General features: G+C 68.2%; 46 protein-coding genes and 1 pseudogene (1 of these 47 cut by a window edge). 21 read left to right on the forward strand and 26 right to left on the reverse strand.

Features of this window, described 5'->3' with window-relative positions; all coding sequences use genetic code 11:
• The 4 genes from J7U37_RS07830 to J7U37_RS07845 form a co-directional block, all read right to left on the reverse strand.
• Window positions 1-442 carry the start of an adenylate/guanylate cyclase domain-containing protein gene (locus tag J7U37_RS07830; protein ID WP_247635344.1) on the reverse strand. 806 nt of this gene lie to the left of the window's left edge, so only the first 442 of its 1,248 coding nucleotides appear in the window; its start codon is at window positions 440-442; its stop codon lies off the left edge, out of view.
• A gap of 222 nt (window positions 443-664) precedes the next feature.
• Window positions 665-2,659 (reverse strand): RNA polymerase sigma factor RpoD, encoded by a 1,995-nt coding sequence (gene rpoD, locus J7U37_RS07835; protein WP_247635345.1) that lies wholly within the window; start codon window positions 2,657-2,659, stop codon window positions 665-667.
• Window positions 2,660-2,857: 198 nt separating this feature from the next.
• Complete coding sequence (gene dnaG / locus J7U37_RS07840) at window positions 2,858-4,780, reverse strand: DNA primase (RefSeq protein ID WP_056478851.1); 1,923 nt, start codon at window positions 4,778-4,780, stop codon at window positions 2,858-2,860.
• Window positions 4,781-4,869: 89 nt separating this feature from the next.
• Window positions 4,870-5,331, reverse strand: coding sequence for a GatB/YqeY domain-containing protein (locus J7U37_RS07845; RefSeq protein WP_247635346.1), 462 nt, complete (start codon window positions 5,329-5,331; stop codon window positions 4,870-4,872).
• Window positions 5,332-5,539: 208 nt separating this feature from the next.
• Between J7U37_RS07845 and carA the strand changes: the two genes are divergently transcribed.
• The 8 genes from carA to J7U37_RS07885 all read left to right on the forward strand — a co-directional run bounded on the left by carA (window position 5,540) and on the right by J7U37_RS07885 (window position 15,372).
• Window positions 5,540-6,781: a glutamine-hydrolyzing carbamoyl-phosphate synthase small subunit gene (gene carA, locus J7U37_RS07850; protein ID WP_247635347.1), complete on the forward strand. Its 1,242-nt coding sequence runs from the start codon at window positions 5,540-5,542 to the stop codon at window positions 6,779-6,781.
• A 216-nt stretch (window positions 6,782-6,997) separates the two neighbouring features.
• Window positions 6,998-7,375: a hypothetical protein gene (locus tag J7U37_RS07855; protein ID WP_056189936.1), complete on the forward strand. Its 378-nt coding sequence runs from the start codon at window positions 6,998-7,000 to the stop codon at window positions 7,373-7,375.
• Between the two features lie 163 nt (window positions 7,376-7,538).
• A complete protein-coding gene (gene carB / locus J7U37_RS07860) occupies window positions 7,539-11,024 on the forward strand; it encodes a carbamoyl-phosphate synthase large subunit (RefSeq protein WP_056478842.1) in 3,486 nt (1,161 codons plus the stop codon).
• Between the two features lie 126 nt (window positions 11,025-11,150).
• Window positions 11,151-11,627 carry a transcription elongation factor GreA gene (gene greA / locus J7U37_RS07865; protein WP_200935803.1) on the forward strand — a complete coding sequence of 159 codons (477 nt, stop codon included), beginning with the start codon at window positions 11,151-11,153 and terminating at the stop codon, window positions 11,625-11,627.
• Between the two features lie 7 nt (window positions 11,628-11,634).
• Window positions 11,635-12,159 carry a hypothetical protein gene (locus J7U37_RS07870; protein WP_247635348.1) on the forward strand — a complete coding sequence of 175 codons (525 nt, stop codon included), beginning with the start codon at window positions 11,635-11,637 and terminating at the stop codon, window positions 12,157-12,159.
• A gap of 67 nt (window positions 12,160-12,226) precedes the next feature.
• Window positions 12,227-13,234 (forward strand): mitochondrial fission ELM1 family protein, encoded by a 1,008-nt coding sequence (locus tag J7U37_RS07875; RefSeq protein WP_247635376.1) that lies wholly within the window; start codon window positions 12,227-12,229, stop codon window positions 13,232-13,234.
• A 14-nt stretch (window positions 13,235-13,248) separates the two neighbouring features.
• Window positions 13,249-14,223: a thioredoxin-disulfide reductase gene (gene trxB / locus J7U37_RS07880; RefSeq protein ID WP_247635349.1), complete on the forward strand. Its 975-nt coding sequence runs from the start codon at window positions 13,249-13,251 to the stop codon at window positions 14,221-14,223.
• A 258-nt stretch (window positions 14,224-14,481) separates the two neighbouring features.
• The gene (locus tag J7U37_RS07885) at window positions 14,482-15,372 is read left to right on the forward strand and encodes a LysR family transcriptional regulator (RefSeq protein ID WP_056190100.1); all 891 of its coding nucleotides are present in this window, start codon (window positions 14,482-14,484) and stop codon (window positions 15,370-15,372) included.
• Between the two features lie 58 nt (window positions 15,373-15,430).
• On the opposite strand, the gene msrP is transcribed toward J7U37_RS07885, so the two are convergent.
• The 4 genes from msrP to J7U37_RS07905 all read right to left on the reverse strand — a co-directional run bounded on the left by msrP (window position 15,431) and on the right by J7U37_RS07905 (window position 20,549).
• On the reverse strand, window positions 15,431-16,387 hold the full coding sequence (gene msrP, locus J7U37_RS07890) for a protein-methionine-sulfoxide reductase catalytic subunit MsrP (protein WP_056480071.1): 957 nt from the start codon (window positions 16,385-16,387) through the stop codon (window positions 15,431-15,433).
• Window positions 16,388-16,580: 193 nt separating this feature from the next.
• A complete protein-coding gene (locus tag J7U37_RS07895; protein WP_247635350.1) occupies window positions 16,581-18,275 on the reverse strand; it encodes an AMP-binding protein in 1,695 nt (564 codons plus the stop codon).
• 85 nt (window positions 18,276-18,360) lie between these two features.
• Window positions 18,361-19,047, reverse strand: a complete 687-nt coding sequence (locus J7U37_RS07900) for a hypothetical protein (protein ID WP_247635351.1) — start codon at window positions 19,045-19,047, stop codon at window positions 18,361-18,363.
• 5 nt (window positions 19,048-19,052) lie between these two features.
• Complete coding sequence (locus tag J7U37_RS07905; RefSeq protein WP_056478830.1) at window positions 19,053-20,549, reverse strand: leucyl aminopeptidase; 1,497 nt, start codon at window positions 20,547-20,549, stop codon at window positions 19,053-19,055.
• Between the two features lie 309 nt (window positions 20,550-20,858).
• On the opposite strand from J7U37_RS07905, the gene lptF reads away from it, so the two are divergent.
• The 5 genes from lptF to rsmA are packed head-to-tail and all read left to right on the forward strand — an operon-like array spanning window position 20,859 to window position 27,713.
• Entirely contained in the window at window positions 20,859-22,031 is a 1,173-nt protein-coding gene (gene lptF / locus J7U37_RS07910) for an LPS export ABC transporter permease LptF (RefSeq protein ID WP_247635352.1), read from the forward strand.
• Between the two features lie 13 nt (window positions 22,032-22,044).
• Window positions 22,045-23,133, forward strand: coding sequence for an LPS export ABC transporter permease LptG (gene lptG / locus J7U37_RS07915; protein ID WP_247635377.1), 1,089 nt, complete (start codon window positions 22,045-22,047; stop codon window positions 23,131-23,133).
• A gap of 56 nt (window positions 23,134-23,189) precedes the next feature.
• Window positions 23,190-25,799, forward strand: a complete 2,610-nt coding sequence (locus tag J7U37_RS07920; RefSeq protein ID WP_247635378.1) for an LPS-assembly protein LptD — start codon at window positions 23,190-23,192, stop codon at window positions 25,797-25,799.
• Window positions 25,800-25,833: 34 nt separating this feature from the next.
• A complete protein-coding gene (pdxA, locus tag J7U37_RS07925) occupies window positions 25,834-26,856 on the forward strand; it encodes a 4-hydroxythreonine-4-phosphate dehydrogenase PdxA (RefSeq protein WP_247635353.1) in 1,023 nt (340 codons plus the stop codon).
• Entirely contained in the window at window positions 26,853-27,713 is an 861-nt protein-coding gene (gene rsmA / locus J7U37_RS07930) for a 16S rRNA (adenine(1518)-N(6)/adenine(1519)-N(6))-dimethyltransferase RsmA (protein ID WP_056478821.1), read from the forward strand. The genes pdxA and rsmA overlap by 4 nt, the downstream gene beginning before the upstream one ends.
• Window positions 27,714-27,803: 90 nt before the next feature.
• Here the strand turns inward: rsmA and J7U37_RS07935 are convergent, their stop codons facing one another.
• The 3 genes from J7U37_RS07935 to J7U37_RS07945 all read right to left on the reverse strand — a co-directional run bounded on the left by J7U37_RS07935 (window position 27,804) and on the right by J7U37_RS07945 (window position 30,795).
• The gene (locus J7U37_RS07935; RefSeq protein ID WP_247635354.1) at window positions 27,804-28,802 is read right to left on the reverse strand and encodes a TIM44-like domain-containing protein; all 999 of its coding nucleotides are present in this window, start codon (window positions 28,800-28,802) and stop codon (window positions 27,804-27,806) included.
• A gap of 138 nt (window positions 28,803-28,940) precedes the next feature.
• On the reverse strand, window positions 28,941-30,074 hold the full coding sequence (locus J7U37_RS07940; RefSeq protein WP_247635355.1) for an ATP-binding protein: 1,134 nt from the start codon (window positions 30,072-30,074) through the stop codon (window positions 28,941-28,943).
• 88 nt (window positions 30,075-30,162) lie between these two features.
• Window positions 30,163-30,795: a helix-turn-helix transcriptional regulator gene (locus J7U37_RS07945; protein WP_056189898.1), complete on the reverse strand. Its 633-nt coding sequence runs from the start codon at window positions 30,793-30,795 to the stop codon at window positions 30,163-30,165.
• Window positions 30,796-31,014: 219 nt separating this feature from the next.
• Here J7U37_RS07945 and J7U37_RS07950 point away from each other — a divergent pair, with 219 nt between their 5' ends.
• Entirely contained in the window at window positions 31,015-31,389 is a 375-nt protein-coding gene (locus tag J7U37_RS07950) for a DUF952 domain-containing protein (protein ID WP_056478818.1), read from the forward strand.
• A complete protein-coding gene (locus tag J7U37_RS07955; protein ID WP_247635356.1) occupies window positions 31,386-32,465 on the forward strand; it encodes a quinone-dependent dihydroorotate dehydrogenase in 1,080 nt (359 codons plus the stop codon). The genes J7U37_RS07950 and J7U37_RS07955 overlap by 4 nt, the downstream gene beginning before the upstream one ends.
• Window positions 32,466-32,515: 50 nt before the next feature.
• On the opposite strand, the gene J7U37_RS07960 is transcribed toward J7U37_RS07955, so the two are convergent.
• Entirely contained in the window at window positions 32,516-32,803 is a 288-nt protein-coding gene (locus tag J7U37_RS07960) for a hypothetical protein (RefSeq protein ID WP_247635357.1), read from the reverse strand.
• A 341-nt stretch (window positions 32,804-33,144) separates the two neighbouring features.
• On the opposite strand from J7U37_RS07960, the gene J7U37_RS07965 reads away from it, so the two are divergent.
• Window positions 33,145-35,442 carry an FdhF/YdeP family oxidoreductase gene (locus J7U37_RS07965; RefSeq protein ID WP_247635358.1) on the forward strand — a complete coding sequence of 766 codons (2,298 nt, stop codon included), beginning with the start codon at window positions 33,145-33,147 and terminating at the stop codon, window positions 35,440-35,442.
• On the forward strand, window positions 35,439-35,744 hold the full coding sequence (locus J7U37_RS07970; protein WP_056478809.1) for a hypothetical protein: 306 nt from the start codon (window positions 35,439-35,441) through the stop codon (window positions 35,742-35,744). The genes J7U37_RS07965 and J7U37_RS07970 overlap by 4 nt, the downstream gene beginning before the upstream one ends.
• Window positions 35,745-36,112: 368 nt before the next feature.
• Here J7U37_RS07970 and J7U37_RS07975 read toward each other — a convergent pair whose 3' ends face one another.
• Together J7U37_RS07975 and J7U37_RS07980 are read right to left on the reverse strand one after the other, a co-directional pair.
• Window positions 36,113-37,219: an alkene reductase gene (locus tag J7U37_RS07975; protein ID WP_247635359.1), complete on the reverse strand. Its 1,107-nt coding sequence runs from the start codon at window positions 37,217-37,219 to the stop codon at window positions 36,113-36,115.
• A gap of 106 nt (window positions 37,220-37,325) precedes the next feature.
• A complete protein-coding gene (locus tag J7U37_RS07980) occupies window positions 37,326-38,210 on the reverse strand; it encodes a CoA ester lyase (RefSeq protein WP_056189874.1) in 885 nt (294 codons plus the stop codon).
• Between the two features lie 200 nt (window positions 38,211-38,410).
• Here J7U37_RS07980 and J7U37_RS07985 point away from each other — a divergent pair, with 200 nt between their 5' ends.
• Window positions 38,411-38,740, forward strand: a complete 330-nt coding sequence (locus J7U37_RS07985) for a DUF167 domain-containing protein (protein ID WP_056189871.1) — start codon at window positions 38,411-38,413, stop codon at window positions 38,738-38,740.
• 13 nt (window positions 38,741-38,753) lie between these two features.
• Here J7U37_RS07985 and J7U37_RS07990 read toward each other — a convergent pair whose 3' ends face one another.
• The 8 genes from J7U37_RS07990 to J7U37_RS08025 form a co-directional block, all read right to left on the reverse strand.
• The gene (locus J7U37_RS07990; protein WP_056189868.1) at window positions 38,754-39,092 is read right to left on the reverse strand and encodes a hypothetical protein; all 339 of its coding nucleotides are present in this window, start codon (window positions 39,090-39,092) and stop codon (window positions 38,754-38,756) included.
• A 58-nt stretch (window positions 39,093-39,150) separates the two neighbouring features.
• Window positions 39,151-39,522, reverse strand: coding sequence for a tRNA-binding protein (locus J7U37_RS07995; RefSeq protein ID WP_247635360.1), 372 nt, complete (start codon window positions 39,520-39,522; stop codon window positions 39,151-39,153).
• Window positions 39,523-39,528: 6 nt separating this feature from the next.
• Window positions 39,529-40,353 carry an FTR1 family protein gene (locus J7U37_RS08000; protein WP_247635361.1) on the reverse strand — a complete coding sequence of 275 codons (825 nt, stop codon included), beginning with the start codon at window positions 40,351-40,353 and terminating at the stop codon, window positions 39,529-39,531.
• 46 nt (window positions 40,354-40,399) lie between these two features.
• Window positions 40,400-41,827: a 4Fe-4S binding protein gene (locus tag J7U37_RS08005; protein WP_056478793.1), complete on the reverse strand. Its 1,428-nt coding sequence runs from the start codon at window positions 41,825-41,827 to the stop codon at window positions 40,400-40,402.
• Window positions 41,828-41,961: 134 nt separating this feature from the next.
• The gene (locus J7U37_RS08010; RefSeq protein WP_247635362.1) at window positions 41,962-42,300 is read right to left on the reverse strand and encodes a cupredoxin domain-containing protein; all 339 of its coding nucleotides are present in this window, start codon (window positions 42,298-42,300) and stop codon (window positions 41,962-41,964) included.
• Window positions 42,301-42,305: 5 nt separating this feature from the next.
• Window positions 42,306-42,878, reverse strand: coding sequence for an iron transporter (locus J7U37_RS08015; protein WP_247635363.1), 573 nt, complete (start codon window positions 42,876-42,878; stop codon window positions 42,306-42,308).
• Between the two features lie 197 nt (window positions 42,879-43,075).
• A complete protein-coding gene (locus tag J7U37_RS08020; RefSeq protein WP_247635364.1) occupies window positions 43,076-44,449 on the reverse strand; it encodes an MATE family efflux transporter in 1,374 nt (457 codons plus the stop codon).
• A gap of 63 nt (window positions 44,450-44,512) precedes the next feature.
• Complete coding sequence (locus J7U37_RS08025; protein WP_247635365.1) at window positions 44,513-44,986, reverse strand: DUF971 domain-containing protein; 474 nt, start codon at window positions 44,984-44,986, stop codon at window positions 44,513-44,515.
• Between the two features lie 160 nt (window positions 44,987-45,146).
• Between J7U37_RS08025 and moaA the strand changes: the two genes are divergently transcribed.
• Complete coding sequence (gene moaA / locus J7U37_RS08030; RefSeq protein WP_247635366.1) at window positions 45,147-46,184, forward strand: GTP 3',8-cyclase MoaA; 1,038 nt, start codon at window positions 45,147-45,149, stop codon at window positions 46,182-46,184.
• A 76-nt stretch (window positions 46,185-46,260) separates the two neighbouring features.
• Window positions 46,261-47,127 carry an NAD(P)-dependent oxidoreductase gene (locus tag J7U37_RS08035; RefSeq protein WP_247635379.1) on the forward strand — a complete coding sequence of 289 codons (867 nt, stop codon included), beginning with the start codon at window positions 46,261-46,263 and terminating at the stop codon, window positions 47,125-47,127.
• Here the strand turns inward: J7U37_RS08035 and miaA are convergent.
• Window positions 47,105-48,067 (reverse strand): tRNA (adenosine(37)-N6)-dimethylallyltransferase MiaA, encoded by a 963-nt coding sequence (gene miaA, locus J7U37_RS08040; protein ID WP_244478535.1) that lies wholly within the window; start codon window positions 48,065-48,067, stop codon window positions 47,105-47,107. The genes J7U37_RS08035 and miaA overlap by 23 nt on opposite strands.
• A 19-nt stretch (window positions 48,068-48,086) precedes the next feature.
• On the opposite strand from miaA, the gene serB reads away from it, so the two are divergent.
• Complete coding sequence (gene serB / locus J7U37_RS08045; protein ID WP_247635367.1) at window positions 48,087-48,983, forward strand: phosphoserine phosphatase SerB; 897 nt, start codon at window positions 48,087-48,089, stop codon at window positions 48,981-48,983.
• Window positions 48,984-49,157: 174 nt separating this feature from the next.
• Here the strand turns inward: serB and J7U37_RS08050 are convergent, their stop codons facing one another.
• The 3 genes and pseudogenes from J7U37_RS08050 to hflK form a co-directional block, all read right to left on the reverse strand.
• Window positions 49,158-50,696, reverse strand: a complete 1,539-nt coding sequence (locus tag J7U37_RS08050; RefSeq protein WP_247635368.1) for a DegQ family serine endoprotease — start codon at window positions 50,694-50,696, stop codon at window positions 49,158-49,160.
• A gap of 133 nt (window positions 50,697-50,829) precedes the next feature.
• Window positions 50,830-51,792 carry a protease modulator HflC gene (gene hflC, locus J7U37_RS08055; protein ID WP_056189839.1) on the reverse strand — a complete coding sequence of 321 codons (963 nt, stop codon included), beginning with the start codon at window positions 51,790-51,792 and terminating at the stop codon, window positions 50,830-50,832.
• A pseudogene (hflK, locus tag J7U37_RS08060) lies at window positions 51,789-52,871 on the reverse strand (FtsH protease activity modulator HflK); the annotation flags it as partial. The gene hflC and the pseudogene hflK, both read right to left, overlap by 4 nt.
• Window positions 52,872-52,896 lie beyond the last annotated feature (25 nt).

Below are 52,896 nucleotides of genomic sequence, written 5' to 3' on the forward strand. Positions count from 1 at the left end.
GCCGGTAGCCCTCGGCCTTCAGGTCGGGGATCACCGCGTAGGCGTCGTCCGGCGTCTCGGCGAGGTCGAGGATCAGCCATTCGCCGGTCTCGTGCACCCGGTGGAACGGGCTCTCGCGATAGGCCTTGTCGGACGCTTCCCCGTGCGGGAACAGCCGGACGGTGGAACCGGTCTCGCGGGTCCAGAAGCGGCCGACGCCGGAATATTCGGAATGCAGCGCGTCGATGGCGGTGGTGGCGCGGTCCACCGGCACGTCGAGGCGGATCAGGCGCTCGGCAAGACCCGACAGCAGGTCCTCCGCCTTCGGCATCCGAGCCCCCTCGCTCAGCAGCCAGTCTCGCAGGGCCACGCATTGCTGGAGGGCGCCGAAGGGAACGTCGGCCGCCTCCGAGCCGTCGGCTTCGGCGGTGGGAGAAGGCTGGGGCGGGCCTCGATCGAGCATATGGCCAAGGTGGGTTGAGAGGCGGCATCCGGCAACGGCCACCGACGCCTTTTGTGAGTATCGCGCGGACCCGGCACCTTCAACCGTACAGCTGACGTACGGGACCAGCGCAGATGTGATGGGCAAGGCCGAAGGTCCGCCCATGAAAAAGGCCGGCGCCCCGAAGCGCCGGCCCTCCCATGATTGATCGTCAGCACACGGTCTTGCGGGTGGTTTGAGGCGCTAGTTGTCGAGGAAGCTGCGGAGCTTGCGCGAACGGCTCGGGTGCTTGAGCTTACGCAGAGCCTTCGCCTCGATCTGACGAATGCGCTCGCGGGTCACCGAGAACTGCTGGCCGACCTCTTCGAGGGTGTGATCGGTGTTCATGCCGATGCCGAAGCGCATGCGCAGCACGCGTTCTTCGCGCGGGGTCAGCGAGGCGAGGACACGTGTCGTCGTCTCACGAAGATTGCTCTGAATCGCCGCGTCGATAGGCAGGACGACGTTCTTGTCCTCGATGAAGTCGCCGAGGTGGCTGTCCTCCTCGTCGCCGATGGGCGTTTCGAGGGAGATCGGCTCCTTGGCGATCTTGAGGACCTTGCGGACCTTTTCCAGCGGCATGGCCAGCTTCTCGGCCAGTTCCTCCGGCGTCGGCTCGCGGCCGATCTCGTGCAGCATCTGGCGCGAGGTGCGAACGATCTTGTTGATCGTCTCGATCATGTGCACCGGAATGCGGATGGTGCGGGCCTGATCGGCGATCGAGCGGGTGATCGCCTGACGAATCCACCAGGTGGCGTAGGTGGAGAACTTGTAGCCGCGGCGATACTCGAACTTATCGACCGCCTTCATCAGGCCGATATTGCCCTCCTGGATCAGGTCCAGGAACTGCAGGCCGCGGTTGGTGTACTTCTTGGCGATCGAGATCACGAGGCGCAGGTTCGCCTCGATCATCTCCTTCTTGGCCTGCCGGGCTTCGCGCTCGCCCTTCTGGACCATGTTGACGATCTTGCGGTACTCGCCGATCTCCAGGCCCGTCTCGGAGGCGAGGGTCAGAATCTGCTCGCGCAGGCGGGCGACCTCGCCCGAGCCCTTCTCGACGAGATTCTTCCAGCCGCGGCCGCCGAGGCTGCCGACGCGCTCCATCCAGTTCGGATCAAGCTCCCAGCCCTGGTAGTGGCGCAGGAACTCGTCGCGGGCGACGCCGTGGCTCTCGGCGTAGCGCATCAGCCGGCCCTCATGGGAGATGAGGCGCTTGTTGATGTCGTAGAGCTGCTCGACGAGGGCCTCGATGCGGTTGGCATTGAGGGAGAGCGACTTCACGTCGGTGACGACGGCGTCCTTCAGCTCGTCCTGCTTGCGCTCTTGCGAATCGGTGCGGGTGCCGCCCGAGGCCTTGAGCTCGGCATGCTCGTTCTGCAGCTTGCGCAGCTTGCGGTAGTTGTTGGCGATGTTGTCGAACGTCTCGAGGACGCGCGGCTTGATCTCGGTCTCCATGGCGGCGAGGGAGACATTGTTCTCCATGTCGTCGTCATCGTCGCCCTCGGGCGGCGTCGGAGCGTCGGATTCGCCCTCTTCGGTCTCCTCGGCGCCGTCGGCGATCGCCATCGCGTTCTTCGCGTCGGGTCCCGCATAGGTGGCTTCGAGATCGATGATCTCGCGCAGGAGCACTCGGCCGTCGACGAGTTCGTCGCGCCAGATGATGATGGCCTGGAATGTCAGCGGGCTCTCGCAGAGCCCGGCAATCATCGCCTCGCGACCGGCCTCGATGCGCTTGGCGATAGCGATCTCGCCCTCGCGGGACAGGAGTTCGACCGAACCCATCTCGCGCAGGTACATCCGCACGGGATCATCCGTGCGGTCGGTCGGCTCCTTGGTGGTCTCGGCGCGCAGGGCGACGGGCTTCGTCGGCGCGATCTCGGCGACCTCGGTTCCCTCGGCGCCGTCCTCGTCCTCGGATTCGCCGCTGGCCTTGGTCTCCGTCGTCTCCTCGGTCTCTTCCGCCTCGACGACGTTGATGCCCATCTCGGACAGCTGGGACAGCACGTCCTCGATCTGGTCGGGATCGGACTGGCCGTCGGGCAGAACCTCGTTGATCTCCTCGTAGGTGATGTAGCCGCGCTTCTTGGCGAGCTTCACCATCCGCTTGACGGAGGCATCCGTCAGATCGAGAAGCGGCCCGTCGGTCTGTTGCTCCGGAGCAGCATCCGTTTCGTCCCGTTCCGTTGCCTTCGTCGCCATGGTCCGCCTATGGTTGTCGTGTCAGTGTCGCGCGGGAGCGTGTCGCCCACTCCGCGTCATCGACGCTGCAATGCATGTGATGTGCGGACCGTCGAAGTGACAGCCGCGTCGATGTCAGATCCCGGTATGCAAGCGAGACGCTTGACCGATTGTTAACCATAGCCGCCAAGAGCGGCCGAATTCGTTCGCGACGGATGATCAGGATGCGGACGCCTCATCCGCGTCCGGCACCACTTCATCCGCCTCCGCACCCGCGATGACTGCCATACGGGCCTTCACGTCGCACAGCCAAGCGAAGTTCGCCTCCGTCTCGTCCTCGACCAGCGCCCGTTCCGCGAGGCGGAGTTCGCTATTTAGCGCGCCAGCCTTGCGGTGCAAGATCACGGCCTGACGCAATGCGTCTTCGAGACGCACAGGATCGGCATGCGCGTCAAGGGTCCATCGGTCTCCGGGGCGAACATGGCTGGCCAGGCGGGCGGCGGCTTCGATCAGTCCGGCCCGCTTCAAGCGGCTCTCCAGCACCTCGACGCCGGGCTGATCCGCATCCGCATGGCTGTCGAGCAAGAGAGATCGTAGCGCCTGCGCGTCCGGGTCGCCGAGTTCGAGTTCTGCCAGATCCTCCGCCTCGATCCCGAGCAGTTCCGGGTGGACCAGAAGGCTGGACACGATCATCGCCTCGCGATCCCGGTACGCGACCGGCCCCGAAGCGCTGGTCTCCCCGGCAAAGAGCGGGTTGAACTTGGTGGTGATTCGCGGCGAGGGCGGCGGGTCCCCGGGTCGCGGCGTCCGCTGGAAGGCGGGGCGCGCGGACGCGGTGCGCGGTTCCCAGGGCCCGCGCCGTCCCTGGCTCGCCTGGGGCGACAAGGCCCGAAGCCGGCCCTCGATCTCGTCGCGATAGAACCCGCGCACGGTCTCGTCGCGAATCGAGGCAACCATCTCGCGCACCGATTTGGCCAAGCCGGCTCGGCGCTCCGGGGTGTCGAGGGGCGCCCCGTCCGTGGCGCGCGACCACAGCATCTCGACCAGGGGGCGCGCGCCCTCGAGGACCCGATCGATCGCCCCCTTGCCCTCGGAGCGCAGGAGATCGTCCGGGTCCTGGCCCTCGGGCAGCATGGCGAAGCGCAGGGACTTGCCCGGCGTGAGCCCCGGCAGGGCCACGTCGAGGGCCTTGAAAGCGGCGCGCTGACCGGCTCCGTCACCGTCGAAGCACAGGATCGGCTCATCGGCATTCCGCCACAGCAGACCGATCTGCTCCTCGGTCAGCGCCGTGCCGAGGCCCGCCACGGCATTGGGATGACCCGCCATGGTCATCGCGATGACGTCGACGTAGCCCTCGACGGCGATGATCACGCCCCGGTCATGCGCCGGCTTACGGGCATTGTGCAGGTTGTAGAGCAGCTGCCCCTTGTGGAAGAGCGGCGTCTCCGGCGAATTCATGTACTTCGCCTTGGCATCCTTCTGCAGCGCCCGGCCGCCAAAGGCGATGACGCGCCCACGTGAATCCGTGATCGGAAACATCACCCGGTCGCGGAACTTGTCGAACGGAACCTTGATGTCGTCGCCCGAGCTCAGCAAACCGACCTCGGCCATCAGATCTTTGTCCACGCCCTTCGCGGCGAGGAAGTCGCGCAGGGCATAACGGTCGCCGGGCGCGTAGCCGAGGCGGAAGCGCGACCGGATTTCCGGCCCGAGCTGGCGCCGATCGAGATAGGCGCGCGCCTCGATGCCGGCGCGGCCCGCCAGTTGCTCCTCGAAGAAGGCGGCCGCCATCTCCATGACGTCGAGCGCTCCGGCGCGCTTGGTCTCCTGCTCGCGGGCATCGGCGCTGGGCGCCGGCAGCGACACGCCCGCCTCCGCCGCCAGACGCTCGACCGCCTCGGGGAAGCTCAGGCCCTCCGTCTCCATCAGGAAGGTGAAGACGTCGCCGTGCTTGCCCGAAGAGAAGCAGTGATAGAACTGCTTCTGGTCGTTGACGTAGAAGGATGGCGACTTCTCGGCATTGAACGGCGACAGGCCGCGCCACTCGCGACCGGCTTTCTTCAGCCGGACGCGCCGCCCCACGATGTCGGATGCGGGCAGGCGCGCACGGATCTCTTCGAGGATGTGGGGCGGGTAACGCACGGCAGGAACCGAACCTCTGCGACTGTGCATCTTAGCAGCCCCGGCTTAAGGAGTCCCCAACGCCCGGAAACGGCGTTGAGCGACCGGCCTTACGCCTTGGCGTTCAGCGCATCCTTCACGAGTCCGCTGGCCTTGCCGAAATCCATGCGGCCCGCATAGGCGCCCTTCAGGGCGGCAATGACCTTGCCCATGTCCTTCGGACCGGCAGCGCCGGTCTCGATCACCGCCTTGTCGATGGCCGCGCGGGTCTCGGCCTCGTCCATCTGCTGCGGAAGGAAGCCCTGGATGATCGCGACCTCGTTGCGCTCGTTCTCGGCGAGTTCGGGCCGACCGCCCTGATCGTAGACCGCGGCCGATTCGTTGCGCTGCTTGATCATCTTCTGCAGGAGCGCGAGGATCTCCTCCTCGGAAGCCGGCTCCTTGCCGAGGCCGCGCGCCTCGATGTCCTTATCCTTGAGGGCGGCCTGCATCATCCGGACGGTGGCGAGCTTCGCCTTGTCGCCGGCCTTCATGGCTTCCTTCATCTCGGTGGTGAGACGGGCGCGCAGCATCGTGTGACTCCTGAAAAATGAACCCGGGGTAGCGAATCGACGGCGTGGTCTGCGAATTGCTGCGCGAACCGGGGTTCTTGAGACGCGCCGACGCGAGGGCCACATTGACCCTAACGCGGCACGCTCGCTATGAGCGCCGCACGACAAGCCGCCCGCATGCGCCGCTCTACGGCGCCGGGATCGGCCGGACATAAGCGAGATCACGCCGATGCTGCAAGATGAAGGCGTCCACACGCCTGCCGTGCCCGCGCCCCCCGCTCCCTGGGCCGAACCCATCGCCACCGCCCTCCTGGTCCTGGCCGACGGCACCGTGCTGGAGGGATTTGGCATCGGCCAGACCGGGATCGCCGATGGTGAAGTCTGCTTCAACACCGCGATGACGGGCTATCAGGAGATTCTGACCGACCCGTCCTACGCGGGCCAGATCGTCACCTTCACCTTCCCGCATATCGGCAACACCGGCACCAACGACGAGGATCTCGAGAGCCTCGACGCGGCACCGGCCTCCGGGGTGCGGGGCACCGTGATCGCGTCGGCCGTGACCAACCCGTCGAACTGGCGCTCGTCGAGCCATCTCGACGCCTGGCTGAAGGCCCGCGGCATCGTCGGCATCACCGGTGTCGACACTAGGGCGCTCACCGCACTGATCCGCGACCACGGCATGCCGAACGCGATCATCGCCAACGATCCGGAGGGTCGCTTCGACCGCGAGGCCCTGAAGGCGCGGGCAGCCGCCCTCGCCCCGATGGAAGGCCTCGACCTCGTGCCGCCGGTGACCAGTCGGGAGCGTTCGGAATGGTCCCAGACCATTTGGGACGTGAAGGCCGGTTACGGTGATCGCAAGCCGGGCACAGGCCTCAAGGTCGTCGCCATCGATTACGGCGTGAAGCGCAACATCCTCCGGCTTCTGGCCGAAGCCGGCTGCGACGTGACCGTGGTGCCCGCCACCACCACCGCCGCCGAGATCATGGCGATGAAGCCCGACGGCGTGTTCCTGTCGAATGGCCCCGGTGATCCGGCCGCCACCGGCGAATACGCGGTTCCGGTGATCCGAGCGCTGCTTGAGGAAAAAGTGCCGACCTTCGGCATCTGCCTCGGGCACCAGCTCATGGGCCTGGCGTTGGGCGGGCGCACCGTGAAGATGGCGCAGGGCCACCACGGCGCGAACCATCCGGTAAAGGACAAGACCACCGGAAAGGTCGAGATCGTGTCGATGAACCACGGCTTCGCGGTGGATCCGGCGAGCCTGCCCGAGACGGCGCTGGAGACCCACGTCTCGCTCTTCGACGGCTCGAATTGCGGTCTTACGCTCACCGACCGACCGGCCTTCTCGGTGCAGCACCACCCGGAGGCCTCGCCGGGCCCGCGTGACAGCCACTACCTGTTCGAGCGCTTCGTCGCCCTGATGAAGGCCGGAAAGCCCGAAACGCTGGTCACCATCGCGGACTGACGGCGGCCGGGCGGACTCCGCCCGGCCCTTGCCACGTCTGCATGCTTAAAGTGCATCTTAAGCCAGAACCACCCGAGGCGGGAATCACAGAATGGTTCCCGCCGCGTCATAAAAAACCCGGCATTTTGGGGCATCCCCGCGCCGTTAACGACGCGCTAACGACGTCCGTCGAGGATCGTGGCGTGATCGCATCCGGTTCTGGACGGGGATTTCCACATGACGTTCGACGACGCGCGGGACGACTTCTCGCGCCTGCATCGCCTCTTCACGTTCCATCTCGGCGTGGCCGTCGGCCTCGCGTGGATGACCGCCCTCTACTCCGCCTGCTACGCCCCCTGGGTCCGCAACATCCGGGCGCTGATCGATCCGTCGACCGGCCTCGACCGGGTCGAGAGCACCTGGTCGTTCCTGTTCGCCCTGCCGGTGGTGATGACGCTCGCCTGGATCGGCTTGTATTTCGGCCGCGAGATGCTGCGCCGCAGCCAGACCCTCTCGAATGCCGCTCTTGAATTCGCCGCCGCCGCAATCGTGGCCTTCGGGGTGTTTTATCTCTCCATCGACCGCGCGGTGTCGGTTCTCTACCTCGGCTTCTGAGCCGCAACGGCGCTTCACCTTCAACGCACGCCCTTCCAATGGCGACGGGCTGCGTGTAAGTGCCAGGATCAACGACAATCCACGCCGCTAGCGCCCCCAGGCCCGTGCCGCCGATCCGGCACCGTGCATGGCTGGGCGCGCGTGCCTGCAGCCAAGGCGCCCGATGCCGAAACGCACCGACATTTCCTCGATCCTGATCATCGGTGCGGGGCCGATCGTCATCGGTCAGGCTTGCGAGTTCGATTATTCCGGGACCCAGGCCTGCAAGGCCCTCCGCGAGGAGGGCTACCGGATCGTGCTGGTGAATTCGAACCCGGCCACGATCATGACCGACCCGGACATGGCGGATGCGACCTATGTCGAGCCGATCACGCCCGAGATCGTCGCCAAGATCATCGAGAAGGAGCGCTACGCCATCCCGGGCGGCTTTGCGCTGCTGCCCACCATGGGCGGCCAGACGGCGCTGAACTGCGCCCTCTCCCTCAAGAAGATGGGCGTGCTCGAAAAATTCGACGTCCAGATGATCGGCGCCACCACCGAGGCGATCGACAAGGCCGAGGACCGTCACCTCTTCCGCGACGCCATGACCAAGATCGGCCTGGAGACGCCGAAATCCGCCCTCGCCAACGCCTCCGCGGCGAAGAAGGCCGACCGCGCGAAGTACCTCGCCGAGATCGCCCGCATCGAGGCCGCGAACGAGGGCGAAGCCCGCACTGCCGCCCTTGCCGCCTTCGAGAAGACCTGGCACCGGGGCGAGTCGGAGCGGCGCAAGCGCTACGGTGAGCACGCGATCGGGCAGGCGCTGATCGCGCTGGCCGAGGTCGGCCTTCCGGCCATCATCCGCCCGTCCTTCACCATGGGCGGCACCGGCGGCGGCATCGCCTACAACCGGGAAGAATTCCTGGACATCGTCGAGCGCGGCATCGACGCGTCGCCGACCAACGAAGTCCTGATCGAGGAGAGCGTTCTCGGCTGGAAAGAATATGAGATGGAGGTCGTTCGCGACAGAAACGACAACTGCATCATCGTCTGCTCCATCGAGAACATCGACCCGATGGGCGTCCACACCGGCGATTCCATCACCGTCGCGCCGGCCCTGACGCTGACCGACAAGGAATATCAGGTGATGCGCGACGCATCCCTGGCCGTGCTGCGCGAGATCGGCGTGGAGACCGGCGGCTCGAACGTGCAGTTCGCGATCGACCCGGCCACCGGCCGGATGATCGTCATCGAGATGAACCCGCGCGTCTCGCGCTCCTCCGCCCTGGCCTCGAAGGCCACCGGCTTCCCGATCGCCAAGGTCGCGGCCAAGCTCGCCGTCGGCTACACCCTCGACGAGATCGCCAACGACATCACGGGCGGCGCGACGCCGGCCTCGTTCGAGCCGTCGATCGACTACGTCGTCACCAAGATCCCGCGCTTCGCCTTCGAGAAGTTCCCCGGCGCCGAGCCGACGCTGACCACTGCGATGAAGTCGGTGGGCGAGGCCATGGCGATCGGCCGCTGCTTTGCCGAATCGCTCCAGAAGGCCCTGCGCTCCCTCGAGACCGGCCTCACCGGCCTCGACGAGATCGAGATCGAGGGACTGGGCAAGGGCGACGACCACAACGCCATCAAGGCCGCCCTCGGCACCCCGACGCCGGATCGCCTCCTCAAGGTCGGTCAAGCGTTGCGCCTCGGCGTGAGCCACGAGGAGGTCCATGCCTCCTGCAAGATCGATCCGTGGTTCCTGGAGCAGCTCCAGGCGATCATCGACCTGGAGAACCGGGTCAAGGCGCACGGCATCCCGAATACCCCCGGGGCGCTGCGTCAGCTCAAGGCGGCCGGCTTCTCCGACGCTCGCCTCGCCGTGCTCGCCAAGACCGACGAGGACAGCGTGCGGGCGGCGCGCCGGGCGCTGGGCGTACGCCCGGTGTTCAAGCGCATCGACACCTGTGCGGCCGAGTTCCAGGCGCCCACCGCCTACATGTACTCGACCTATGTGGCGCCCTTCGCCGGCACGGTGGTGGACGAGGCACGTCCCACCGATGCCAAGAAGGTCATCATCCTCGGTGGCGGTCCGAACCGGATCGGCCAGGGCATCGAGTTCGATTATTGCTGCTGTCACGCCTGCTTCGCGCTGTCGGAAGCCGGGTACGAGACCATCATGGTCAACTGCAACCCGGAGACGGTCTCGACCGATTACGACACCTCGGACCGCCTCTATTTCGAGCCGCTGACCCAGGAAGACGTCCTGGAGATCATCGAGACCGAACGCCAAGCCGGAACCCTGCACGGGGTCATCGTCCAGTTCGGCGGCCAGACCCCGCTGAAGCTGGCCCGCGCTCTGGAGGCCGCCGGTGTGCCGATCCTCGGCACCTCGCCTGACGCCATCGATCTGGCCGAGGACCGCGACCAGTTCAAGCGCCTCCTCGACAAGCTCGGGATGAAGCAGCCCAAGAACGGCATCGCCTACTCGGTGGAGCAGAGCCGGCTGATCGCCTCCGATCTCGGCCTGCCCTTCGTGGTGCGGCCGAGCTACGTTCTGGGCGGCCGCGCCATGGCGATCATTCGCGACGAGGCGCAGTTCGCGGACTACCTCCTCGATACCCTGCCGAGCCTGATCCCCTCCGACGTGAAGGCGCGCTACCCCAACGACAAGACGGGGCAGATCAACACGGTGCTGGGCAAGAACCCGCTCCTGTTCGATCGCTACCTGTCCGACGCCACCGAGATCGACGTCGACGCGATCTGCGACGGCAAGGATGTCTTCATCGCCGGCATCATGGAGCACATCGAGGAGGCGGGCATCCACTCAGGCGATTCCGCCTGCTCGCTGCCCTCGCGCTCGCTTTCGCCGGAGATCATCGCGGAACTGGAACGCCAGACCCGCGCGATGGCGCTGGCCCTGCAGGTCGGCGGCCTGATGAACGTGCAATACGCGATCAAGGACGGCGTGATCTACGTGCTGGAGGTCAATCCGCGCGCTTCCCGCACCGTGCCGTTCGTCGCCAAGGTGATCGGCGATCCGATCGCCAAGATCGCCGCCCGGGTCATGGCCGGCGAATCGCTCGCGAGCTTCGATCTGAAGCCGAAGGTGCTCGACCACATCGCCGTCAAGGAAGCGGTGTTCCCCTTCGCGCGCTTCCCCGGTGTCGACGTGCTGCTCGGACCGGAGATGCGCTCGACCGGCGAGGTCATCGGGCTCGATTCGAGCTTCGGCGTCGCCTTCGCCAAGAGCCAGCTCGGCTCGGGCACCCTGGTGCCGAAGGGCGGCGCGGTATTCGTGTCGGTGCGCGATGCCGACAAGGAGCGCATCCTGCCGGCCATCCGGCTCCTGTCGGAGCTCGGCTTCACCATCGTCGCCACCAGCGGCACCCAGCGCTACCTCGCCGACCAGGGCGTTCCGACAGAGCGGGTGAACAAGGTCCTGGAAGGCCGGCCGCACGTGGTCGACTCGATCAAGAACGGCGACATCCAGCTGGTGTTCAACACCACGGAGGGCGCCGGCGCCCTTTCGGACTCGCGCTCGCTCCGGCGCGCTGCCCTCTTGCATAAAGTGCCGTACTACACCACTCTTGCGGGGGCGATGGCGGCGGCCGAAGGGATCAAGGCCTATCTCGGAGGCGATCTCAAGGTCCGCGCCTTGCAGGAATACTTCGCGGCCTGAATTGACGCGCGGCTTCCGTCTTGATCGGGAGCCGTGTCGTTTGCGGTTCAGGACTTTCTTACTCTGGCCCGGAGGGAGCACAGTGCTCCTGGCCGGGCCTATTCATTGTGGCGCGAGACGATGACGATAGACAAGGTTCCGATGACGGTGCGCGGTTACGCAGCGCTGGAGGAGGAGTTGAAGCACCGCCAGCAAGTGGAGCGCCAGCGCATCATCCAGGCGATTGCTGAGGCGCGCGCGCTCGGCGACCTTTCGGAGAATGCCGAATACCATGCCGCCAAGGAGGCCCAGTCCCACAACGAGGGCCGTGTCCTCGAACTGGAGAGCATGATCTCGCGGGCCGAGGTGATCGACGTCACCAAGCTGTCGGGCACCAAGATCAAGTTCGGCGCGACCGTGAAGCTCCTCGACGAGGACACCGAGGAGGAGAAGACCTACCAGCTCGTCGGCGAGCCGGAGGCGGATGTGCGCTCGGGCCTCGTCTCGATCACCTCCCCGATCGCCCGCGCGCTGATCGGCAAGGGCGTCGGCGACACCGTCGAGGTGACGACCCCGGGCGGTGGCAAGTCATACGAGGTCGTCGCTGTCCAGTACGGCGTCTGAGTCGGGGATGCGGCGCGGCCCCTTTCGCGCGGTGGCCGCATCCCTCGTCCTCCTGCTGGGGGCCGCCCTTCTTCCGGGTCTCGCCCGGGCGGCGGGCCTCCCCAGCCTCGGCGGCGAGCGCCTGTCCGGCGTACGGGTCGACGTGCAACCGCTGCTCGCGAAGGGCGGCGGAGGTCCGGCGGAGGATCTCCGCGATGACCTGCTCGCCGCTCTCCGGACGGAGTTCGCCCGCCAGCTCGGCGGCAGCGGGCCGGTTCTGGTAGTGCGGATCACGGGCCTGTCGCTCAACCCCTACGCGGGCGGCGATGGCGGGCGTGGGCGGCTCGGCGGCGGAACCCAGAGCGACTACCTCGAAGGCGAGGCCCTGCTTGTCGGGCGGCGGGGCGAGATTCTGGCCCGCCATCCCCAGCTCTCCGCCGTCTCGGCCAGTTCGGGGGGAGCCTGGTACGATCCCGCCTCCGAGCGGCGGCGGGTGACGGCCCTCGCCGCGCATTACGCCGGCTGGCTGCGGCGCGCCCTCCCCGAGGATTAGGTGGACGAGGCGCCCCCGGCGACGCCCAAGGATTGACCTGGATCACCTGATGTCGGCAGCGTCCGCGATGCCCTCCCCCAACGCGGCCCCCGCGCCGCTCCCCGACCTGTCGCAGGCCCGGACCTGGATCGTCACCGACGGCAAGGCGGGTGACGAGAACCAGTGCGTGGGACTGGCCGAAACCCTCGGTCTCCCCTTCGAGGTCCGGCGGGTTTCGCCCCGTCCCCCCTTCGGCTGGATGGCGCCCTGGGGACCGGTCGATCCGCGCGACCAGCCCGGCGACAGGCGCGGATGCCTCGTCGGGCCCCTGCCCGATCTGCTGATCGCCTCCGGTCGCCGATCCGTGCCGTACCTGCGCGCCGTCCGCGAGGCCTCGCAGGGCCGGACCTTTACGGCGTTCCTGAAGGACCCGCGTACGGGCCACGACACCGCGAACTTCGTCTGGGTGCCGGATTACGACGATCTGCGCGGCCCCAACGTGTTCACCACCCTGACGCCGCCGCATCAGGTCACCCCGGAGCGCCTGGACGAGGCGCGTAGACATCCGGACCCACGCCTCGCCGCCCTGCCCTGGCCCCGCATCGCGGTGCTGATCGGGGGCGACAGCCGCCATCTGAGCTACCGTCCGGCCGATATGCGCCGGCTCCTGCGCGATCTCACCAAGCTGACCGATGGCGGGTGCAGCCTGATGGTGACGGTGTCGCGGCGCACCCCGCAGAACCTGCGCGACGCGTTGCGAACCCTGGTCGCCACCAAGGGTGGTTTCTACTGGGATGGCGCCAGCTCGAACCCCTATGTTCCGATGCTGGCGATCGCCGACGCGATCGTGGTCACCTCGGATTCCGCCAACATGGTCGGCGAGTCGGTCAGCACCGGCGCGCCGGTCCTCCTGTTCGACCTGCCGAAGACCTATATCCGCCACAGGCGGCTCTTCGCGGGCCTGGCGATGGCAGGGGCCCTGAAGCCCTTCGTCGGCCGCCTGGAGGCATTGCACTACACACCCCTGGATGCGACCCCCGTCATCGCGCAGGCGATGGCCAAGGCCTATGCCGACCACCGCGCGCGATGGGCCTGAAGGAGACGAGAGCGATGGCGCACACCCATTCCAAACTCATCATCATCGGCTCCGGCCCCGCCGGCTACAGCGCCGCGATCTATGCCGCCCGCGCCATGGTCGAGCCGCTGATGATCTCCGGCTTCCAGCCCGGCGGGCAGCTCATGATCACCACCGACGTCGAGAACTATCCGGGCTTCGCCGAGGCCATCCAGGGTCCCTGGCTGATGGAGCAGATGCGGCTCCAGGCCGAGCATGTCGGCACCCGGATCGTGTCCGAGTACATCACCAAGGTCGACCTCAAGGTCCGCCCCTTCCAGTTGGAGGCGGATTCGGGCGAAACCTATTCGGCCGATGCGCTGATCATCGCCACCGGCGCCCAGGCGAAGTGGCTCGGTCTACCGTCGGAAGCCAAGTTCCAGGGCTTCGGCGTCTCCGCCTGCGCCACCTGTGACGGCTTCTTCTTTCGCGGCAAGGAGGTCGTGGTGGTCGGCGGCGGCAACACCGCCGTCGAGGAGGCGCTCTACCTCGCCAACCTCGCGTCCAAGGTCATCGTCGTGCACCGCCGGGGCGAGTTCCGGGCCGAGCGCATCCTGCAGGAGCGCCTGTTCAAGCACCCCAACGTCGAGGTGGTGTGGCACCACGCCATCGAGGAGATCTGCGGCAGCGAGAAGCCGCCCTCGGTGACCCGTGTCCGCCTCAAGGATACCCGCACCGGGGAGATCACCGAGCGCACGACCGACGGCGTGTTCATCGCCATCGGCCACCAGCCGGCGACGGGGGTCTTCGAGGGCCAGCTCGCCATGCGCGACGGCGGCTACATCGATACCGCGCCGGGCACGACCCACACGGCGATCCCCGGTGTCTATGCCGCCGGCGACGTGACCGACGACGTCTATCGCCAGGCGATCACCGCCGCCGGCATGGGGTGCATGGCTGCGCTCGACGCCGAGAAGTACCTCGCGGCACTCGATGTCGGCGAAACACCGCAGCAAGCGGCCGCAGAATAGGAAGATTTCGGCGGACGAAGGCTCCGGGCGTCTTGCGTGCGGCATCAAGACAATCGCAAGGTCGTCCCCCTAACCTAAGCGCTGACGGCATGCGCCGTCGGCGTCACCCGCATGACTGAGGTCGCCCCGTTCCGCGTGTCCGGCACGCATCGGGAGATGTCGGTCGCTCGGGCCTGTCATGGATATCCGGATCGCCAATCGGCGCGGATCGGGGAGGCATGATCAGCCGGCGTCGGGTTGCGTACGGGAGTGGACGCCTTGGACTGGGATAAGATCCGCATCTTCCTCAATGTGGCGGAAGCCGGCAGCTTTACGCGGGCGGGCGACGACATCGGCTTGAGCCAGTCGGCCGTGAGCCGCCAGATCAGCGCCCTGGAGCGCGAATTGAAGGCGCCGCTGTTCCATCGCCATGCCCGGGGCCTGATCCTCACCGAACAAGGCGATCTCCTGTTCCGGGCAGCGCGCGACATGAAGCTGCGCCTGGAAAACACCAAGGCGCGCCTCGTCGAGACCAGCGAGCGCCCGACCGGCGACCTCAAGGTCACCACCACGGTCGGCCTCGGCACCGCGTGGCTCGCCCAGAGGGTGGCGGAATTCCTCGACCTCTACCCGGATGTCCGGGTCGAACTCATCCTCACCAACGAGGAACTCGACCTCGCCATGCGCGAGGCCGACGTGGCGATCCGGATGCGGCGCCCGGCCCAGCCGGACCTGATCCAGCGACGCCTGTTCACGGTGCATTACCACGCCTTCGCGTCGCAGGATTACGTGAAGCGCTTCGGCGAGCCGAAGACGATCGCCGACCTCGACAATCACAGGCTCGTCTCGTTCGGCGGCAACGAGCCGTCCTACCTGCTGGCCACCCACTGGCTCGCCACGGTGGGCCGCGAGGGTCAGGAGCGCCGGACCATCCATTTCACGGTCAACAACATCACCGCCCTGCAGCACGCGATCGAAACCGGTGCCGGCATCGGCATCCTGCCGGACTACGCGGCGGAGGGGCAGGCCGGCCTGGTTCAGGTGATGCGCGAGACCGAGATGCCCCACATGGAGAGCTATCTCGTCTACGCCGAGGAGATGCGGACCGTCGCCCGCGTCCAGGCATTCCGCGACTTCCTCGTCGCGAAGGCCCAGCGCTGGACCTATTGAGGCCCGCAGGGACCGACGGATGCGGGCGGGACAGAAGGCTGCCCCGCCGCCGCGCCGGTCAGACGAACAGCCGCTCCTTCTCCAACCCCTTGTAGAGGCCAGCGACCTGCTCGCCGTAGCCGTTGTAGATCAGGGTCGGCACGCGCTGGTCGGTGCCCAGCACCCGCTCGGTCGCCTGGCTCCAGCGCGGATGCGACACGGCCGGGTTCACGTTGGCCCAGAATCCGTACTCGGCCGATTGCAGCCCTTCCCAGAAGGTCTTCGGCCGCTCGGCCACGAACGAGATCTTGGTGATCGATTTCACCGACTTGAAGCCGTACTTCCACGGCACCACGAGGCGGATCGGAGCGCCGAACTGGTTGGCGAGCGGCTTGCCGTAGACGCCGGTGGCGACGAAGGCGAGATCGTTGCCGGCCTCCTCCAGGGTCAGCCCTTCCGTATAGGGCCACGGATACAGGAACGACTTCTGGCCCGGCGCCATGGACCGGTCGAGGAAGGTCTGCATCTGGATGTACTTGGCCCCGGCGCTGGGCTTGGCCAGGGCCAACAGCTTCGAAAGCGGGAACCCGGTCCAGGGCACCGACATCGACCACGCCTCGACGCAGCGGTGGCGATACAGGCGCTCCTCCAAGGGCATTTTCCGGATTAGGTCGTCGATGCCCAGCGTCATCGGCTTCTCGACGAGTCCGTCGATGGCGACGGTCCAGGGCCGGGTCTTCAGCGCATTGGCCGCCGGCAGGACCGATTTCGAGGTGCCGTATTCGTAGAAGTTGTTGTAGTCCGCGCTGTACTTCTCGGGCGTCAGGGCGCGGTCGAGGGTATAGGCCTCGTTGCGCTTGGCCGGATAGAGGTCGGCGGTGGGATCGGCCGCGGCCTCGGCCCGCGCGATGCCGACCAGCGATGCGGCGGCGAGGCCGGCGGCACCGCCGAGCAGGCTGCGGCGATCGAGAAAAACGCTCTCCGGCGTCGCCAGATGTTCGGGCATCTCCCATGCCCGCGTGCGCTTGATCAGCATGTCGATCCCTCCCGTGCGGCACATCCAGAGATGCGCCGGCGTGTTGCCCTGATCCGCGTGCCGTGACCCCTGCGTCACGACTGTCGAGACGAGACATCGTGCGGCGCCGACCGACCGGCAAGCTGTCCCGATGTCACTCCTTCGGAGTTACTTCTTCGATGGTGGACCGCGGGAGGTTACGCGGACGCGCAGGTTACGCCGTGGGCGGTTCGTCGCGGAGTGCCCGCCGCAGCACCTTGCCGACGTTGGTCTTGGGCAGGGCGTCATGGAAGACCACCTGCCGCGGCACCTTATAGCCGGTGAGCTGCGTGCGCGCGTAGGTCCTCAGCGCCTCCGTGGTGATGGCCGGGTCGCGGCGCACCACGTGGGCGACCACCATCTCGCCGGTGTCGTCGCTGAGGGCGCCGACCACGGCGCATTCGCGGACCGCCGGATGGCTCGCGAGCACATCCTCGATCTCGTTCGGATAGACGTTGAACCCTGAGACCAGGATCATGTCCTTCATCCGGTCGACGATCCGGACTTGTCCGTCCTCCTGGAGCACCGCCACGTCGCCGGTTCGGAAGTAGCCGTCCGGCGTCGTCGCGCGCGCGGTCTCGTCCGGGCGCTTCCAGTAGCCGGCCATGACCTGGGGTCCGCGGACGCAGAGTTCGCCCGGGTGGCCCATGCCGACGTCGCGGCCATCCGGACCCCGGACCGCCACATCCGTCGAAGGTAGCGGATAGCCGATCGTCCCGCTCCATTCCGGAAGGTCGAGCGGGTTGACGCAGACCACCGGCGACGTCTCCGACAGGCCGTAGCCCTCGACGATCGTCTGGCCGGTGATCGCCTTCCACTTCTGGGCGACGGTGGCCTGAACCGCCATGCCGCCGGCGATGACGAAATCGAGCTTCGAAAAGTCGACTTCGGTAATTCTGGGGTGATTGATCAGGAGGTTGAACAGGGTGTTCACGCCGGAGAAGTGGGTGAAGCGCGTACTCTTCAGCGTCTTGATGAAGCCGTCCGCGTCGCGCGGGTTGAGGATCAGCAGACAGCAGGCACCGATCTTCATGAAGAAGAAGAAGCAGCAGGTGAGCGCGAAGATGTGGTACAGCGGCAGCGCCGTGACCATGACCTTGCCCTCGCCGTACTCGGCCGAGACGCGGAACCAGGCTCGGCTCTGTTCGACGTTGGCCATGATGTTGCGGTGGGTCAGCATCGCCGCCTTGGCGATGCCGGTGGTGCCACCCGTGTACTGTAGGAAGGCCAGGTCGTTCGGCCCGATATCGGCGCGGATCTTGGGCTTGCCGCTCCCGGCATTGATCACCGCATCGAAGCGGAGCGCGAGACCAGCGGGGAAGCGGTAGGCCGGCACCGCCTTCTTGATGTGCCGCGACGCCAGGGTGATCAGCCGACCCTTGAGACCGAGGCCGTCGCCGGGGCCGGCAACGACCACCCGTTCGAGGCTGAGATCCGGCAGGGCCTGCACCACCGTGTGGGCGAAGTTTTCCAGGACGAAGAGGATACGGGCGCCCGAATCGTTCAGCTGCGCCGTCAATTCGCGGGGCGTGTAGAGCGGATTGACGTTGACGACGGTGCAGCCAGCGAGCAGCGCGCCGAAGATCGTCGCCGGATAGGCCACGACGTTGGGCATCATGATCGCGACGCGGTCGCCCTTGACGAGGCCCTGATCGGCGAGCCAGGCCGCCACGGCTTCGGCTGTGTCTCCGAGCGCCGCGTAGGAAATGCGCGTTCCGAAGCTCTCGAGCGCCGGACGCGACGCGGATTGCGTCATGCACTCTTCGAACAGGTCGACCAGCGTTCCGAGACGGGGGATATCGAGTTCCGCCGGAATACCCGGCGCGTACGCCGACAGCCACGGCCGCCCGGCGCTTCGGGACTCGAACATGTGTTTCCTCCCTGCGATGCGACTCGGCAGCTTCCTGCGTCCTTAGTTCACATCTAAACTATCCTCCGCCATCCCGGCTTCGGGATCAAGCGGCGGCTTGTGCAGGCTGGGAACGATCCCGCCGGGTCGTCAGTCGCACGCAGCTAAGGTGCGGTAGGAAGGCGATGCAGGCCAGGGCGGCGGCTAACACGGCATCCTCCCCTGTCATGGCTCGGCGCGGCCAGTTCCCGAAGCCCGCCGCATGGGCCAGGCCGAGCACCGCGAGGGCGAACCACAGCGCGAGATAGCGCAGAACGATCGCGAGGCCGGCGCGCAGCCAGGTCCGGGGGCGTGCCGGCGCGTTTCCGATCAGCAACGCACCGATAGCCAGGGCCGTGGCGAAGACCATCGCGGCGAGTGCCGAGCCGAGGGCATAGGCGGCGGGCATCGCCTGCTGCGTGAGGAAGGCGGTGCCGCCGCTGGCAAACGCGAGGCGCAGGGTGACGCCGCCGAAGGTCGGATGGAGGCAGACCGCCAGGAAAACCGTGAACGCGAGGGTTCCGCCGATCAGCCGACGCGGCCAGCCGGCCTGGCCGGGTCGCAGGATGCGCAGGCCGAGGCGCGCCAGCCCATACACGATCGCCACGGTGAAGAGCGGGTAGCGATCGAGGAAGAAGCCGTAGAACCGCGCCTCCAGCTCGGGCGGCAGAACCGTCCGCTGGTCGAATCCCGTGGCGAAGGCGACCCCGATCGCCAGGAGCGCGGCCGCCAGCGGGATGACGGCCGCCCGCACGCGGCTCAGGCCTCGTAGTTGTCGCGCACCAGGCGGTCGAGCAGACGCACGCCCCAGCCCGCGCCCCAGCTCCGGTTGATCTCGCTCGGCGAGGACGACATCGCCACGCCGGCGATGTCGAGATGGGCCCATGGCACGTCGTTGACGTAGCGCTTCAGGAACGAGGCCGCCGTGGCGGCGCCGCCGTGGCGACCGCCGGAGTTCTTCATGTCGGCGAACTTGGAATCGATCGCCTTGTCGTAGGCCGGGATCAGCGGCATCCGCCACACGGCCTCGCCCGTCGCTTCGCCGGCGGCGGTGATCTTCGCCGAAAGGGCATCGTCGTTCGAGAACAGGCCGGCGATATCCTGGCCGAGGGCCACGATGATGGCGCCCGTCAGGGTGGCCAGATCGATCATGAACTTCGGCTTGTAGGCGCTCTGGATGTGCCACAGTACGTCGGCGAGGACGAGACGTCCCTCCGCATCGGTGTTGATGATCTCGATGGTCTGGCCCGACATCGAGGTGACGATGTCGCTCGGGCGCATGGCGTTGCCGTCCGGCATGTTCTCGACGATGCCGATGGCGCCCACCACGTTGACCCGCGCCTTGCGGCGCGCCAGCGCATGCATCGTGCCCACGACGCAGGCGGCGCCGCCCATGTCGCCCTTCATGTCCTCCATGCCGCCGGCGGACTTGATCGAGACGCCGCCGGAATCGAAGCAGACGCCCTTGCCGATGAAGGCGATCGGCGCGTCCGACGCGTCATCCGCCCCGTTCCAGCGCATCACCACGACGCGGGCCTCCCGGGCCGAACCCTGGGCCACCGCCAGCAGAGCGCCCATGCCGAGCGCTTCGAGCTTGCCGGGGCCAAGCACCTCGACCTCGACCCCGAGGTCGGTCAGCGCCTCGGCGCGACGGGCGAACTCCTCCGGAAACAGGACGTTCGGCGGCTCGTTGATGAGTTCGCGGGCCAGGACGACGCCGTCCGCGACCGCCTCGGACACCTGGGCGGCTGCTTCGGCGGCAGCGACGTCCGCCACCATCAGGGTCAGGGACGTGCCCTTCGCGTCATCGCCCTCGGGCTTCTTCTTGGTCTTGTAGCGATCGAAGCTGTAGTGCCGCAGACGGGCGCCGAGGGCGAAATCGGCGGCGTTCTCGGCCGAGACGTCGAGGCCGGCGAGGATCAGGGCGGCGTGGGCGCTCCGACCCGCGACCTTGCTGGCGGTGTAGCCGCCGAGCGCGGTCCAATCGATCTTGGCGCGATCCTTCTCCGAGCCGAGGCCGATCACCACGAGGCGGTCGGCATCGAGGCCGGCTGGAGCCGGCAGCGCCAGGGCCGACAGGGACTTGCCCTTGAAGCGCTCGCTGGCGGCCGCGCGCGCGACGAGATCGGCGACCCCGCCGCCGATGGCCTGGGCCACGGACGGTGCCAGGGCGAGATCGTCGCCGACGAAGAGGACGACGTCGCCCCGGCCCACCGAGCCGAGAGGCCCGAACGTGATCGAAATTCCGTCCGCCATGACGCTAGCTTTCCGAAGGATTGGGCTCGAACGAGAGGCGCGTTCGAAGTGATGCGCGCAGGATGTGCGGAGGAACACGGGCTTCGACGTGCCCCTCCCAAGGCTTCTGTGTACCCGTTGAGGCAGAGAACGCAACGCGACCGGACGGCCGTGAAAGCGCCCGAATTGGCGCGCCCGGATCAGGCTGGCCGGTCGGGGGGCGGGACAGGTCGAAACGCGCGGGTGGAATCCCGCGGGGTGAGGCGGGATCGGTCCATGAGGGTCGATCCACCGGAACCTGACTCACGAGAACCCGATCCACGAGATTCGATGCCGCAGATCGAGCGCTACATCTTCAGACTCGCGCTCGGGGCGTTCCTGGCCTGCCTCGTCGGCCTCACGGGCACGATCTGGGTGACGCAGGCCCTGCGCGAACTCGACCTGATCACCGCGAAGGGCCAGACGCTGGTCATCTTCTTCCTGATCACCGGGCTGTCGCTGCCGACCCTGATCACCGTCATCGCCCCGGTCGCCCTGTTCATCGCCGTCGTCCACACCCTGAACAAGCTGAACGGCGATTCCGAGCTGATCGTGATGTCGGCCGCCGGGATGCGGCCGCGACAGATCCTGCGTCCGTTCCTCAGCCTCGGTCTTGCCGTCAGCCTCGCGGTGGCCTTCCTGACGATCCAGGTCATGCCGTCCTCCTTCCAGGAGCTGCGTGACGTGCTGACCCGCGTGCGGGGGGACTTCATCGCCAACGTGGTCAAGGAAGGGCAGTTCACCAGCCTCGACAGCGGCATCACCTTCCATTTCCGCGAGCGCGGACCCGGCGGCGCCCTGCTCGGCCTGTTCATCCAGGACAAGCGGGAGGCCGGCAAGTCGGTGGTCTATCTCGCCGAGCGCGGCCAGGCGCTCGAATATGGCGGCCAGAGCTATCTCGCCCTGGAGAAGGGCAGCATCCACCGGCAGCAGAAGGACTCCCGCGACGCCTCGATCATCACGTTCGAGCGCTACACCGTCGATCTCGCGGCCTTCACTCCGCCCGATGCGGAGCTGGTCTACAAGCCTCGCGAGCGCGCCACCGCGCAGCTGCTGTTCCCAGACACCGGCGAGACCTACTACAAGCAGCAGAAGGGGCGCTTTCGGGCGGAACTGCACGACCGGCTCTCGTCTTGGCTCTACCCGCTGGCCCTGACCTTCATCGCCTTCGCGGCACTGGGCGATCCGCGCACCACGCGTCAGGGGCGCGGCCTCGCGGTCGCGGCTGCGGTGATCGCCGTGGTGGTCGTGCGCATCGGCGGCTTTGCCGCGTCGAGCGCCGCCGCGCGCAGCCAGGGCGCCGTGATCGCGGTCTACGCCGTGCCCCTCCTGGCCATCCTCGTTTCGGCGCTGCTGATCTTCCAGGGCGCCCCCATGCGGGACTGGAACGCGCGGACGAGGCGGGCCCTGGGCCGGTTCGCAGGCCGCCTCCTGGGACGGCGTCCCCGCCTCGGGGTGAGCTGAGGCGCGCATGTCCATCCTGATCGGCGCCACCCTCGGCCGCTACTTCGCCATGCGCTTCGTGCGCACGATCCTGGGGGTGTTCCTCACGGTCTTCACGCTGGTCTACACCCTCGACTTCGTCGAGCTGCTGCGGCGCGCCGGCGACGCCGAGGGTGCATCCCCAGGCCTGATGGCGCAGCTCTCGCTCTACCGCACCCCCGCCGTGGCCGAGGGCGTGCTGCCCTTCGCGATCCTGTTCGGGTCCATGGCCGCGCTGCTCCAGCTCTCGCGCAAGCTCGAACTCGTGGTGGCGCGGGCGGCCGGCATCTCCGCCTGGCAGTTCCTCCAGCCCGGCGTGTTCGTGGCGCTCGCCATCGGGGTCTTCGCGGTGGGCGTCTACAATCCGGTCTCGGCGCTGATGAAGCAGCGCTCCACCGAAATCGAGGCGAAGATCTTCGCCCGCTCCAGCAAGGTCAATTCCGGCAAGGACCTGTGGATCCGCCAGCGCAGCCTCGACGGGCAGGCGATCATCCGGGCCGATACGGCGGTGGAGGGCACCACCGCCCTCGCGGGGGTCTCGGTCTTCACCTTCGACGAGGCGGGCGTGTTCACCGCGCAGATCGAGGCGGCGCGGGCCAGCCTGCATGATGGCTACTGGGAGCTGAGCCAGGCCCGCGTGATGGCGCAAGGCCAGCCGGCCGAGACCTACGAAACCTACCTGATCGCCTCGACCCTGGTGCCGTCCCAGGTGCGCCAGCGCTTCACGCCGCCGGAATCCGTGCCTTTCTGGCAACTGCCCGAAACCATCGCACGCTCCGAACGAGCGGGCCTCGATGCCACGCGCTACCGTCTTCAATACGATGTGTTGCTCGCGAGACCTGTCCTGTTCTTGGCCATGGTGCTGGTGGCGGCCAGCGTTTCCTTAAGGTTCTTCCGCTTTGGTGGTGTGGGAAAGCTGGTGCTGGGCGGCGTCGCGGCGGGGTTCGTGCTGTACGTCGCCCGACAGGTGCTGGAAGGCCTCGGTGCCTCGGGAATCGTGACGCCGGCTGTGGCGGCCTGGTTCCCGGCCGTGGTAGGGAGTCTCCTCGGTACGCTCACGCTTCTCTATCAGGAGGACGGCTGATGTCGGACTCGGCAATGGGGATGGGTCAGGGGCCTTGGCAGGAGTTGGGACTGGCGTTGCGTAAGGTCGCCGACATCGCGTTGGCCACGGGGTTCGTGGCACTGCTCACCGTCGTCGCACCCGCGCCGCTCGGAGGGTCGGCCCGCGCGCAGGCCGCGCCGAAAACCGCCGCGGGAAAACCCGAATCCAACAGAGTCGAATCCGGTAAACCCGTCGAGCGCCTCCTCGTAGAGGCCGCCGAGCTGATCTACGACAACGATCGCAACACCGTGACGGCGCGCGGCAATGCCGAGCTGCATTACGGCCCGCGCGTCTTGCAGGCAGACCGGGTCATCTACGATCGCAAGGCCAGCCGGGTCTTCGCCGAGGGCAACGTGCGCCTCACCGAAGCCTCGGGCGACGTCGTCACCGGCGCCAAGATGGAGCTGACCGACGATTTCCGGAACGGCTTCATCGATGCGCTGCGGGTGCAGCAGAACGTCGAGCTGAACGGCCAGACCGTGCGGACCCGGTTCTCGGCGCCCCGCGCCGAGCGGATCGAGGGCGACAGCACCAGCTTCGAATACGGCACCTACACCGCCTGCGAGCCGTGCAAGAACAACCCGGAGACGCCGCCGCTCTGGCAGATCCGCGCCACCAAGATCGTCCACAACAACGAGACCCACACCGTCGCCTTCGAGGAATCGACCCTCGAGATCGGCGGCATCCCGATCGCCTATCTGCCGTATTTCGAGACCGCCGACCCGACGGTGAAGCGCAAGACCGGCTTCCTGACGCCACGCTTCCTCACCTCCACGGCGCTCGGCTCCGGACTCGCGACGCCGTTCTTCGTCAATCTGGCGCCGAACTACGATCTCACGCTCTCACCCGCCTTCCTGAGCAACCAGGGCGTACTCGGTCAGGCCGAGTTCCGGCATCGGCTGGAATCCGGCTCGTACAACCTGCGCCTGTCCGGCATCTTCCAGACGACGCCGAGCGCCTTCCTGCCCGGACCGCTCGGCGCCGGAGACCGTGACTTCCGCGGCTCGGTGGAGACCAAGGGCCAGTTCTACATCAACGACCGCTGGCGTACGGGCTGGGACATCGTCGGCGTCACCGACAAGTGGTTCCTCGACAATTACCGCATCCGCAACCAGAGCATCACGACGGATTACTTCCGTGAGGCGGTGTCGACCGCCTTCCTGATCGGTCAGGGCGACCGCTCGTGGTTCGAGGCGCGGGGCTACTACTTCAAGGGCCTGTCGAGCTTCGACTGGCAGAAGGAGCAGCCCTTCGTCGCGCCGGTGATCGACTACGACAAGCGCATCAACGGGCCGGGCTTCCTCGGCGGCGAGGTCCGCTTCGAGGCCAACATCACCAGCCTGAACCGGCAGGCGACCGACTTCCAGGCCATCGGAACGCCGACCGCCTACCTGCAGACTCCGACCATCAACGGCCGGACCTACTACCTCTACGAGACCTGCACGTCGTTCTCGCGCGGCCAGTGCGTCATCCGGGGCCTTGCCGGAACCAACACCCGCGGGTCGGCCCAGCTCTCCTGGCGCCGCAGCTTCATCGACGATGTCGGCCAGGTCTTCACGCCCTTCGCCTACCTGCGCACCGACGCGTTCTTCGTCGATCCGCGCAATTCGGGCTACCAGAACGCCCTGTCGACGAACATCGCGACGCAGGATTCGGACTTTTCCGGCCGGGTCCTGCCGGCGGTCGGCCTCGATTACCGCTATCCGTTCGTCAGCAATTTCGGTCCCCTCGGCGTCCACACCCTTGAGCCGATCGCCCAGGTCATCGCCCGCCCGAGCGAGACCCGGATCGGCCGTCTGCCCAACGAAGACGCCCAGAGCCTGATCTTCGACGACACCTCGTTGTTCGAGTGGGACAAGTTCTCGGGCTACGACCGGGTCGAAGGGGGTGTCCGCACCAATCTCGGCGCGCAATACTCCGTCGTGACCCCGGCCGGCTGGTACGCGAACGTGATGTTCGGCGAGTCGATCCAGATCGCTGGCGTCAACTCGTTCCGCCGCGGCGACATCGCCAATGTGGGCCTCGATTCCGGCCTCGACAGCCGGGCCTCCGATTTCGTCGGCCGGTTCCAGCTCTCGCCGAACCAGAACATCACCTTCATCACGCGCGGGCGCTTCGATCACGCCGACCTCGGGGTGAACCGGGTCGAGACCGGCGTGATCGCCCGACTGGCGCCGTTCGCGCCGATCGACCTCTCGGCGTTCTATTCCTACTACCGGGCCCAGCCGGCCCTCGGCTTTGCCAATCGGCGCGAGGGCGTGACCGCCTCGGCCACCTACCACGTCACGCCGAACTGGTTCGTCACCGGCTCGGCCCTGGTCGACCTGTCGCACTATCTCGACGTGCGCGACAACTTCCAGACAGCCTATGCGTCCTACCTTGCCAACCCGGTCGGGGACGCGCCGGTCTATCGGAATCCCGGCCGCGCCTACCTGTCGGGCATGAGCATCGGCGGGGGCTACCAGGACGAGTGCACCACCATCTCGGTCAACTACATCGTCTCGCCGGTCGCCGCCTCCCTCGGCACCAGCGAGCGCAACCGGACGGTGCTGCTGCGGCTGGAGCTGAAGACGCTGGGCGAGGCGGATTTCCGCCAGAACCTGAACACGGCCATCACGGCCGATGGCATCTCGACGGTCCGTTGAGGCGGACAGCCGACCGAACCCGGAGCGTATCGCGATGAGCAGCCTGCATGGGCCCATCGCCCTCACGCTCGGAGACCCCGCCGGGATCGGCCCCGAAATCGCCCTGATGGCCTGGCGCCTGCGCGACGCCGGGGCGGGTCTGCCGCCGTTCTTCCTCGTCGGCGATCCCGCCTTCATCGAGCGGCGGGCGAGCGAGCTGAACCTGCAGGTGCCGATCGCCGATGTGGGACCGGATCTCGCCACGGAAGTGTTCGGCCGTGCCCTGCCGGTGATGGCCCTGCCGAGCGGCGCGGCCGTCCACGCCGAGTCCGGACGCCCCGATGCCGCCAATGCCGGCGCGATTCTCGAATCGATCACCACGGCGGTAGAGCTTGTCCGCTCCGGAGCCGCCACCGCCCTCGTCACCAATCCGATCGCCAAATACGTCCTGACCCAGGTCGGCTTCGCGCATCCGGGCCATACCGAGTTCCTGGCCGCCTGCGCGGTGCCCCCCGGCGAGACCCCGCCGCTGCCCGTGATGATGCTGTGGAGCGAGACCCTGGCGGTGGTGCCGGTCACCATCCACGTCGCCCTCCGGCGGGTGCCGGAGCTGCTGACGCAGGACCTCCTGATGCGCACCGCCCGCATCGTCGATCACGACCTGCGCCGGCGCTTCGGCCTTGCCCGGCCCCGTCTCGTCCTGTCCGGGCTCAACCCGCATGCGGGGGAGAACGCCACCATGGGCACCGAGGACCGCGACGTGCTGGAGCCGGCGGTGCTTCAGCTGCAGGCCGAGGGCATCGACATCCGGGGGCCTCTTCCGGCCGACACCCTGTTCCACGCGCGGGCAAGGGCGAATTACGATGTCGCGCTGACTCCGACCCACGACCAGGCCCTCATCCCGATCAAGACCCTCGCGTTCGACGAGGGCGTCAACGTCACCCTGGGCCTGCCGTTCATCCGCACCTCGCCGGACCACGGCACCGCCTTCGACATCGCCGGCAAGGGCATCGCGCGGCCCGACAGCCTGATGGCGGCCCTGCAGCTCGCCGCGCGCCTCGTGAAGGCCGGCGCGTGAGCGAGGACGGAAGCACCAGCAGCGACGGTCTGCCGCCCCTGCGGGAGGTGGTGCGCAAGCACGGCCTCGAGCCGAAGAAGGCGCTTGGCCAGAACTTCCTGTTCGACCTCAACCTGACTGGGCGGATCGCCCGCTCGGCCGGGCCGCTCGACGGCGTCACCGTGGTCGAGATCGGCCCCGGTCCCGGCGGCCTCACCCGGGCGCTCCTGGCAGAGGGGGCCGCCCGGGTCATCGCCATCGAGCGCGATCCCCGTGCGCTTCCGGCGCTGGCCGAGATCGCCGCCCATTATCCCGGTCGCCTCGACGTGGTCGATGCCGATGCCCTCGCCTTCGACCCGGTGCCGCTGATCGGGTCCGGGCCGGCGCGGATCGTTGCCAACCTGCCTTACAATATCGGCACGCCCCTACTGGTGGGCTGGCTCGCCGGTGCGGCCTGGCCGCCCTGGTGGAATTCCCTGACGCTGATGTTCCAACGCGAAGTCGCCGAACGCATCGTGGCGGACGAGAACGACCGCGCCAATTACGGCCGCCTCGGTGTCCTCTGCGGCTGGCGGACGGAGGCGCACATCCTGTTCGACGTGGCGCCGTCGGCCTTCGTGCCGCCGCCGAAGGTGACGTCGTCGGTCGTGCGGCTCACACCCCGGCGCGCGCCCCTGCCCTGCTCGGTCCAGGCTCTCGAGGCGATCACCCGGGCGGCCTTCGGGCAGCGCCGCAAGATGCTGCGCCAGAGTCTGAAGGCGGCAGTTCCTGATCCGGCCCGGCTGCTGGACGCGGCCGGCATTCCCGAGACCGCACGGGCCGAGGAGGTTCCGGTCTCGGCCTTCGTGGCGATGGCGCAGGCCTACAGGCCGACCTGATCACCGCCTTCTGAAACGCGAAAGGCCCCCGCGCGGATGTCTCCGCGCGGGGGCCTTTCGTTCACAGGCTCGCTTTCGAAGCCGGTCGCTTCAGCGACCCTGCTGGATCGCCGAGAGGATCCAGCGGCCGCCGCGCTCGCGCACGAAGGTCCACAGCTCCACCGCCTCGGGCTCGCCAGTCTCGACGACCCGCTGCGTCTTGCGGTCGAAGGTCACGTCCTTGATAGCGTAGCGCATCGCCACCGTGGCGTACTCGGCACTGCCCTCGCCCCAGCTCTCGGACAGGTCACCCTGGAGGAGCTTGACGTCGGAGATCCGGTTGACGACGCCGCGTGCCTCGTTGGCCCGCAGTTCCTCGATGAAGTAGCCGGCCATTTCCGGGGTGGCGAGGTTGCGGAGTGCGGCCACATCCTCACGCCCATAGGCGGCCTGCACGTCGTTGAGGTTGATCTCGAAGCTCTCGAAATCGCCCGGTCCGATCTGGACCGGACGCGCCTGAACCGGCTGGACCGGAGCGGGACCGCGCTGGGCGTTGCCGTAGCCGCCACCCAGAGGACCACCACCCAGAGAACCGCCCGCCATCGGGCCGGGGTTCATGCCGCCACCGTCGAGATTCTGGCGAGCGTGACCGGCGGCGGCCGGCTGGCCCTGGCGCCGGCGGAACCAGCGTACCGCGAAGGCGACGAGCAGGACCACGAGGCCGACCTGCAGGATCAAACCGAGGAACGAGGCGATGCCGCCGAGGCCCCCGAAGAAGCCGCCGCCCAGGAGTGCGCCGAGCAGGCCCGCGCCGAGCAGGCCGGCCATGAAGCCGCCGCCGAAGCGCCGGCCGGGCTGCGCGGCGGTGTTCATCCCGGGATTGCCCATGGCGGGACCGGGCTGGGTCTGCGAACGCTGGATCGGAGCCGGAGCGCCGGGAGCCGTGGTGGTCGCCGACGGGGGTGCGTAGGTGCGCGACCCGCGCGAGCCCATGCCACCGCTGCTGCCGCTTCCGGGACGCGCCTCGACGACCGGCGGAGCGAGCGCCAGCGTCGCGGCGAGCGCGAGGACGGACGCCGCGCGCTTACGGCGAGTGGTGGAGGTGAGCATGAAAACGCCTCTGATGAACATCACGGAAGTCTCGGCGCGAACGCCGCTCCTGATATGGTGACGTTCGCGCCGGAGTTTTAGTCCGTTGATCTTCGGGAATTCCAACGGAGATGTCCGCTCGCTCCGCCCTGTGCGTGCTCAAAGGGCGGCGGGGAAGACCATCCGGACCGTGGCGCCCTCTCCGGGCTTCGAGTCGATCGTCACCGTACCGTTCTGGCGCTTGACCAGGCCATGCACGATCGCCAGCCCCGTGCCGCGGCCGGCCTCGCGGCTGGTGACGAAGGGGGCGAGCGCCCGGGCCGCCATCTCGGGCGACATGCCCTGCCCCTCGTCGGTCACAGTGATCCCGACCGCGCCGTCGCCCGGACGCTGGAGCGCCCGATCCCCGGGCGGAACCGAGAAGGTCGCCACGGTGATGCGGCCCGCGGCGGGCATCGCCTCGCAGGCATTGGCGACGATATGGCTGAGCGCCAGCTCGATCTGGTTCGGATTGCTCAGGCCGCAGGCGAGACCCGGAATGGTGCGGATCTCCAGGGTGATGCGCGTGGGCAGCGTCGGGCCGATGCGGGCGCCGAACACTTCGATCAGGCGGTTCAGGTCCACGGGGCGGACATCCGGGGCGATGCGGCGCGAGAACGCCAGCAGCTGGCGGGTGAGGATCGTGGCGCGCTCGGCGGCATCGGTCGAGCGCAGGATCGCCCGCTGGATGAAGGGCTCCTCCCGGTCCCCGAGGCGACGTTTCAGGCCATCGATGTAGCCGATGAGAATCTGCAGGAAGTTGTTGAACTCGTGGGCCACGCTGTTGGTGAGCAGTCCCAGCGCCTCGCGCTGACGCGAGAGCGCCAACGCACCCTCGGCGTCGCGCCGGCGGGTCACGTCGATGATCTGAGCGAGACGATACGGAGTTCCGGGGATGGGCACGACGAAGACCTCAGCCCAGAAGGCCGCGCCCCCGGCGGGGCGGACCAGCACCTCGACGCCGTCCGGGCAGCGATCGGACAAAACAGGGTCGAGGGGGGTCGCCGCCGCCCGGTCCGCATCGAAGCCGAGGAGCGCCCGCAGGTCGCCATCGAGGGGCGCGTCCGATGCGCGTTGGGCGAGTGCGTGAAGGGCTCGGTTGGCGGCGACGATGCGGCCGCCGGCTTCCTCAGAGGCCAGGAGAGCGGTCGGCACCGCCGAAGCGGCCACGCAGGCCGCGATCCCGGCCTCGACCGCACCCTCGCCGGCCGTCTCTTCGACCGCCGCATGCTCGTCCGTTCGGGGCGATGCCATGGCCTGTCCGCCGCTGCGAGGCACGCGGCCCCTGTGGCCGACAGGCATAGCCGTAACCGCAGGGGCGGCAAAGCCGCGGGTGGTCGGGCTACTGCCGCACCCACATCACCCGGCCGATCCAGGCGATATCACTCACATTCACCACCCGGTCCTCATGATCGGGATTGAGGGAGGCCAGCTCGATGGTCCGCGCCGTCTTGCGCTTCAGCTCCTTGGCCAGGACCTCGCCGGCGGCGAGGCGCACCACGACGCGGTCGCCCTTGCGCACGCCGGCGGTGGGCGACACGATGAGCACGTCGCCGTCGCGGTAGAGCGGCGCCATCGAGTCGCCCTGCACCTCCAGGGCGAAGGCGCGGTCGTCGCCGAGGTCGGGAAACTCGATCTCCTCCCAGCCGGGACCGCCGGTCGGCATGCCCTCGTCGGTGAACAGACGCCCCGCCCCCGCCTGCGTCATGCCCACAAGGGGGATCATGGTGCGCGCCGGCCCCTCCCGAACCTCGATCAGCCTCAGGAATTCATCGAGGCTGGCGCCGGTGGCGGACAGGACCTTCGAGACCGATTCGGTGGAGGGCCAGCGCTTTCGCCCGTCGGGTCCGATGCGCTTCGACCGGTTGAAGCTCGTCGCGTCGAGGCCGGCCCGCCGCGCCAGACCAGATGCGGAGAATCCGTGACGTTCCGCCAAGCGGTCGATCGCGGTCCAGATCTGTTCATGAGACAGCATCGAAAGCTCAACGCGTGCTACGGCTAAGACGTCCAGCCTAGTGATAGGAAAGTAGAACTAATTCGTTTAGATAGCAATCTCGTGAGCAATGCAAATGCGGCCGGATGTCCGCGCCCGATAACCCTGACAACCCATCCGGTTAACTTGGTCGGTGAGGTTGCGGTTTCGCCGCCCGGAACGTGGTTTGATCGCCTCCCGGAAACCCGTTAGGGAGCGGGCATGTCGATCGTCTACAAGCTCTCTCCACGGGATCTCTGGCGCCGGGCCGAAGCGGCGGGCCGCTTCGAGGGGGCTCCGATCGACCTGGCCGATGGCTACATCCATTTTTCCACTGCCGCTCAGGTGATCGAGACCGCCGCGCGCCACTTCGCCGGCGTCGACGACCTCCTGCTCGTGGCCGTCGACGCCGAAGCCCTGGGCGACGCCCTGCGATACGAACCTTCGAGAGGGGGCGACTTGTTCCCGCATCTGTACGGACCCCTCGATCTCGGCGCGGTCCGCTTCGTGGTCGACCTGCCGCTCAGTGCCGATGGCCGGCACGTCTTCCCGGGCGATCTGAGTTCCCAGGCGGTGAATTCGGGCGCACGGGCATGATTGGCGCGCTGTTTCCGCTGGCGAAACCACTCCTGCACCGGCTCGACGCCGAGACCGCGCACAATCTCACATTGCGTGGCCTGTCCGCCCTGCCGGTTCTCGACCCGAGGGCCGACGATCCGCGCCTCGAAATCGAGGTTCTGGGCCGACGTTTTCCGAATCCAGTCGGTCTCGCGGCGGGGTTCGACAAGGGGGCCGAGGTGCCGGATGCGCTGCTCGGTCTCGGCTTCGGGTTCGTCGAGGTCGGCGGCGTCGTTCCGAAGGCGCAGCCGGGCAATCCCCGCCCGCGCGTCTTCCGGCTGACGCGGGACGGCGCGGTCATCAACCGCTACGGCCTGAACAGCGAGGGGCTCGACGTGGTGCACGCGCGCCTCGCCGCCCGCCAGGGACGGCCCGGCCGCATCGGCGTCAACATCGGCGCCAACAAGGACTCGACCAACCGCCTCGCCGATTACGTGACCTGCACCCGCGCCCTGGCGCCGCTGGTCGACTTCGTCACCGTCAACGTCTCGTCGCCGAACACGCCGGGCCTGCGCGATCTTCAGGGCGAAGCCTTCCTCGACGAGCTTCTGGCCCGGGCCGTCGAGGCCCGCGACGCCGTCCATCCGGCCACCGCCATCCTGCTCAAGATCGCCCCCGACATCACGCTGGCGAGCCTCGACGCCATGACCGCCACGGCGCAGCGGCGCGGCGTATCGGGCCTGGTGGTATCGAACACCACGATCGCTCGCCCCAAGAGCCTGCGGGACACCGCCCTCGCCCGGGAGACGGGCGGTTTGTCGGGCCGGCCGCTCTTCGCCGCGTCGACCCGCCTTCTGGCCGAGACCTACCTGCGGGTCGGCGCGAGCCTGCCCCTGATCGGCGTCGGCGGCATCGACTCCGCCGAGACCGCCTGGACCAAGATCCGGGCGGGCGCCAGCCTGGTGCAACTCTATTCGAGCCTCGTCTATGCCGGGCCGGGGCTCATCCCCGAGATCAAGCGCGGCCTCGTCGCCCATCTCAAGGCCGACCACGCGACGAGCCTCGCCTCCGTCGTCGGCCGCGACGCCTCCAGCCTCGCGACCATGGCGGGCTGACGCCCGCGTCGGCCGGGCACCGATCGCGGGGCGGGACCCATTCAGACCGCTCAGCGCGGCCGACGTCGCCCCGTGCCGGCCAGAACCGCCCCTCCGGCCGCGAGGCCGAGCAGGATCCACTTCAACGGCAGGCGTCCCGCCGCCTCGCTCGGCAGCGGCTCGGTCACCATCCGCCCCGGCGCGAGCTCGACACCCGGCTTGCCGTAGGCCTGGGCATCGGCGATCTGCTCGCGGGAGACGGCCCACTCGGCCCCGATCTGGCGATCATGCGCCATCACCGCCACCCCGACGGCGATGGCGGTGGCCAGGGCGGCAAAGACCCGAACGGGCGTCCTCATGATGTCGGCTTTCGCAGCTTCGATCTCATCGGCGTGTCGGGTGTCCCGGAGACCACGGCCTCGTTGCGCGGATTTTGCTCAAAAACCGTGCCCGCCAGATTTGCCCGTTATTCCGGCCCGCTCTCCATGCCCGAGACCCATGCGTCCTGCATAGCCGGGACGGCGTTGCGGTTTCGAATGAGTTTAACCTCTCGGAAAGCCGCCCTGCACGAAACGCATGGCACCCCTAAGCGCAGGCCTGGCCTGCGTTTTTGCATCGTTGAGCCGTTCCGGTGCACTGCGATATCGGGAGCAGCGTTCTCGTCTCTTCGATAGCACCCGTGTCTCAGCCAGGACCCTCGATGGATCATCCGGTCGCGTCCCCCAAGCGTTCCTCCGCCGCCGGCGGATGGGGCGCGCTGAAAAGCTGCGGCAAGCATCTCCTGGGGAGCCGGGCGCCGCTCTCGGGTGCGCGGGCGATGCTCAAGGCCAACCAGCCGGACGGCTTCGACTGCCCGGGCTGCGCCTGGGGCGATCCGGAGCACGGCTCCTCCTTCGAGTTCTGCGAGAACGGCGTGAAGGCGGTCTCGTGGGAGGCCACCGACAAGCGCACCCCGCCGAAGTTCTTCGCCAAGCACACCGTGACCGAGCTGCGCGGCTGGACCGACTACGCCCTGGAGGGCGAAGGCCGCCTGACGCATCCGATGCGCTACGACGCGGCTGCCGACCGCTACGTCGTCACCACCTGGGATGCCGCTTTCGCCGAGATCGGCGCCACTCTGCGCGGCCTCGCGTCGCCGGATCAGGCCGAGTTCTACACCTCCGGCCGCGCCTCCAACGAGGCCGCCTACCTGTATCAGCTCTTCGCGCGCCATTTCGGCACCAACAACTTCCCCGACTGCTCCAACATGTGCCACGAGGCCAGCGGCATCGCCCTGCAGGCGGCGATCGGCGTCGGCAAGGGCACCGTCCTGCTCGAGGATTTCGAGAAGGCCGATGCGATCTTCGTCGTCGGTCAGAATCCCGGCACCAACCATCCCCGCATGCTCGGCGATCTGCGGCGTGCCGCCCAGCGCGGCGCCAAGGTGGTGGTGTTCAACCCCGTGCGCGAGCGCGGCCTGGAGCGCTTCGCCGATCCGCAGAACACCGTGGAGATGCTGCGCGGCGCGAGCGCGCCCGTGGCGAGCCACTATTACCAACCACGCCTCGGCGGCGACATGGCGGCCTTCCGGGGCATCGCGAAAGCCGTGCTCGCGGCCGATGACGCGGCGCTCGCCGCGGGCAAGCCGTCGCTGCTCGATCGCAGCTTCCTGCGCAACCATACCGCCGATTACGAGGCCTACCGGGCCGTCGTCGATGCCACCACCTGGGACGCGATCGAGGATCAGTCCGGTCTGTCCCGTGCCGATATCGAGGTGGCGGCCGGGGTCTACCTCGCCGCCGACAAGGTGATCTGCACCTGGGCGATGGGCGTGACCCAGCACCGACACTCGGTGGCCACCGTCCGCGAACTCGCGAACGTCATGCTGCTGCGCGGCCATGTCGGGCGCCCCGGCACCGGCCTGTGCCCCGTGCGCGGCCATTCCAACGTGCAGGGCGACCGCACGGTGGGCATCAACGAGAAGCCACCCGCGAGCCTCCTCGACGCCCTTGAGCAGGAGTTCGGCTTCGCGGCGCCGCGCAAGCACGGCCACAACGTGCTCGCCGCCATCGGGGCGATGCTCGACGGCTCGTCGAAGGCCTTCATCGGTCTCGGTGGCAATTTCGCCCGGGCGACGCCGGACACCACCCTGGTGGCCAAGGCCCTGGCCTCGTGCGACCTCACCGTCCACATCGCCACGAAGCTCAATCACTCCCACCTCGTGTCGGGCCGCGTCGCCTACCTGCTGCCCTGCCTCGGCCGCACCGAGATCGACCGCAACTCGAAGGGCAAGACCCAGATCGTCACGGTCGAGGATTCGATGAGCATGGTCCACGGCTCGGGTGGCATCAACAAGCCGGCCTCGCCCGAACTGCGCTCGGAGATCGGCATCATCGCCGGCATGGCGGCGGCGACGGTCGGATCGGAGCGGGTCGACTGGGCGGCTCTGGCCGACGATTACGACGGCATCCGCACCCTGATCGAGCGCACGATCCCGGGCTTCACCGGCTACAACCTGCGCGTCCGGCGCCCGCGCGGCTTCATGCTGCGCAATCTGGCGGCCGAGCGGAACTTCGAGACGCCGACCGGCCGGGCCAACTTCGCCGCCCATCCGCTGCCGGAGAGCACGGAGCATCAGCAGGCGAAGCGCGATCCGGGCACCTTCGTGCTTCAGACCTTCCGCAGCCACGATCAGTACAACACCACGATCTACGGCCTCGACGACCGCTATCGTGGCGTCTACGGCGAGCGCCGGGTGGTCTTCGCCCATCCGGACGACCTCGCCGAAATCCGCGCTCTGACCGGCGACCGGGTCGACATCGTCGGCACCCATGCGGACGGCGTCACCCGTGTGGCCGAGAACTTCCGCCTCGTGCCCTTCGACATGCCGCGCGGCTCGCTCGCCGGGTACTATCCGGAACTCAACGTGCTCGTTCCGCTCTCGACCTTCGGCGCGGAGAGCGACACGCCGACCTCGAAGTCGGTCCTGGTTCGCCTGCGCGCCCCGCTGGCCGCATGAGCGAACCGCCCGCGGACGCCGAGACCTTCCTGGCGGCGACCGACTCGGTGGCCGCGCTTCAGCCCGGGCTCACGACCCTGGAGGCGGGCATCCTCGCCGGCCTCCACCTCCGGCTCGCCGACGACAGCCGCAGCTTCGCCCGGGTGTTCGGCATCGAGCACGCCCTGGTGCTACGGGCGGTCGAGACCCTGGCGAGCGATGCGGGCCTGCTGACACTGACCGAGCGAAACGCCCGGACCCAGCGCACGCGCTACGCGCTCAACGCGGCCGGCGACGCTGTGCTGGCCCACCTGCACGGTTGAGCAGAACCGCTCCGAGCTGGGAAGTTCCGGCCAACGCCGCGATGTCGATCCTTTCCCGGTATGGAAGGAAATGACATTCGCTGATGTGCGTGCCGAAAGATCAATTTTACTACCGAGTCATCCCGGGGCCGCGCAGCGGAGCCCGGGACCCAGAAACGCAGGTGGCGCAAGACGTTGCACCGTCAGCGGCTCTGGATTCCGGGCTCGCCTGCGGCGCCCCGGAATGACCCTGAGGTTCAATTTGCGATCACCTGCCCGCGTGGGAAGGGTCACGAGACAGGTGACTCCGCCAGCTTCCAAGACTGTAAGGTCACTCAGCGAAGCCCCAACTCTTGCTCCCTCCCTGCGGGGGAGACGAAATCGGCGGATCAGCGCTTGATCGCCACCGGCCCGTTCATCCCCGGCCAGTCCGAGTAACCGTTGGCGCCGCCGCCGTACCAGTATGGCTTCGGGGCCTCGGCCAGGGGGGCGCCGGTTTCGAGGCGCTGCACCAGATCCGGATTGGCGATGTAGGGGCGCCCGAAGCTGAAGAGGTCGGCCCGGCCCTCCGCCAGGTCCTTCTCGGCCAGAGCCAGGGTGTACTGGTTGTTGCCGATATAGGCGCCCTTGAAGCGCTCGCGGATCTGCCCGAAATCGACCGAATCCGGCACGTCGCGGGTCTGCTGCGTCACCCCCTCGATCGTGTGCACGTAGAGCAGGTCGAATGCGTTCAGGGCCTCGACATAGGCGCCGAAGGTCGCCTTCGGGTCGCTGTCGAGCGGCGTCTTGCCGGGCTCCGTGGTGGCGGGCGAGAGCCGGATGCCGACGCGATGGCCGCCGCCCCAGACCTCGGTCACTGCCTTCACCACGGCGAGCGGGAAGCGCAGGCGGTTCTCGATCGAGCCGCCATACTGGTCGGTGCGGTGGTTGGTGGAATCGCGCACGAACTGTTCGAGCAGGTAATTGTTGGCCGAGTGGATCTCGACTCCGTCGAAGCCCGCGCGCTTGGCGTTCTCGGCAGCCCGGCGGTAATCCTCGACGATGCCGGGGATCTCGTCGGTCTCCAGGGCACGCGGCGTGACGTGCGGCTGCATCCCGGATTCCGTGAAGGCCGTGCCCTCGGGCTTCAGCGCCGAGGGCGCCACGGGCAGCTGTCCGTCCGGCTGGACGTCCGGGTGCGAGATCCGGCCGGTGTGCCAGAGCTGAAGGAAGATCAGGCCGTCATTGGCATGGACCCCGGCGGTGACGGGCTTCCAGGCTTCGACCTGCGCGTCGCTCCAGATCCCCGGCGTGTAGGCGTAGCCCACTGCCTGGGGCGAGATGTTGGTGGCCTCGCTGATGATGAGCCCAGCATTGGCGCGCTGCGCATAGTAATCCACCGCGAAATCCGGCGGCACCCCCTCGGTCGAGGACCGGCTGCGGGTCAGCGGCGCCATCACGACGCGGTTCTTGAGCGTCAGATCGCCCAGGGTGAAGGGTTGGAGGATCGGGCTCATGCGGTCGGCTCTGTCCTGGATGGAGCGGGCGCGCGGTGGCGCCCGGTTTCAGCCGGGACAAGCACCGACGCCCGAGGGTGTTCCGCCATGCCGCCGCACGAGGCTGTCAGTAGCCCTTGGCGGCAATCGCCTCGCGCCAGTTCACCGCGCGGCGGGCCATGCTGATATGCTGGCGCTCGTACATTCGGCCCTCGATCTTGATGGCGCCGCGCTTGGCGTTCTCCGCCTTCTCGAAGGCCTCGATCACCAGCCGGGCGCGGCGGACCTCCTCGTCCGAGGGGGCGAAGCAGGTGTTGGCCGGCTCGAGCTGGTTGGGGTGGATTAGGGTCTTGCCGTCGAAGCCGAGGTCGCGGGCCTGCTGGCACTCGGCCCGGCAGCCATCCACGTCCTCGATGTCGTTCCACACGCCGTCGAGGATGGTCAGCCCCTCGGAGCGGGCGGCCGCCAGGGTGAACATCATCCAGGGCAGCATCGGCACCCGGCCGGGCACGAGCTGCGCCCAGGTGTCCTTGGCCAGATCGTTGGTGCCGAGCACGAAGCAGGTCAGCCGAGTGCGCCGGTCGCGCTGCGCCTTGGCGATCTCCTGGATATTCAGAATCGCCGCCGGGGTCTCGATCATCGCCCAGACGGCGATGCTCTCATGGGCGTCGAGGGCTTCGAGATGATTGGCGATGCTCTCCAGCACCGCCGGCGAGGACACCTTCGGCATCAGGATCGCGTCGGGCCGCGCCTCGATGGCGGCCTTGAGGTCGGCTTCGCCCCAGGGCGTCTGCGGCGCGTTCACCCGGATGATGATCTCGCGCGTGCCGTAGCCGCCGCCCTTCACCGCCGCGCAGACCTGCTCGCGCGCCAGATCCTTGGCGTCCGGCGCCACCGCATCCTCCAGGTCGAGGATCAGCGAATCGGCGGACAGGGTCTTGGCCTTATCGAGCGCCCTCTGGTTCGAACCGGGCATATAGAGCACGCTGCGGCGCAGGCGGAGGTCGGACATCGGGGCTTCCTGTGGTTTTCCCGGAAGCTTAGTGCAGCACGCCGGCCAGGACACCCCGGGACGGCCGGATTAGCGTGGCATTCCACCGAATTTGTTGCAGCGCACCGCGCGATCACCGAGGGATGTCCGGCTCCGGGCGAGACGAGACAAGTCGAGACCGAGACATGGATAGACCGGATACGATCCCGCATCGGTGACGGATGGACGAGCCCTATCAACAGATCCCCGAGGGTCTCCGCCTCGCCGTACGGCTGACCCCGCGGGCGAGCCGCAACGGGTTGGACGGTCTGGTGGCGGATGCGGAGGGGCGGATCGCCCTGCAGCTCCGGGTGGCCGCGCCGCCCGTGGAGGGCGCGGCCAACGCGGCGCTGATCGCGTATCTGGCCAAGACCCTGAAGCTCCGTCGATCCGACATCCGGATCGCCTCCGGCGAAACCGCCCGCCTCAAGATCGTCGTCCTCTCCGGCGACGGACCGTCCCTCGCCGCCCGGCTGGCCGACTGGACGCATGGAGCCGCCCTGCGTCGCTAGAAGCGGGCGCCCGTCAGTGACGAAGCGGGGCCGTGAGGCTGAAGATCACCGTATAGTCCGGGTTCTCGACCACCGGATCCTCGGGCGAAAGCTGGTACGAACCGGGATCGGCCGGCTCGATGGCCTCCAGGATCGGCACCATCGTGAACGACGCGGCGCCGTCGAAGGGCTGGATCGTGATTCCGGCCTCGGCATCCACCGTCTCGACCCGGCCGAAGACCTGCTGGCGGCGGATCAGGGTTCCATCGTGGTCGAGATAGGTGACGCCGACGAACAGCGTGGCGCCGACCAGTTCGGCAGCGAACCCGTCGTCCCACTCGATGCCGGATTCGTCGTCGTCGCGGTCGCTCATCGGACAGGGATGGCGAAAAACCGCGCTCCGGGCAAGCGGCCCTCCGAACGCTTTGTCCTCAGAACAGGCGGCTGCCGTCCGGCACCGGCTGATCGGGGCGGAACAGCACCACGGCACCGTCGGCATCGGCGAAACCGAGGGTCAGCACCTCCGACAGGAACCTGCCGATCTGGCGGGGCGGAAAGTTCACCACCGCCGCAACCTGCCGGCCGGGCAGATCCTCGGCCCGGTAATGCTCGGTGATCTGGGCGCTCGAGCGCTTCCGGCCGATCACCGGCCCGAAATCGATGACGAGCTTGAGGGCGGGCTTGCGCGCCTCCGGGAACGGCTCGGCCGAGACGACCATCCCGACGCGGATGTCCACCGCCAGGAAGGCGTCGAAACCGATGGCCGGACTGGCCGGCGCGTCGAGGGCGTGGCTGACGTGCATCGGCGGTCAGGCGGTGCGGAGCTGGCGGCGCTTGCCGGCAGACGACACCTGCATCAGCGCGACCATGACCAGGATGGTGCCGAGATAGACCAGCACCTGCATGGCGCTCGGCCGGTCGGTGTAGCCGACCAGGGCGTGGAGCACGCGGCCGACCATGCTGTCCTCGCGCAGGACAGAGGAGGTGTTCCACAGCGGCCGGTCGAGCACGGTGATCAGGCCCGCATTGGTGAGGAACTGCGCGGCCTGGGCGGCGAGTCCGGCGGCGAGCAGGACGATGAGGCCGCTCGTCACCGAGAAGACGTAGCGGGTCGGGATCGCCGCGAGGCCGAAATAGCTCACCGCGGAGGTGGCGGCGCCGACCGCGACGCCGGCCAAGGCGCCGAACTGGATGTCGGGCCCGGAGGTGCCGGAGGCGACGAGTCCGTAGAGGAACAGCACGAGTTCGGCGCCCTCGCGCAGGATGGCGGCGCCGACCACCAGGGCGAGGCCGGCGGCGGTGCTTTGACCGGTGCGGACCGCCTCGCCGGCCGCGCGCAGCTCGCCGGCCAGTTCGCGCCCGTGCTTGGCCATCCAGCTGTTGTGCCAGATCAGCATCAGCACGGCGACGATGAGCACGGCGGCGTTCAGGATTTCCTGGCCGGCGCCCTCGAAGGCATCGGAGATCCTTTCGGCGAACAGGGCCACCAGGGCCGCGCCCGCGAGGCCGCCGACCACGCCGAGGCCGATCCAGCGGCCGCGCCCGGCGATGCCGCGCGTCGCCGCGAGCACGATGCCGATGATGAGGCCCGCCTCGATGACTTCGCGGAAGGCGATGACGAAGGCTCCGATCATGCGGAGGATTCCTTATGTATTGGCACGCGCGACCGAACCGGTCGCCCTACCAGATCCAGAACAGCAGCGCCCAGCCGTAGACCGAGAGCGAGCAGGCCGCCGCGATGCCGAGGGTCGCGCCGAGGCGGCGCAGCCCCCCGGCCGAGAGGCCCGCCACCGACCAGGCGAGCCAGACACTCCACAGGCTGGTACCCAGGAGGAGCGCGGCCCTCATTTCCGAGACGTAGGGAATGTGGATGCCGTCGCCGCGCAGGAACGTCACCGTCAGGGCCGAGAGGCCGAGGAAGACGCCGCAGCCCGCCACCGGGATCAGCGTCTGGGTGAGATGGTGGAAGCGACGCAGGGACCAGCCGCCGAGCGACAGGGTCGCGAGCCCGACCAGGGCCGACAGCGAGACGCCCAGCACGACCGCGGCGGCGGCGATGTAGCCCAGCAGCAGCCCGCCATCGAGCAGGCTGAGCACGTCGTTGTGCTCGGGGTAGTTGGTCAGGATGAACCAGGGCAGCGTGGTCTCGAGGGGCCAGGTGAGGCCGTGCTCGATCAACCAGGTGGCGAGCGCTTGCTTGGCGTCGATGTACCAGGGGCTCGACGACCACTGGAAGGCGCCGACCGCGAGGCCCATCATGCCGAACAGGATCAGCACGGTCTGGTCCAGGCTCGGCTCGGAGCCGGCCACGTGGACGATCTCGTGGGTGGGCGAGCGCCGCGCGAGGCGCACGGCGCCGCGATAGCCGGAGCAGCGCCCGCACATATGGCAGGCGCCGGCGCCGTTCATGGTCTTCACCGGCACCAGGGGCGCGCAGTTGAAGCTCTCGCTTTTCTGGTTCGGGGATGATTTCGGTTTCGGCGAGGTGGCCCAGGCGGCGTGGTCGACCTGGAAGCTCACCGGCGCCAGCTTGGCCAGCACCGCGAAGACCCCGTTGACGGGACAGAGATAGCGGCACCAAACTCGCTTGTTGCGGCCGTAGAGCAGCCCGACGACGATCGCCGCCACGGTGGAGCCGCCGAGCACCGCCAGCACCGGCTTCGGATAGCCGTAGACGCTGACCATCTGGCCGTAGACCGTGGTCCCGGCGAAGGCCACGAAGGGCCAGCCGCCCCAGGTGATCCAGCGCGGCACGGCGCGCCCCAGGCTCCAGCGACTGGCGAATTCCGTCAGAGCGCCCTCGGGGCAAAGAATGCCGCACCAGGCCCGTCCGACCACCACCATGCTGACCAGCACGAAGGGCCACCAGATGCCCCAGAAGGCGAATTGGGCGAAGACCGTGAGATTGTTCCAGAGATGGGCGCTGCGATCGGGCAGCGGCAGGAAGGCCGGCACGGCGACCAGCACGAGGTAGACCGCCACCACGCCCCACTGGATGGTGCGGATGGTGCCGCCATGGCGCTGCAGCCACTGCCCGAGATCGGCGAGCTTCGCGTCGATCCAGGCATCTCGGGCGTCGCGCGGCGTGAGGGAAGTCGAGGCCGCCATTCCGGTTCGATTCACCAGGGGTTCTGTGCCGGGGTCGGAGTTCACCGGGGTCGGAGTTCGCCGGGATTAGAGTTCAACATCGAAGCGGCCCCCGGAGGCTCACTTCGTCACGCGCTTCAGGGGGGTGGAGCGATTCACTTCGCCACCAGGGTCGCTTTCGCGTTCGGATGGAAGTCGTCGAACACGTCGTAGGTGCCGGGATCGACGGTGCGGAACACGATGGACGAGGTCGCCCCCGCCGCCAGCGCCTTCTCGCGCTTCAGTTCCAGGCTCTCGAACTCCACCGGACTGGTACCCGTGTTGGTGATCTCGAGCTTGAAACGGGTGTTGGCCGGAACCTCGATGACGTTCGGGGTGATGGCCCCATCCTTCATCTCGACCTTGATGACCGGCAGATCCTCGGCCCGCGCCGGGGCGGTGGCAAGGAGGCCGGCCGCGAGGGCTGCGAAAAGGGTTCGGGGCAGAACGGCCATGGGGCTCAATAGGCTCCCTTCTTGCCGATTCCCGCGAAGGTGAAATCCTGAATCAGGTCGAACGGCTTGAACCATTCGGCGACGCCGGTCTCCTTGTCGACGTGGCGACCGAAATGGCTGTTGGCGCCGGGCGGGGCCACGGTCAGCTTCAGGCGGTAGCGCCCGGGGCCGGACAGCTTGACGTTGTCGCCGTAATGCGGGCCGTCATTGGCGACCATCGGCATCAGCGAACCGGCGACCTTCGGCCCGGTGGCGGCCTCGCCCTCGAGCTTGGTGATCTCGAAATTCACCACCAGGGCGGGGACCCAGTCACCCTCGGCGAAGCCGTTGCGGTTGTCCTTGGCGGCATGGATGTCCGCCTCCAGGTGGATGTCGGACTGCGCGGCGGCGCGCATCATGTCCGGCGGGTCCATCTCGATCGGCTGCAGGTAGACGGCGCCGACCTCGATCCCGTTCTGGGTCACGTGGGGACCGATCGGCGTCTCCTTCGCCTCGACGCGCCCGCTGAACGCGGCGCCTCCGACGATCAGGGTGGCGGCCAAGGTGGCGGAGAGAAGGGAGGAAAGAATCTTGCGCATCGTGGCTAGCGCGTAGACCAGCGAACATAACAAGCAAAGAGGCTTTTTCGTCACGTTCCTTAATCAGAACCATTCCAAACTGAGGCAGAGCATGAACAGGCAAGTAGATCGATGATGATCCGACAGTTCATATCCGCTTCGTATGTGTCCAAAGCCTATCCGTACGACGGGAATTCAACCCGCATCGCGAAATGGTGTCAGGCCGGCGTGAAATCCGACACGCGTTTATCCAGAGGCATCGCGTCGCGCCCGGCGAAGGTCCGGCGCACCAGCCCGGGATAGGCCAGCGCCTGGCTGATCCCGCGCCCGGCCAGGAGAATCAGGAACGAGAGCCACAGCCCGCCATTGCCAAGGCCGGCCGCGTGGGCGGTCAACAGGGCGACTCCGTAGAGCGCGCTCGCGGCGAGCATCAGGTTGCGCATGGCCCGCGTCCAGGTGGCGCCGATATAGATACCGTCGAAAGCGAAGGGCACGGCCGCCATCAGGGGCGCCAGGGCCGCCGGCAGCAGGTAGAGCCGGGCCATGGCCCGCACCTCCGGGCTGGTGGTCACCGCGTCGATGAAGAGGTTGCCGGCCAGAAGAAAGCCGGCCGCGATGGCGCCACCGAAGGCCAGGCACCAGAGCAGGCTCAAGGCGGCGGCGCGGCGAAACCGAGCCTCGTCCCGGGCGCCCACGGCCTGCCCGCACAGGGTCTCGGCGGCGGTGGCGAACCCGTCGAGAAAGAAGCCGCCGATCATGAAGAGATTCCACAGGACGGCGTTGGCGGCGAGCACCACGTCGCCCGAGCGTGCGCCGAGTGCGGAGAACAGGGTGATGCAGCCGACCAGCAGCAGGGTCCGGATCATCACGTCGGCATTGACGCTGAGCATCCGGGCCAGCGCCAGGGGATCGCGCACCACCCGGAACGGCACCGCGAAGGGGCGCGAGCCGAGCCGGGCCAGCAGGATCAGGCCGAGACCCGCGCCGGCCACCTCGGCGATCAGGGTGGCGAGCCCGGCCCCGGCCACGCTCATGTCCGCCCCGAGGACGAACGCCAGGGTGAGCGCGATGTTGGTGAGATTGATGGCGACCTGCAGCATCAGGCCGAGATCGGTCCGCCCGCGCCCCAGCACCGAGCCGAGAATGGCATAGTTCGCCAGGGTGAAGGGCGCGGCGAAGATGCGGATGTGGAAATAGGCCGACAGGCCGGCGATCACCGCCGGGCTGGCGCCGCTGAGGGAGAAGGCGGCCCGGCCGATCGGACCCTGCAGCGCCACGATCGCCAGGCCGACGAGCACAGCCGCCGCCAGGGCGCGGGCCAGCGTGCGGTCCACCTCGGCCGCATCGTTGGCGCCCACTGCCTGCGCGGTCAGCCCGGCGGTGGCCATGCGCAGCGAGCCGAACGACCAGAAGATCGCGTCGAAGATCACGGCCCCCAGCGCCATCGCCCCGAGGAGCGCCGCGTCGCCCAGCCGGCCGATCACGGTGGCGCCGACGAAGCCGAGCAGCGGCGTCGTGACGTTGGCGAGCGTCATCGGAAGCGCGAGCGCGAGGACGCGCCGGCTCGTCGCCGGCTGGGTCGAAGGCGTCATGCGGAGGGCGTCATCGGACGGCTTTCGGGGTCGGCTTTCGGGATCGGGGCGCGGATCAGGCGGTCAGTGGCAACCGCAGCCGCTGCCGCAGCTTCCGCTCCCCTCGCTCGGGGGCGTGGCCGGCTTCGGCGCCCGGCGCACGGGTTCGCGGCTGAGGCCCCGGTCCTGCAATTCGGACAGGTAGGTCGCCCAGCGGTTCCGGTACTCGCGCCCGAGATCGTAGAGGTAGCCCCAGCCGAACAGGCCGGTATCGTGCATGTCGTCGAAGGTCAGCTTCACCGCGTAGTTGCCGATGGGCTCGACCTTGAGGATCGCCACGTCCTGCTTTCCGCCGATGACCTTGCGCTCGGAGGGCGAGTGCCCCTGGACCTCGGCCGACGGGCTCGACACCCGCAGGTACTCCGCCGGCAGGGCGAAGCGACCGCCATCCTCGAAGGCGACGTTCAGGGTGCGCTTGTCGCCCGAGAGGCGGATCTCGGTCGGCCAGCGCTCGGGAGCAGCCGGGGCCGCATGCGGGTCGACAGCCTGTTGATTCATGGTCGCATCCTTCCGCCGGGTCGCCAGACTGCCTTGCACGGGTGCTGCGCCCCGCGCAAACTTGCCCCTGGCCGTACGAACCCTCATATGTCTCGTCATGTTAGGATCGTCACGCGACCGCGCCAACGTTTCCGCACCCCAACAGAGCACAGAATCCCGCATGTGGGGTCCCCGCGCCACCGACGATGCCGCTCCGATCGCGCCAGCGCCGCTGATCGACCCGTTTCAACGGGCGATTACCTATCTGCGGATTTCGGTGACCGACCGCTGCGATCTGCGTTGCGTCTACTGCATGTCCGACGACATGCAGTTTCTGCCGAAGCGCGACCTGCTGTCTCTGGAAGAACTGGATCGGCTTTGCGCCGTTTTTATCCAGCGCGGCGTCAGAAAGTTGCGCATCACCGGCGGCGAACCGCTGGTGCGCCGCGACATCATGCATCTATTCCGGCGCCTGTCCCGCCATCTCGATACGGGCACCCTCGAAGAGCTGACGATGACGACGAACGGCACCCAACTCGGCCGATTCGCACCGGAGTTGGCCGAACTCGGCGTGCGCCGCGTCAACGTCTCCCTCGATACCCTCGACCCCGAGAAATTCCGCGCGGTGACCCGCCGGGGCGACCTCAAGGTGGTGCTCGACGGCATCGAGACGGCCCGCAAGGCCGGCATCAAGGTCAAGATCAACGCCGTGGCGCTGAAGGGCGTCAACGAGGACGAGATCGCCGACATGATCGCCTGGGCCCATGGCGACGGCATGGACATGACCCTCATCGAGGTCATGCCGCTCGGCGAGATCGAGGGCGACCGCACCGACCAGTTCCTGCCCCTCTCGGTGGCGCGAGCCCGGCTCGAACAGCGCTACACCATGACGCCCCTTCCCGACCGCACCGGTGGCCCTGCCCGCTATGTCCGCATAGCCGAGACCGGCGGTCGCCTCGGCTTCATCACGCCGCTGACCCATAATTTCTGCGAGAGCTGCAATCGCGTCCGCCTCACCTGCACCGGCAAGCTCTACATGTGCCTCGGCCAGGAGGACGCGGCGGATCTGCGTGCGGCCCTGCGCGCCTCCCCCGACGACGCCCTGGTGACCCAGGCGGTGATCGACGCCATCGCGCGCAAGCCCAAGGGCCACGACTTCGTCATCGAGCGCGCGCGCCCGGCCGCCGTGCCGCGCCACATGAGCGTCACCGGCGGCTAAGCGTTCGCGAACGTTTGACGCTCGCCAGCATCGCTCCTAGACCCCGATCGTATTCAGGATACGAACGGGGATGATGATGGCGAAGGTCGCGTTTCTGGGGCTCGGCGTGATGGGCGGACCGATGGCCCGCCACCTCGCCGCCAAGGGCCACGAGGTCACGGTCTACAACCGCACCACCGCCAAGGCCGAGGCCTGGGTCGCCGCGCATGGCGGCGCCTTCGCCGCCACCCCGCGCGAGGCCGCCCAGGGCCAGGCCATCGTGTTCGCCTGCGTCGGCAACGACGCCGATCTGCGCAGCGTCACCCTCGGCGACGATGGCGCCTTCGCCGGCATGGAGCCGGGCGCGATCTTCGTCGACCACACCACCGCCTCGGCCGAGGTCGCCCGCGAACTCGCCGATGCCGCCAAGACCGCCGGCCTCGGCTTCATCGATGCGCCCGTCTCGGGCGGACAGGCCGGGGCCGAGAACGCGGCGCTCACCGTGATGTGCGGCGGCGAGCCTGAGACCTACGCGAAGGTCGAATCCGCGATCCTGTGCTTTGCCCGCGCCAGCCGCCTGATGGGTCCGTCGGGCTCCGGCCAGCTCACCAAGATGGTCAACCAGATCGCCATCGCGGGCCTCGTCCAGGGCCTGTCCGAGGCGGTACACTTCGCCAAGCGGGCGGATCTCGACGTCGAGGCCGTGCTGGAGGTCATCTCGAAAGGCGCCGCCGGCTCCTGGCAGATGGAGAACCGCGGCAAGACCATGAACGCGGGCACGTTCGATTTCGGCTTCGCCGTGGACTGGATGCGCAAGGACCTCGGCATCCTGCTCGCCGAAGCCCGCCGCAACGGCGCGCAATTGCCCGTCACCGCCCTGGTCGACCAGTTCTACGCCGACGTGCAGGCCATGGGCGGCAATCGCTGGGATACTTCGTCCCTCATCGCACGCCTGGAGACGTGAGCAGCGCCCGCGCCCGCCCGAGGGCCTCCTCGGGTGGGGTCCAGAGCCAGTCGGCCCCCATTTGGTGGCGGAACCAGGTGAACTGCCGCTTGGCATAGCGCCGGGTGTCGCCCTGCCCGCGCCGGATCGCCTCCTCACGAATCAGCACGCCGTCGAGATGGGCGATCAGGCCCGGCACGCCGTGGGCGCGCATGATCGGCAGCATCGGGTCGAGGCGGCGGTCGCGCAGGGCCGCGACCTCGTCGAGCGCCCCCCCGGCGATCATCGCCTCGAACCGCCTATCGATGGCTCGCCGCAGGGTCTCGCGCTCGGGCGCCAGGAACAGCTTGAGCAGGGGCAGGCCGGCGAGCGGTCCGGGTTGGCGTGCCCCGTGAAAATCGGCGATGGGCCGGCCGGTGGCCGCGAAGACCTCCAGGGCGCGCATCACCCGCGCCCGGTCGCTGGGGCGAAGCCCGAGCGCGCCGGCCGGATCGCAGAGCGCGAGTTCGGCATGCAGGTCTTCGGTCGCCCGTCCCTCGGCCCGGGCGCGCACGGCCGACCGGACCGCATCCGGCACCGGAGGCAGCTCGGACAGCCCCTCCTCCAGCGCCCGGAAATACAGGCCGGTGCCGCCGACGAAGACCGGCAGGCGGCCCTCGCCGCGCAGCGATTTGATCAGCGGCTCGGCCTCGCGGGCGAAGTGTCCGGCCGAGTAGTTCACCGCTCCGTCGACGTGGCCGTACAGCCGGTGCGGGGCTAGCGCTTCCTCCTCCGCGCTCGGGCGGGCGGACAGGCGGCGCAGATCGGCATAGACCTGCATCGAGTCGGTGTTGATCACCACCCCGTCGAGATCGCGCGCGAGCGCCAGCGCCAGGCCCGACTTGCCCGAGGCGGTCGGCCCTGCGATGAGGATCGCCGCCGGCAGAACCTGCGCGTGTGGGCGTTGTAGGACCGGCGACACTGGCGTGGAAAGCTCCCGGATGACCCTCGTCGCGATCCTGATAGCAAACGAGAGCCGCCCCGCCATCACCGATGCGGTGCTGGCCGAGACCCGCGCGGTGATGCGCACCGAACATCAGCCTCGCATCCTGCACGGCGAGGTCGCCGCCGAGGTGCTGGTGCCGGGCGCGCCCGCCGATGCGCCGGCCCTGGCCCGGCGCCTGCGCGCGGCCCTGGCCTCCGAGCCGATCGACGTGGCGGTGATCGAGGCCGGCCCGCACCGGCGCAAGCGCCTGTTCCTGGCCGACATGGATTCGACCATGATCGAGCAGGAATGCATCGACGAACTCGCCGAGACCATCGGCCTCAAGGATCGCGTCGCGGCGATCACCGAGCGGGCGATGCAGGGTGAGATCGCGTTCGGCCCGGCCCTGCGCGAGCGGGTCGCGCTCCTGCGCGACGTGCCCGTGGGCCGGATCGATGCGCTGATCGCCGAGCGCATCACCCTCACGCCGGGCGGCCGTACGCTGGTGCAGACCATGAAGGCGCACGGCACCCACACCTGCCTGATCTCGGGCGGCTTCACCCTGTTCACCGGACCGGTCTCGGCGCAGATCGGGTTCGACGAGGCCCACGCCACCACCCTCGGCGTGCGGGACGGGCACCTCACCGGCGAGGTGATCGAGCCGATCGTCGACAAGGAGACGAAGCGCGCGACGCTGATCAACCTTCGCACGCGCTTCGGTCTCGATCGGTCCGAGACCCTTGCGGTGGGCGACGGCGCCAACGACCTCGACATGCTGCACGAGGCGGGCCTCGGCGTCGCCTTCCGGGCCAAGCCGAAGGTGGCCGCCGCCGCCCAGGTCCGCATCGACCACGGCGACCTGACGGCGCTACTGTATCTGCAGGGCTATGCGTCGGCCGAGTTCGTGGGCTGAGCGCAGCGGGCACCGCTCCGTCATTCCGGGGTCGCCTTCGGCGCCCCGGAATGACGGTGTAATGCCATCGACAATCGCCCTTCCCCTAACAGGGAGGGGAAGCGCTCCCCTGGACAAGACAAAACCGCCGCCCTCTCGGGCGGCGGCTTGGTATCCACAGAGTCGTTTCGACGATCAGTCGATCCCAAGCGCCACGAAGCGGACGTCACCGCTCGCGCTGGCGACCAGGAGCAGGACGGACTTGCGGCCATCCTTCTTGAGCTGGTCGATGCGCTTGGTCACGTCGGCCGGGGCGCTGACCGCCTCCTGGCCGACCTCGACGATGACTTCGCCGGGCTTGATCTGCTTGTCGGCCGCCGTCGAGTTCGGGTCGACGCGGGTGACGAGCACGCCCTTCAGGCTGTCCTTCAGGCTGAAGCGCTTGCGCGCCTCGTCGGTGATGCCGGACAGGTTGAGCCCGAGCACCTGACGGACGGCGCTCTCCGCCTCGGGCTGCTTGACGCTGGCGAGCGTCGGCTTCTCCGTATCCTCCAGGCGGCCCAGGGTGACGGACTTCGTCGTCTCGGAGCCCTTGCGGATGACCAGCACGTCCACCGTCTTGCCGACCGGCGTGGAGGCGACGATGCGCGGCAGGTCGCTCGACGACTTCACGGCCGTGCCGTTGAACTTGACGATGACGTCGCCGATCTCGAGACCCGCCGCTTTGGCGGGGCCCTTCTCGTCGACGCCGGCCACCAGCGCGCCCTTGACGCCGTCCTTCATGTCGAGGGCCTCGGCCGTGGTCTCGTCGACGTTCTGGATACGGACGCCGAGCCAGCCGCGACGGACCTCCCCGAACTCCCGCAGCTGGTCGATGACCTGCGCGGCGTTGTTCGAGGGCACCGCGAAGCCGATCCCGACCGAGCCGCCGGTGGGCGACAGGATGGCGGTGTTGATGCCGATGACTTCGCCGTTCATGTTGAACAGCGGTCCGCCGGAATTGCCCTTGTTGATGGCCGCATCCGTCTGGATGTAGTTGTCGTACGGACCGGATTCGATGTTGCGGCCGCGCGCCGAGACGATGCCGGCCGAGACCGAGCCACCGAGGCCGAACGGGTTGCCGATGGCGATGACCCAGTCGCCCGGGCGCATCTTCTCCGAATCACCGAACGGGACCGCCTTCAGGGGCTTGTTCGGCTCCGGCTTCACCCGCAGCACCGCCAGATCGATCTTGGCATCCTTGCCGATGATCTCGGCCTTCAGCTTGGTGCCGTTGTGGAGGATGACCTGGATGTCGTTGGCGTCGCCGATGACGTGGTTGTTGGTCACCACGATGCCGGAGGCATCGATGATGAAGCCCGAGCCGAGGGAATTCGACTTGCGCTGCTGCGGCTTCGGCCGGTCGGCCTCGCTGCGATCGCCGCCGCCACGCTGACCGCGCTTGTTGAAGAATTCCTCGAACAGGTCCTCGAACGGCGTGCCCTGCGGCAGCTGGGGACCCGAGCGGGTGTTGGGTCGGGCGTCGACGGTGGTCGAGGCCGAGATGTTCACCACCGCGTCGGTGACCTGATCGGCGAGATCGGCCAGCGATTCCGGTCCCTTGGCGTAGGCGGGGGCGGCGAGGCCCATGACCGAGACGGAGGTCGCCAGCGTGGCGGCCATCAGGACCGAGCGCAGGCTGCAGTGGAGCGCTCGGGAACGGGGCGCCCGGACGGCGCTCGCAACGGGGACCATGGTCGACCTCATCTCTCTCGGGACGCTCTTAGATCGTCCCCACCGTCCGCCGATCAAGAGTCCGGCGGCGGACCAAAGGCCGCCGCCGGACATGTCGTACCAGGGTCGTTTCGGCAGGATCACGTCACCCGCTTCAGCGGGTGGCGCCCGTCGAACCGGTGGTACCGGGCTCGGCCGGAGCGCGGGTGCGTGCTGCCGGGCTCGCCGGGGTCCTGCCCTGCGGATCGCTGAAGTAGCGGAAGAAGTCCGAGGACGGGCTGATCACCAATCGGGTGTCGGAGCCCTTCAGACCGGTCTCATAGGCCTGCATCGAGCGGAAGAAGCTGAAGAAATCCGCGTCCTTGCCGTAGGCTTCCGCCAGGATGCGGTTCTTGTCCGCGTCGCCCTGACCACGCAGGGTCTCGGCGGTCTGGTTGGCCTCCGAGAGCAGCACCGTCACGTCACGGTCGGCCTTGGCCTTGATGGTGACCGCCGCCTGCTCGCCGGTGGCGCGGATGTCGGCCGCCTCACGCTGGCGCTCCGTCGTCATGCGCTTGTAGACCGCCGAGCTGTTCTGAGCCGGAAGATCGACGCGGGTCATGCGCAGATCGACGATCTCGACGCCGAGCTCCTTCGCCTGCCGGTTCACGTCGGCCTGGATCTGGTTCATCAGCTCGGCGCGCTGCGTCCGCACGATGGCGTCACGGGTGGAGCGGGCGAGCAGGTTGCGCAGGGCCGAGTTGGTGAAGCTCGCCAGCAGGGTGTTGGCGCGGGCGATGTTGTTGGCCGACTGGTAGAACTTCAGCGGATCGATGATCCGGTAGCGCGCGAAGGCATCCACCTCGAGGTTCTGGCGGTCGGTGGTGAGCAGGGTCTGGACCGGCAGATCGAGGTCGAGCACCCGCTTGTCGAACAGCACCACGTTCTCGAAGAACGGAAGCTTGAAGTAGAGGCCGGGCTTGTCGGTGCCGGTCTGGTTCAGGACGGCGCGGACGCCGCCGAAGCGCAGCACCAGGGCCTGCTGCATCTGGCCGACGGTGAAGACCGACGCGTAGAGGCCGACCACCAGGGCGGCGGCGGCGATCATCAGGCCGGTGCGGAGGGTCTGATTGTTCATCGGGCCACTCCACCGGCAGCGTTGCGGGGACCGAACTCGGTCAGCGGAAGCACCGGCAGGACGCCGGCGGCGCTGGCGCCCGTACCGGCGCCGGCCCCGTTCTGATCGATGATCACCTTGTTGACCGAGCCCAGGACCCGCTCCATCGTTTCGAGGAAGATGCGCTCGCGGCTGATCACCGGGGCGACCTTGTAGGACTCGTAGACCTGCGTGAAGCGGGCGGCCTGACCGGTCGCGTCGGCGGTCGACTGCGTCTTGTAGGCTTCCGCCGCCTGGATGATCTTCTGCGCCTCACCCTTGGCGAGCGGCACCTTCTGGCTCTCGTAGGTCCGCGCGTCGTTCTTGGCGCGCTCGGCATCCTGCTGCGCCGCGTTCACGTCGAAGAAGGCGGGCCGCACTTCCGGCGGAGGCTGGACGCTGACGAGCTGGACGAGTTCGATGCGTACGCCGGCGCCGTATTCGTCGAGGGCCTTCTGGGTGATCTCCCGGACCTCCTGGGCGACGCTCGACTGTTCGTTGGTCAGGATCGGCTGGATGTTGCGCCGGCCGACGACCTCGCGCATCGCGCTCTCGGCGATGGCCTTGATCGTGCCCTCGGGGTTCTCGAGGTTGAAGACGAAGTCGGACGCCTTCAGGGGGTTGATCCGCCACTGCACTTCGAAGTCGAGGTCGACGATGTTCTCGTCACCCGTGAGCATCAGGCTCTCCTCGGGCTTGTCGACGGTGCGGGTCTGATTGCCGAAGCCGGCGCGGTAGCCAATCTGCACGCTGTTGACCTGACCGACATTCGGCTTGGTCACGGCGCCGATCGGGGCCGGGAAGTTGTAGTTCAGGCCCTGGCCGGTGGTGCTGAGATAGCGACCGAACACCGTCTCGATGCCGACCTGCTGGGGTGCCACGGTGTAGAACCCGGTGAGAAGCCAGCCCGCGACCAGGAGGCCGCCGATCACCAGCAGGCCGCGCCCACCACCGAAGGACCCGCCGGGGAGCACGCCGCGCAGCCGGTCCTGGCTGCGGCGCAGCAGGTCCTCGAGGTCGGGTGGGGTCTTGCCGCCACCGCCGCCGCCGCCGCCATTCCCCCACGGGCCTGTCTCTTATACACAA

Source organism: Methylobacterium sp. 37f, assembly GCF_023093475.1.
Lineage (GTDB): Bacteria > Pseudomonadota > Alphaproteobacteria > Rhizobiales > Beijerinckiaceae > Methylobacterium.

What these genes read in the sequence shown, in the direction of transcription:
- J7U37_RS07950 (WP_056478818.1), top strand. Translation starts at nt 31,015, where the DNA reads ATGTCGATCGTCTACAAGCTCTCTCCACGGGATCTCTGGCGCCGGGCC.
- J7U37_RS07975 (WP_247635359.1), bottom strand. Translation starts at nt 37,219, where the DNA reads ATGAGCCCGATCCTCCAACCCTTCACCCTGGGCGATCTGACGCTCAAG.
- J7U37_RS08020 (WP_247635364.1), bottom strand. Translation starts at nt 44,449, where the DNA reads ATGACGCCTTCGACCCAGCCGGCGACGAGCCGGCGCGTCCTCGCGCTC.
- hflC (WP_056189839.1), bottom strand. Translation starts at nt 51,792, where the DNA reads ATGAACAATCAGACCCTCCGCACCGGCCTGATGATCGCCGCCGCCGCC.
- J7U37_RS07960 (WP_247635357.1), bottom strand. Translation starts at nt 32,803, where the DNA reads ATGAGGACGCCCGTTCGGGTCTTTGCCGCCCTGGCCACCGCCATCGCC.
- J7U37_RS07980 (WP_056189874.1), bottom strand. Translation starts at nt 38,210, where the DNA reads ATGTCCGACCTCCGCCTGCGCCGCAGCGTGCTCTATATGCCCGGTTCG.
- msrP (WP_056480071.1), bottom strand. Translation starts at nt 16,387, where the DNA reads ATGCTGATCAAGCGCACGCGGGCATGGGAGATGCCCGAACATCTGGCG.
- J7U37_RS08005 (WP_056478793.1), bottom strand. Translation starts at nt 41,827, where the DNA reads ATGGCGGCCTCGACTTCCCTCACGCCGCGCGACGCCCGAGATGCCTGG.
- moaA (WP_247635366.1), top strand. Translation starts at nt 45,147, where the DNA reads ATGTGGGGTCCCCGCGCCACCGACGATGCCGCTCCGATCGCGCCAGCG.
- J7U37_RS07965 (WP_247635358.1), top strand. Translation starts at nt 33,145, where the DNA reads ATGGATCATCCGGTCGCGTCCCCCAAGCGTTCCTCCGCCGCCGGCGGA.
- J7U37_RS07945 (WP_056189898.1), bottom strand. Translation starts at nt 30,795, where the DNA reads ATGCTGTCTCATGAACAGATCTGGACCGCGATCGACCGCTTGGCGGAA.
- J7U37_RS07940 (WP_247635355.1), bottom strand. Translation starts at nt 30,074, where the DNA reads ATGGCATCGCCCCGAACGGACGAGCATGCGGCGGTCGAAGAGACGGCC.
- pdxA (WP_247635353.1), top strand. Translation starts at nt 25,834, where the DNA reads ATGAGCAGCCTGCATGGGCCCATCGCCCTCACGCTCGGAGACCCCGCC.
- carB (WP_056478842.1), top strand. Translation starts at nt 7,539, where the DNA reads ATGCCGAAACGCACCGACATTTCCTCGATCCTGATCATCGGTGCGGGG.
- J7U37_RS08050 (WP_247635368.1), bottom strand. Translation starts at nt 50,696, where the DNA reads ATGGTCCCCGTTGCGAGCGCCGTCCGGGCGCCCCGTTCCCGAGCGCTC.
- J7U37_RS08000 (WP_247635361.1), bottom strand. Translation starts at nt 40,353, where the DNA reads ATGATCGGAGCCTTCGTCATCGCCTTCCGCGAAGTCATCGAGGCGGGC.
- J7U37_RS07905 (WP_056478830.1), bottom strand. Translation starts at nt 20,549, where the DNA reads ATGGCGGACGGAATTTCGATCACGTTCGGGCCTCTCGGCTCGGTGGGC.
- J7U37_RS07845 (WP_247635346.1), bottom strand. Translation starts at nt 5,331, where the DNA reads ATGCTGCGCGCCCGTCTCACCACCGAGATGAAGGAAGCCATGAAGGCC.
- J7U37_RS07895 (WP_247635350.1), bottom strand. Translation starts at nt 18,275, where the DNA reads ATGTTCGAGTCCCGAAGCGCCGGGCGGCCGTGGCTGTCGGCGTACGCG.
- J7U37_RS07970 (WP_056478809.1), top strand. Translation starts at nt 35,439, where the DNA reads ATGAGCGAACCGCCCGCGGACGCCGAGACCTTCCTGGCGGCGACCGAC.
- trxB (WP_247635349.1), top strand. Translation starts at nt 13,249, where the DNA reads ATGGCGCACACCCATTCCAAACTCATCATCATCGGCTCCGGCCCCGCC.
- serB (WP_247635367.1), top strand. Translation starts at nt 48,087, where the DNA reads ATGACCCTCGTCGCGATCCTGATAGCAAACGAGAGCCGCCCCGCCATC.
- carA (WP_247635347.1), top strand. Translation starts at nt 5,540, where the DNA reads ATGCTGCAAGATGAAGGCGTCCACACGCCTGCCGTGCCCGCGCCCCCC.
- J7U37_RS08015 (WP_247635363.1), bottom strand. Translation starts at nt 42,878, where the DNA reads ATGCGCAAGATTCTTTCCTCCCTTCTCTCCGCCACCTTGGCCGCCACC.
- J7U37_RS07855 (WP_056189936.1), top strand. Translation starts at nt 6,998, where the DNA reads ATGACGTTCGACGACGCGCGGGACGACTTCTCGCGCCTGCATCGCCTC.
- lptF (WP_247635352.1), top strand. Translation starts at nt 20,859, where the DNA reads ATGCCGCAGATCGAGCGCTACATCTTCAGACTCGCGCTCGGGGCGTTC.
- J7U37_RS08010 (WP_247635362.1), bottom strand. Translation starts at nt 42,300, where the DNA reads ATGGCCGTTCTGCCCCGAACCCTTTTCGCAGCCCTCGCGGCCGGCCTC.
- J7U37_RS08035 (WP_247635379.1), top strand. Translation starts at nt 46,261, where the DNA reads ATGGCGAAGGTCGCGTTTCTGGGGCTCGGCGTGATGGGCGGACCGATG.
- J7U37_RS07935 (WP_247635354.1), bottom strand. Translation starts at nt 28,802, where the DNA reads ATGCTCACCTCCACCACTCGCCGTAAGCGCGCGGCGTCCGTCCTCGCG.
- J7U37_RS07985 (WP_056189871.1), top strand. Translation starts at nt 38,411, where the DNA reads ATGGACGAGCCCTATCAACAGATCCCCGAGGGTCTCCGCCTCGCCGTA.
- J7U37_RS07870 (WP_247635348.1), top strand. Translation starts at nt 11,635, where the DNA reads ATGCGGCGCGGCCCCTTTCGCGCGGTGGCCGCATCCCTCGTCCTCCTG.
- rpoD (WP_247635345.1), bottom strand. Translation starts at nt 2,659, where the DNA reads ATGGCGACGAAGGCAACGGAACGGGACGAAACGGATGCTGCTCCGGAG.
- J7U37_RS08025 (WP_247635365.1), bottom strand. Translation starts at nt 44,986, where the DNA reads ATGAATCAACAGGCTGTCGACCCGCATGCGGCCCCGGCTGCTCCCGAG.
- J7U37_RS07995 (WP_247635360.1), bottom strand. Translation starts at nt 39,522, where the DNA reads ATGCACGTCAGCCACGCCCTCGACGCGCCGGCCAGTCCGGCCATCGGT.
- J7U37_RS07875 (WP_247635376.1), top strand. Translation starts at nt 12,227, where the DNA reads ATGCCCTCCCCCAACGCGGCCCCCGCGCCGCTCCCCGACCTGTCGCAG.
- J7U37_RS07955 (WP_247635356.1), top strand. Translation starts at nt 31,386, where the DNA reads ATGATTGGCGCGCTGTTTCCGCTGGCGAAACCACTCCTGCACCGGCTC.
- J7U37_RS07990 (WP_056189868.1), bottom strand. Translation starts at nt 39,092, where the DNA reads ATGAGCGACCGCGACGACGACGAATCCGGCATCGAGTGGGACGACGGG.